Annotated in this window: 51 protein-coding genes (2 of these 51 running past the window's edge); 39 read left to right on the forward strand and 12 right to left on the reverse strand. The window is 66.4% G+C overall.

What is annotated here, in order from left to right; translation table 11 throughout:
* A protein-coding gene (locus IE243_RS08065; protein WP_191318836.1) for a L,D-transpeptidase crosses the window boundary here: on the reverse strand, positions 1-744 show its 5' portion. 81 nt of this gene lie to the left of the window's left edge; the window shows 744 of its 825 coding nt (coding positions 1-744); the start codon lies at positions 742-744; the stop codon falls past the left edge of the window.
* A gap of 287 nt (positions 745-1031) precedes the next feature.
* On the opposite strand from IE243_RS08065, the gene IE243_RS08070 reads away from it, so the two are divergent.
* From IE243_RS08070 to IE243_RS08115, 10 genes are all read left to right on the forward strand, one after another.
* Complete coding sequence (locus tag IE243_RS08070) at positions 1032-1703, forward strand: transglutaminase-like domain-containing protein (RefSeq protein WP_191318837.1); 672 nt, start codon at positions 1032-1034, stop codon at positions 1701-1703.
* Between the two features lie 379 nt (positions 1704-2082).
* Entirely contained in the window at positions 2083-2895 is an 813-nt protein-coding gene (locus IE243_RS08075; protein ID WP_244642962.1) for a lytic murein transglycosylase, read from the forward strand.
* A 496-nt stretch (positions 2896-3391) separates the two neighbouring features.
* Positions 3392-3661 (forward strand): hypothetical protein, encoded by a 270-nt coding sequence (locus tag IE243_RS08080; protein WP_191318839.1) that lies wholly within the window; start codon positions 3392-3394, stop codon positions 3659-3661.
* Positions 3642-4910, forward strand: coding sequence for a DNA-packaging protein (locus tag IE243_RS08085; RefSeq protein WP_244642964.1), 1269 nt, complete (start codon positions 3642-3644; stop codon positions 4908-4910). The genes IE243_RS08080 and IE243_RS08085 overlap by 20 nt, the downstream gene beginning before the upstream one ends.
* A 53-nt stretch (positions 4911-4963) precedes the next feature.
* A complete protein-coding gene (locus IE243_RS08090) occupies positions 4964-6160 on the forward strand; it encodes a phage portal protein (RefSeq protein ID WP_373301613.1) in 1197 nt (398 codons plus the stop codon).
* Between the two features lie 239 nt (positions 6161-6399).
* A complete protein-coding gene (locus tag IE243_RS08095) occupies positions 6400-7119 on the forward strand; it encodes an SMI1/KNR4 family protein (RefSeq protein ID WP_191318841.1) in 720 nt (239 codons plus the stop codon).
* 172 nt (positions 7120-7291) lie between these two features.
* Positions 7292-7477, forward strand: coding sequence for a hypothetical protein (locus tag IE243_RS08100; protein ID WP_191318842.1), 186 nt, complete (start codon positions 7292-7294; stop codon positions 7475-7477).
* Between the two features lie 112 nt (positions 7478-7589).
* Entirely contained in the window at positions 7590-7850 is a 261-nt protein-coding gene (locus IE243_RS08105) for a hypothetical protein (protein WP_191318843.1), read from the forward strand.
* Positions 7851-7852: 2 nt separating this feature from the next.
* The gene (locus tag IE243_RS08110; protein ID WP_191318844.1) at positions 7853-8362 is read left to right on the forward strand and encodes an HK97 family phage prohead protease; all 510 of its coding nucleotides are present in this window, start codon (positions 7853-7855) and stop codon (positions 8360-8362) included.
* Between the two features lie 216 nt (positions 8363-8578).
* On the forward strand, positions 8579-9853 hold the full coding sequence (locus IE243_RS08115; protein ID WP_191318845.1) for a phage major capsid protein: 1275 nt from the start codon (positions 8579-8581) through the stop codon (positions 9851-9853).
* An 18-nt stretch (positions 9854-9871) separates the two neighbouring features.
* Here the strand turns inward: IE243_RS08115 and IE243_RS08120 are convergent, their stop codons facing one another.
* Positions 9872-10648, reverse strand: coding sequence for a S1 family peptidase (locus IE243_RS08120; RefSeq protein WP_191318846.1), 777 nt, complete (start codon positions 10646-10648; stop codon positions 9872-9874).
* 114 nt (positions 10649-10762) lie between these two features.
* Here IE243_RS08120 and IE243_RS08125 point away from each other — a divergent pair, with 114 nt between their 5' ends.
* From IE243_RS08125 to IE243_RS08240, 24 genes are all read left to right on the forward strand, one after another.
* Entirely contained in the window at positions 10763-11329 is a 567-nt protein-coding gene (locus IE243_RS08125) for a head-tail connector protein (RefSeq protein ID WP_191318847.1), read from the forward strand.
* On the forward strand, positions 11326-11667 hold the full coding sequence (locus tag IE243_RS08130; protein ID WP_210319811.1) for a head-tail adaptor protein: 342 nt from the start codon (positions 11326-11328) through the stop codon (positions 11665-11667). Before IE243_RS08125 ends, IE243_RS08130 begins: the two co-directional genes overlap by 4 nt.
* The gene (locus IE243_RS08135; RefSeq protein WP_191318849.1) at positions 11664-12110 is read left to right on the forward strand and encodes a DUF3168 domain-containing protein; all 447 of its coding nucleotides are present in this window, start codon (positions 11664-11666) and stop codon (positions 12108-12110) included. The genes IE243_RS08130 and IE243_RS08135 overlap by 4 nt, the downstream gene beginning before the upstream one ends.
* 14 nt (positions 12111-12124) lie before the next feature.
* Positions 12125-12538, forward strand: a complete 414-nt coding sequence (locus IE243_RS08140; protein ID WP_191318850.1) for a phage major tail protein, TP901-1 family — start codon at positions 12125-12127, stop codon at positions 12536-12538.
* 11 nt (positions 12539-12549) lie between these two features.
* A complete protein-coding gene (locus IE243_RS08145) occupies positions 12550-13023 on the forward strand; it encodes a gene transfer agent family protein (RefSeq protein WP_191318851.1) in 474 nt (157 codons plus the stop codon).
* Positions 13023-13187, forward strand: a complete 165-nt coding sequence (locus IE243_RS08150; RefSeq protein WP_191318852.1) for a phage tail assembly chaperone — start codon at positions 13023-13025, stop codon at positions 13185-13187. The genes IE243_RS08145 and IE243_RS08150 overlap by 1 nt, the downstream gene beginning before the upstream one ends.
* Before the next feature lie 25 nt (positions 13188-13212).
* Complete coding sequence (locus tag IE243_RS08155) at positions 13213-13824, forward strand: phage tail tape measure protein (protein WP_373301614.1); 612 nt, start codon at positions 13213-13215, stop codon at positions 13822-13824.
* 15 nt (positions 13825-13839) lie between these two features.
* Positions 13840-14478: a DUF2460 domain-containing protein gene (locus IE243_RS08160; RefSeq protein ID WP_191318853.1), complete on the forward strand. Its 639-nt coding sequence runs from the start codon at positions 13840-13842 to the stop codon at positions 14476-14478.
* Positions 14479-14499: 21 nt separating this feature from the next.
* Positions 14500-15396 (forward strand): phage/gene transfer agent baseplate hub protein, encoded by an 897-nt coding sequence (locus IE243_RS08165; RefSeq protein WP_191318854.1) that lies wholly within the window; start codon positions 14500-14502, stop codon positions 15394-15396.
* Positions 15393-15836 (forward strand): NlpC/P60 family protein, encoded by a 444-nt coding sequence (locus IE243_RS08170; protein WP_191318855.1) that lies wholly within the window; start codon positions 15393-15395, stop codon positions 15834-15836. The genes IE243_RS08165 and IE243_RS08170 overlap by 4 nt, the downstream gene beginning before the upstream one ends.
* 30 nt (positions 15837-15866) lie before the next feature.
* A complete protein-coding gene (locus IE243_RS08175; protein ID WP_191318856.1) occupies positions 15867-19814 on the forward strand; it encodes a baseplate multidomain protein megatron in 3948 nt (1315 codons plus the stop codon).
* A 19-nt stretch (positions 19815-19833) separates the two neighbouring features.
* Positions 19834-21300, forward strand: a complete 1467-nt coding sequence (locus IE243_RS08180) for a DUF2793 domain-containing protein (protein WP_191318857.1) — start codon at positions 19834-19836, stop codon at positions 21298-21300.
* Positions 21301-21337: 37 nt separating this feature from the next.
* The gene (locus IE243_RS08185) at positions 21338-22297 is read left to right on the forward strand and encodes a glycoside hydrolase family 108 protein (protein WP_191318858.1); all 960 of its coding nucleotides are present in this window, start codon (positions 21338-21340) and stop codon (positions 22295-22297) included.
* A 131-nt stretch (positions 22298-22428) separates the two neighbouring features.
* Entirely contained in the window at positions 22429-22752 is a 324-nt protein-coding gene (locus IE243_RS08190; RefSeq protein ID WP_191318859.1) for a PepSY domain-containing protein, read from the forward strand.
* A gap of 235 nt (positions 22753-22987) precedes the next feature.
* On the forward strand, positions 22988-23686 hold the full coding sequence (locus IE243_RS08195; protein WP_191318860.1) for a response regulator transcription factor: 699 nt from the start codon (positions 22988-22990) through the stop codon (positions 23684-23686).
* A gap of 1 nt (position 23687) precedes the next feature.
* Positions 23688-25157, forward strand: a complete 1470-nt coding sequence (locus IE243_RS08200; RefSeq protein WP_191318861.1) for a sensor histidine kinase — start codon at positions 23688-23690, stop codon at positions 25155-25157.
* 116 nt (positions 25158-25273) lie between these two features.
* A complete protein-coding gene (gene ccmI, locus IE243_RS08205; protein WP_191318862.1) occupies positions 25274-26380 on the forward strand; it encodes a c-type cytochrome biogenesis protein CcmI in 1107 nt (368 codons plus the stop codon).
* A gap of 9 nt (positions 26381-26389) precedes the next feature.
* The gene (gene ccmE / locus IE243_RS08210; protein WP_191318863.1) at positions 26390-26848 is read left to right on the forward strand and encodes a cytochrome c maturation protein CcmE; all 459 of its coding nucleotides are present in this window, start codon (positions 26390-26392) and stop codon (positions 26846-26848) included.
* A complete protein-coding gene (locus IE243_RS08215) occupies positions 26845-28848 on the forward strand; it encodes a heme lyase CcmF/NrfE family subunit (protein ID WP_191318864.1) in 2004 nt (667 codons plus the stop codon). Before ccmE ends, IE243_RS08215 begins: the two co-directional genes overlap by 4 nt.
* Positions 28845-29333: a cytochrome c-type biogenesis protein gene (locus tag IE243_RS08220; RefSeq protein ID WP_244642966.1), complete on the forward strand. Its 489-nt coding sequence runs from the start codon at positions 28845-28847 to the stop codon at positions 29331-29333. The genes IE243_RS08215 and IE243_RS08220 overlap by 4 nt, the downstream gene beginning before the upstream one ends.
* A 122-nt stretch (positions 29334-29455) precedes the next feature.
* Entirely contained in the window at positions 29456-31021 is a 1566-nt protein-coding gene (locus IE243_RS08225; protein WP_191318865.1) for a Do family serine endopeptidase, read from the forward strand.
* Positions 31022-31197: 176 nt separating this feature from the next.
* Complete coding sequence (locus IE243_RS08230; protein WP_191318908.1) at positions 31198-31881, forward strand: response regulator transcription factor; 684 nt, start codon at positions 31198-31200, stop codon at positions 31879-31881.
* Positions 31865-33280, forward strand: a complete 1416-nt coding sequence (locus IE243_RS08235) for a sensor histidine kinase (protein WP_244642968.1) — start codon at positions 31865-31867, stop codon at positions 33278-33280. The genes IE243_RS08230 and IE243_RS08235 overlap by 17 nt, the downstream gene beginning before the upstream one ends.
* A complete protein-coding gene (locus IE243_RS08240) occupies positions 33277-36255 on the forward strand; it encodes a bifunctional [glutamine synthetase] adenylyltransferase/[glutamine synthetase]-adenylyl-L-tyrosine phosphorylase (RefSeq protein ID WP_191318866.1) in 2979 nt (992 codons plus the stop codon). The genes IE243_RS08235 and IE243_RS08240 overlap by 4 nt, the downstream gene beginning before the upstream one ends.
* 20 nt (positions 36256-36275) lie before the next feature.
* On the opposite strand, the gene IE243_RS08245 is transcribed toward IE243_RS08240, so the two are convergent.
* Together IE243_RS08245 and pepN are read right to left on the reverse strand one after the other, a co-directional pair.
* The gene (locus IE243_RS08245; RefSeq protein WP_191318867.1) at positions 36276-38600 is read right to left on the reverse strand and encodes a PAS domain-containing sensor histidine kinase; all 2325 of its coding nucleotides are present in this window, start codon (positions 38598-38600) and stop codon (positions 36276-36278) included.
* A gap of 206 nt (positions 38601-38806) precedes the next feature.
* Complete coding sequence (gene pepN / locus IE243_RS08250; protein WP_191318868.1) at positions 38807-41461, reverse strand: aminopeptidase N; 2655 nt, start codon at positions 41459-41461, stop codon at positions 38807-38809.
* 914 nt (positions 41462-42375) lie between these two features.
* Between pepN and IE243_RS08255 the strand changes: the two genes are divergently transcribed.
* Together IE243_RS08255 and IE243_RS08260 are read left to right on the forward strand one after the other, a co-directional pair.
* Positions 42376-42816 (forward strand): VOC family protein, encoded by a 441-nt coding sequence (locus IE243_RS08255; protein ID WP_191318869.1) that lies wholly within the window; start codon positions 42376-42378, stop codon positions 42814-42816.
* Positions 42817-43133: 317 nt separating this feature from the next.
* On the forward strand, positions 43134-44042 hold the full coding sequence (locus IE243_RS08260) for a PfkB family carbohydrate kinase (protein WP_191318870.1): 909 nt from the start codon (positions 43134-43136) through the stop codon (positions 44040-44042).
* Between the two features lies 1 nt (position 44043).
* Here IE243_RS08260 and cysG read toward each other — a convergent pair whose 3' ends face one another.
* Positions 44044-45444, reverse strand: coding sequence for a siroheme synthase CysG (gene cysG, locus IE243_RS08265; protein ID WP_191318910.1), 1401 nt, complete (start codon positions 45442-45444; stop codon positions 44044-44046).
* A 334-nt stretch (positions 45445-45778) separates the two neighbouring features.
* Between cysG and IE243_RS08270 the strand changes: the two genes are divergently transcribed.
* Complete coding sequence (locus tag IE243_RS08270) at positions 45779-46171, forward strand: ComEA family DNA-binding protein (RefSeq protein WP_244642972.1); 393 nt, start codon at positions 45779-45781, stop codon at positions 46169-46171.
* Positions 46172-46312: 141 nt separating this feature from the next.
* On the opposite strand, the gene IE243_RS08275 is transcribed toward IE243_RS08270, so the two are convergent.
* From IE243_RS08275 to IE243_RS08290, 4 genes are all read right to left on the reverse strand, one after another.
* Complete coding sequence (locus IE243_RS08275) at positions 46313-47827, reverse strand: malonate--CoA ligase (RefSeq protein WP_191318871.1); 1515 nt, start codon at positions 47825-47827, stop codon at positions 46313-46315.
* A gap of 58 nt (positions 47828-47885) precedes the next feature.
* Positions 47886-49289 carry a malonyl-CoA decarboxylase gene (locus IE243_RS08280; RefSeq protein ID WP_191318872.1) on the reverse strand — a complete coding sequence of 468 codons (1404 nt, stop codon included), beginning with the start codon at positions 49287-49289 and terminating at the stop codon, positions 47886-47888.
* Positions 49290-49845: 556 nt separating this feature from the next.
* Complete coding sequence (locus IE243_RS08285; RefSeq protein ID WP_191318873.1) at positions 49846-50925, reverse strand: glycosyltransferase; 1080 nt, start codon at positions 50923-50925, stop codon at positions 49846-49848.
* Positions 50926-51281: 356 nt separating this feature from the next.
* Complete coding sequence (locus tag IE243_RS08290) at positions 51282-51662, reverse strand: 4a-hydroxytetrahydrobiopterin dehydratase (protein ID WP_191318874.1); 381 nt, start codon at positions 51660-51662, stop codon at positions 51282-51284.
* Positions 51663-52002: 340 nt separating this feature from the next.
* Here IE243_RS08290 and folB point away from each other — a divergent pair, with 340 nt between their 5' ends.
* Positions 52003-52392 carry a dihydroneopterin aldolase gene (gene folB, locus IE243_RS08295; protein ID WP_191318875.1) on the forward strand — a complete coding sequence of 130 codons (390 nt, stop codon included), beginning with the start codon at positions 52003-52005 and terminating at the stop codon, positions 52390-52392.
* Positions 52393-52867: 475 nt separating this feature from the next.
* Here folB and IE243_RS08300 read toward each other — a convergent pair whose 3' ends face one another.
* The 3 genes from IE243_RS08300 to IE243_RS08310 all read right to left on the reverse strand — a co-directional run bounded on the left by IE243_RS08300 (position 52868) and on the right by IE243_RS08310 (position 57524).
* A complete protein-coding gene (locus tag IE243_RS08300; protein WP_191318876.1) occupies positions 52868-53980 on the reverse strand; it encodes an S-(hydroxymethyl)glutathione dehydrogenase/class III alcohol dehydrogenase in 1113 nt (370 codons plus the stop codon).
* A gap of 123 nt (positions 53981-54103) precedes the next feature.
* Positions 54104-55351 (reverse strand): chromate efflux transporter, encoded by a 1248-nt coding sequence (gene chrA, locus IE243_RS08305; RefSeq protein ID WP_191318912.1) that lies wholly within the window; start codon positions 55349-55351, stop codon positions 54104-54106.
* A 124-nt stretch (positions 55352-55475) separates the two neighbouring features.
* On the reverse strand, positions 55476-57524 hold the full coding sequence (locus IE243_RS08310; protein ID WP_191318877.1) for an NAD(+) synthase: 2049 nt from the start codon (positions 57522-57524) through the stop codon (positions 55476-55478).
* 105 nt (positions 57525-57629) lie between these two features.
* On the opposite strand from IE243_RS08310, the gene IE243_RS08315 reads away from it, so the two are divergent.
* Positions 57630-57671, forward strand: the 5' portion of a protein-coding gene (locus IE243_RS08315; RefSeq protein WP_244642974.1) for a CoA transferase. It continues 1350 nt past the right edge of the window; only the first 42 of its 1392 coding nucleotides appear in the window; its start codon is at positions 57630-57632; its stop codon lies off the right edge, out of view.

Here is a 57671-nt window from a genome sequence, read left to right on the forward strand (position 1 = left end):
ACCGGAGAGCACCACCACCTTGGAGCCCAGGGGCGTGCGGGCGTAAAGATCCATGACGTCCTGGTTGACCATGCGGATGCAGCCTGACGACACGCGCGATCCTATGGTGCGCGGCTCGTTGGTGCCATGGATGCGGAACAGCGTGTCCTTGCCGTTCTGGTAAAGATAAAGGGCGCGGGCGCCGAGCGGATTGCGCAGGCCGCCGGCCACGCCCACGCCGCTCTGCAGTTTGACGACGACCCGCTTCAGTTCCGGCTGCCGGTCGATCATCTCCTTCGGCGGATACCAGTCCGGCCATTCCTGCTTGCTGTTGATGGTGGCTTCGCCCGACCAGCCAAAACCTTCGCGACCAACGCCGACGCCATAGCGGATGGCGGAGCCGCCGGGCTGCACCAGATACAGATAGCGGCGGGACGGATCGATGACGATCGTGCCCGGCGCCTCCGGCCCGTTGTAGGCCACCTTGCGGCGCAGGAACGCCGGATTCACGCTGCCCTGGGGCACGCCTGGGATCGGAAATTTGTCATCCGGAACCGGCGCGTACATCGCTGTGTAGTCGTCCGGGGTCGGATCGCTGAGTGGCGTCGGCGGTGGCGGCTGGTTCGCGGGCGCAGCGGCGCTGCCGGGAGCGCCGGCCGTTTTTTGCAATTCATTCTCCAGGCTGCCGGGGCCGCGCGTCTGGCAGGCGGCGAGGGCGAGCGTGGAAGCGGCCAGGAGAAGGGAACGGCGAGACAGAACCTGCATGACAGCTCCGGCGATATGGGAGGCCCGGGCGCACGGCCGGCCCCGGTCCGGCTGCGCGTATGACCACGGGACGTGTTCGAGAGGGGAGACGCGCGGGTCAGCGTCTGGAAAACGTTGGGTGACAATCAGGATATGGCGACGATGGCGTAAAGCGTGTGGCGCTGCAACACATCTGCGCCACAATCACGCGCGCCAGCATCCTGCCCCCCTGCAAACGCCCGGCCAGCCTTGACCTTGCGGCGTCCCTCCGCAACAGTCCGCCATGAAAAGAAATGGGAGAAAGCGCCATGACCGAAGATGAAATCCGGATCTGGACCGGGCCTGGCGACTACGTCGATTCGGACCATCCCGACATCATCGCCTTTGCCCTCGAGGTCGCCGGCGCGGCCGCCACGCCGCGCGAACGGGCGCGACAGATCTATCGGGCGGTGCGGGAGCTGCGCTACGATCCCTATGTGACCTGGGGACCGGAGGTGTTCCGCGCTTCCAGCGTGCTTGCGGCCGGTCGCGGCTACTGCGTTGGCAAGGCGGCGGTGATGGCGGCGGCCTGCCGGGCTGTGGGCGTGCCGGCGCGCGTCGCCTTCGCCGATGTCACCAACCACCTGGCGACGCCGCAACTGCTGGAGCGCATGGGCTCCAATATCTTTTACTGGCACGGTTTCACCGAGGTGAATCCGGAGGGGCGCTGGATCAAGGTGAGCCCGACGTTCAACGCGTCCCTGTGCGACAAGCTTGGCGTCGCGCCGCTGGAATTCGATGGTGAAAATGACGCTCTGATGCAGGCGTTTGACGGAGCCGGCAACGCCTTCATGGCCTATCTGGCCCAACATGGCGCTTTCCACGACGTGCCGGCCAAACACATCATGGCGGAGATGGCGATGCGTTATCCGAAGCCACTGAGCCGTGACGGCGCCAAACCAGATATGGAGGCGGAGGCCGCGGCCCTGGCCGCCGGCTAGAGCTTTTTCGAGAACTGTGGAAGCCAGGTCTCGTCAGGAAAATGCGCCACCAGGAGAGCTGACGGGTTTTCGGCGAGCCGGAGTTTGCCGAAAAACCTCCCGGCGCTGCTGCGCCAGAACGCTTTGGGGTTGCAAATGGGCGCCGGCGCCCGTCGACGCCAGATCGTTAACCACTTCTCGGTCAAATTCGGCAATGACCTCAAAATTCGGCGCGCTGGTTTCGACCGGGCGCGGACGCCCCCGGAACGGCATCGCTGGCGGACGGGGTCCTGGCTTTTCACCGGGTCCGGAACCGTTTCCGGCGCACCGGACTTTCCCAACGGGCAACGCGCGCCGTAGCGGCTCGCATGCAGTGGAGCGACAGATGAACTTCAGAAGCATGAGAGGTTTGGCAATCGCGGCGCTGGCCGGGGCCGGAATGAGCATGGCCGCAAGCGCCGCCAGCGCCGCCCAGTGCGGCAATGGCCCTGAAGGTTTCGGCGCCTGGTTGACCCAGTTCAAGCAGGAAGCGGCCTCGGCCGGCATCAGCCCGGCCGTCATCAACGCCGCGCTCGGCGACGTGGCCTATGACAGGCGCATTATCGGCCTCGATCGCAATCAGAGACATTTCAAGGTCAGCTTCGAGAAGTTCATCGCCAATCGCGTCAGCCCCGGCCGCATCGCCAAGGGCAGGCAGATGATGCAGCGGCACGCCAGCACCTTGCGCCGCATCGAGTCGCAATACGGCGTGCCTGGCGAGATCGTCGTGGCGATCTGGGGCATGGAGACGGATTATGGCGTGGTGCGCGGCAATATCCCGGCGTTTCGCGCCCTGTCGACACTGGCCTATGACTGCCGCCGCTCCGAATTCTTCACCCGGCAGTTGATGGACGCCCTGCGCGTCGTGCAGCGCGGCGACCTGAGCCCGCAGCAGATGCGCGGCGCCTGGGCTGGCGAAATCGGCCAGGCGCAGTTCATGCCCTCGGCCTATTATCGCTATGCCGTCGACTTCGATGGCAATGGTCACGCCGATCTCATTAACAGTTCTGCCGACACGCTGGGCTCCATCGCCAATTACTTGCGCGGTCACGGTTGGTCACGTGGCGCCGGTTATCATCCTGGTCAGCCGAATTTCGCCGTGATGCGCGAGTGGAACAAGGCGGAAGTCTATGCCCGCGCCCTTGGTTATTTCGCTGACAAGCTGAAGAACTGAGCCGATTTTCGGCTCGCGACGCCGGTCTGATGGCGCGATGGTTGTTTGTGGGAAAATAGTCCTTGACAATCGCGCGCTGCCAGGCTATGGTTCATGCATGCTCAAGAATTGTGGCTGGGGCGTTCGATGCGCCGCCGTATTGGCGGGCTTGGGCGGTCGGAAAAACTGAAAATGTTTCCGTTTCTTTGAGCCGCTTACAACAGGTTGCCTGTTTGAGATAAAGCCGCGCCCTTGGCGCGGTTTTTTGTTGCCCCGCGCAATCTGGCAATTCTGCCGGACATCCGGAGGTCTCATGTCCATGTCAAGAAAGGGGACGGGGCGGGCTGGCCAGTCGGCGCAAGCAGAAACAGCCGGCAAGCCGGACGCGACAAAACGGAAGCCGGCCCGGCGTTTGCCGGCGCGGCGGGTCCGGACGTCCCCCGATGCGGGAATCGTAACCGGATCTGCAAGGCGGCCGCAATTGGTGGCGCGGCTGTGGGCCGCCGCCGAGCGTCACATGAGCGAAATCGAAACGGCCTTGGCGGCGGCGCCTGGCGACGGCGCTGCCCGCGAACGCGAGGCGAAGCTGATGGCCATGCTGGTGCGGGTGGCCGCCGGCCTCGCCGCGCTGGAGCGCACGGTCGCCGGCCAAATGTCAGGCAGGGAGGTCCAGGGCGATGACGCTGGCGCAGGACTGCCCGACGATATCGACGGATTCCGCCGCGAGCTTGCGGAGCGCATTGCTGCGTTGCGCCGACGCGGGGCTGTTGACGACGTTTCTGGATGAGCTGTCGCCGGGCGCCCTGGCGCGGCTGGCCGCCGACTGGCCGCTATTCGCCAGGCCTGACCAGATGCCTCCGCCAGGCGACTGGACCATCTGGCTGATGATTGGCGGGCGCGGCGCCGGCAAGACCCGGGCGGGCGCCGAATGGGTGCGCGGCATGGCCCTGGGCCTGCAGCCGTTTGCCCTTGCGCCCGCTGGACGCATTGCTTTGGTGGGCGAGACCTACGCCGACGTGCGCGACGTCATGATCGAGGGAGTCTCGGGACTGCTGTCGCTTGGCGGGGCAAGCCGGCCGGCCTGGTCGCCCGCGCGGCGTCGGCTGGAATGGCCGAACGGCGCCATCGCCCAAGCATTTTCCGCTGAGGATCCGCAAGGTCTGCGCGGTCCGCAGTTCGAGGCGGCCTGGTGCGATGAGTTATGCAAGTGGCGCAACGCCGACGAAACCTGGGACATGCTGCAGTTCGGCCTGCGTCTTGGCGCGCATCCACGACAGCTGGTCACCACGACGCCCCGGCCGATGCCGCTGTTGCGCGCCCTGATGACGGACCCGCGCGCCGTGCTGTCGCGAGCCCGGACGCGGGACAACGCCGCCAATCTGGCTCCGGCGTTCCTGGAAGCCGTGGTCGGCCGCTACGCCGGCACGCGGCTGGGACGTCAGGAACTGGACGGTGAACTGGTGGAGGAGCGCGCCGGGGCCCTGTGGTCGCGCGTCGCCATTGAGGCCGCGCGGGTGGCGAAGGCGCCGCCGTTCGCCCGCCTCGTTGTCGCCATCGACCCGCCGGCCAGCTCCGGCCGGCGCGCCGACCGTTGCGGCATTGTCGCTGCGGGGCGGGCTGCTGACGGCCTGATCTACGTGCTGGAGGACGCCACCCTGGCCCGCGCCACGCCCGCCGTATGGGCTGCCCGCGCCATCGCGCTGTACCACCGCCACGCAGCCGATGCGCTGGTGGTGGAGGTGAACCAGGGCGGCGAAATGGCGACCGCCGTGCTGCGCCAGTGCGACGCCGCGGCGCCGGTGACGCCGGTGCGGGCGACGCGGGGCAAGTATGTCCGCGCCGAGCCGGTCGCTGCATTGGCCGAGCAGCGGCGTCTGAAGTTCTGTGGAACATTCCCGGAGCTGGAAGACGAACTTTGTGATTTTGGGCCGGACGGCCTTTCCGGCGGGCGCTCGCCTGACCGGATGGACGCGATGGTCTGGGCCGTCACCGCCCTGATGGGCGATAGCGCGCCGCCACGCATCCGAACGCTGTGACGACGGCGCGAGCCTGGATCACGGTCGCATCATGACAATTCAGGGAGAACGCCATGCCGCGTCTGTTGCGCCGGTTGCTGGACCGTCTGTCGCCGTCGCCGGAAGCGCCCGTCGCGCAGGAGCACATGGAGCGCCGGTCGGCGCCGGGCGCATTCGTGGCGTGGTCGACGCCAGGACGGCCGGTGTGGTCGGCGCGGGATTACGGCGCTTTCGCCCGCGAGGGCTTTCAGGCCAACGCCATCGCCCATCGCTGCGTGCGGTTGGTGAGCGAGGCGGCCGCCGCGGCGCCGCTGCTGCTCTATGAAGGCCGGCGTGAGCTGACCAGCCATCCGCTGCTCGATCTGCTGGCCCGGCCCAATCCGCACGAGGGCGGCGGCGTGCTGCTGGAAGCGATCTATGGTCATCTGCTGGTGGCCGGCAACGCTTACGTCGAAGCTGTGCAAATCGATGATGTTCCGCGCGAACTCTACGCGCTGCGGCCAGACCGCATGCGCGTGGTGCCCGGCCCCGATGGCTGGCCCGAAGCCTGGGAATACACCGCTGGCGGGCGCAGCGTGCGCTTCCGCCGCGCCGCCGGTCGCATCAGCCCAATCCTGCATCTGAAGCAGTTTCACCCCGCCGATGATCACTACGGCTTTTCCGCCATGGAAGCGGCCGCGACGGCGCTGGATCTGCACAATGCTGCCTCGGCCTGGAACAAGGCGCTGCTCGACAATGCGGCCCGGCCGTCCGGGGCGCTGGTCTATTCGGGCGCCCAGGGCGTTGGCCTGAGCGACGCCCAGTTTGCGCGGCTGCGGGCCGAAATGGAGGCGCAGTTTCAGGGCGCCGCCAACGCCGGGCGCCCCCTGCTGCTCGATGGCGGTCTCGACTGGAAGCCGCTGTCGCTAACGCCAAAGGACATGGATTTCATCGAGGCGCGATCGGCGGCGGCGCGCGAGATCGCCCTGGCTCTCGGGGTGCCGCCGCTGCTGCTGGGGCTGCCTGGGGACAGCACCTACAGCAACTACGCCGAGGCAAACCGCGCCTTCTGGCGTCAGACCGTGCTGCCGCTGGCGCGACGCACCGCCGCCAGCCTGGCCCACTGGCTGGCGCCCGCGTGGGGTCATGGTTTGCGCCTTGAACCCGATCTGGATGCGATCGAGGCGCTGTCGACCGAGCGTGAGGCGCTCTGGCGGCGGGTCAGCGCGGCGCCATTCCTGAGTGACGGGGAGAAGCGGGAGGCTGTCGGCTATGGGGCTGGCAAGACATGATGAATGTACAACAGTCGTTTTTCTTAAGTATTAATCTCTTGTACATAAGTTGATTTCATGAACTGATCTGTTAAATGATTAATGTTCATGTATGATTTCTGGGGTGGTGAATGAGCGTTGTTTTGTTTTTGTCTGGAGCGACAGGTGATTGTGGACGGCGGGAGCTGGCGAACTGTTGCAACGGATTTCGTAATACGCCGCCCGGTTGGGTGTGGCGGGAGCAGGGGCCGGGCGGCGCGTTGAATCTTGCGCCGGAGGACGCCTGGCGTCGGCAGGGCAGACTGGGCGCCGCGCCGCCGCCGCCCCGGCAGGATGACGACGACGCCAGCGCCAGCCCGCTGCGCAACAACGCGGCCGGCCGGCTGCCAGAACAGATTGCCGCCACAGGCGGGGAACTGGAGCGACCGGCGACTTTTCAGGAGATCGGCGCCTATGAGAACGCCTGCGGCGCGCCTCTGCCGCGCGACTATGTGGAGTTCTTGCGGGAGGGGCAGTTTGCGGCGCCCGTCATGCGCTTCTTTGATGCGCCTGATGTTGGCGGCGGTTTCGACGCGCTACAGTGTTTCTTCGGCTTCGGCTTGCCATGGCCCACCTGCAATCTGGATTACGTGCGGCAGCTCTATGCCGGCGGCGCCCCGGATCGGGTTGTTCCGATCGCTGGCAACGGCGCTGGCGACTATGTCTGCCTTGACCTGCGTGGCGGCGATACGGCCCGGCAGGCTCCGGTTGCACTATGGCGGCTCGATCATTTCTGGCGCGCTGGCGAATGGCGGGAGCAGGATTTCATTCGTCTGGCAGGCAGTTTTTCCGAGTTTGTCATGGGACTTCGACAGGCGCCGCGCCGCAGCGTGACTGGCGAAGGGGCGTCGCGTCCGGCGCCGTCCAGCCAGCGCGCGCCATCACAGGCGGCCGCTCCCTTGATGACCTTCGGGCCGTTGCTCGGGCGCTGGTCCGCCTGACGGCGGTCGTCTGTTTCATGCCCGTCGCGAAGACGCGAATGTTCGCGACCTGTGAAGCTCAAATCAATGTAACGCATTTCACGACAAGAAATGCTGGGCGTAGATCGGGTTCATCAAAGCCGGAATGAGACGAACTCATTGAGTTTTCATGAATCCAGGGGGGGAGCCAGCGATGGGATCAGTTCTCGACGCGTTCGTTTCCCGCGCCGATCTGGCGGATCTTGCGCTGCTGATGTGGGCGGTCGGCGTCACCGGCCTGTTGTTGGTGGCGCTGCAGCAATTGGGCGTCGCCAACCGCCGGTTTGACCTGTTTGTACAGGAACTGGCGCGGTTCAATCGCAAGTTTGGCGACAGGTAGGCGACGCATGACCGCTCATGATGAACCTGGGCAATCGTTATTTCGACGCATTTGTCCGGCGCGATGCGAATGTCCGCTCCGCTGAAAATGCGATGAGTATGGGGGACTGACGATGGGAAGGTTGAAGCAGGCCGCCCGGGCCATGCGCCGCCGCGTCGAGGCAACGGGCGGGGCGCCGGAGCAGCCATTGTTTACGGCGGTCACGGTCGGCTGGGGGCGAAGCCGCAAGCGACATAAGCAGGGCGGCGCCGCCGTGGAGGTGATCGCCACCTTCGTTGGCGTGCTTGGCCGCCTTGAAGCTGCCCAGCCAGCCAACCGCCCGGGGCTCCATCCGGCGCCTTCCGCCGGTTCCGGGATTGCTGTGGAGGGTTAAGCATGGGCGTTCATGTGGCGCCGGATGTTTTGCCCGATGGAATTTTTTCAGGCTACGCCAGCCTGTTCGGGACGCCGGATCTGGGCGGAGACGTCGTGCAGCGCGGCGCGTTCGCCGCGAGCCTGATGCGTCGCGGAGCCGGTCAGGTGCGGATGTTGTGGCAGCATGATCCGGCCCAGCCGCTGGGGCGGTGGCTCGACATTCGCGAGGATGCGCGTGGCCTGCGGGTGCGCGGCCAGCTCAATCTGGCGGTGCAGCGCGCCCGCGAACTGCAGGCGCTGGTGGCCCAGAAGGCGGTGGACGGCCTGTCCATCGGCTTTCACGCCACGCGCGCCAGCCGCGACGGGCGTAGCGGTCTCAGGCGGCTGCTCCATGTTGATCTGTGGGAAATTTCGCTGGTAACCTTTCCCATGCAGCCAGCCGCCCGGATTATCGAAACGCGCGGCGGTGGGCATGAACAATGCCTGCTCGCCAGCATTCACCGCATGACCCGGGCGCTGCCGCCGGGTTAGCGCATTTTCAGAAAGCTGGAGCCCGCTTTTCGTGAAGAAAATGCGCAAGCTTAAAGAGATGTAGTATTTTCGGTGAACTGGACTTAACCGAAAATACTCGGAGCGACAGCTCGCAATATTTCTCCGCTTTGGATGATGTTGACGCCGCCGGCCGGCATGGCCGGCGGTTTTTTGTTGCCTGCAAGCCAGGCGCCCGCACCTAACGATGGAGTGGTCATGACCGCGATCGCCATGCCGGAGCCAGCGTCCCTGATGGAGCACAAGGCCCTCGACGCCGCTCCCGCGACGTCAGACGTCGTCCACGCTTTTGAAGAGTTTTCGCGCAACTTCGCCGCCTTCCAGGAGACCAACGACGCGCGGCTGCTGGCGCTGGAAAAGCGCGCTCACGACGTTTTGCTGGACGAGAAGCTGGCTCGCATCGATGCGGCTCTGGATGAAAGCCGCCGCCGGCACGATCGCGCCGTCCTTGACGGCGCCCGCCCCATGCTCGGTGCGCCGGGGGAGGCTGCCGATCCACTCGAGCGCCAGCACAAGTCGGCTTTCGCCGCTTATGTGCGCAGTGGTGAGGCCGCCGGTCTCAAACAACTGGAAACCCGGGCCCTGTCGGCCGGCTCCGGTCCTGACGGAGGTTATCTGGCTCCGGTCGAGGTGGAGCGCGATGTTCTTGGCCGGTTGGCGGCGTTGTCGCCGATCCGCGGCGTTGCCTCGGTGCGGATGATTTCGGCGGGGACCTACCGGAAGGCCTTCTCCAGAACCGGCCCGGCTGTCGGTTGGGTCGCCGAAACCGCCGCCCGGCCGCAGACGGACGCACCCGTGCTGGCCGAGCTGAGCTTCCCCGCCATGGAGCTGTATGCCCAGCCGGCGGCTACCCAGACCCTGCTCGACGACGCCATCGTCGATATCGACCGCTGGATCGCCGAGGAGGTGGAGCAGGCCTTCGCCGAGCAGGAAAGCGCCGCTTTCGTCAATGGCGACGGCGTCGCCCGGCCGCGCGGCTTCCTGAATTCGGCGAAGGTGGCCAACGCCAACTGGGCATGGGGCAGCCTCGGCTTTGTTGCCACTGGCGCGGCCGGCGCCTTCGCCGCCAGCGACCCGTCCGACGCGCTGGTCGATCTGGTGTACGCCCTGAAGGCCGGCTATCGGCAGAACGCCGCGTTCGTCATGAACCGCAAGACCCAGAGCCTGATCCGCAAGTTCAAGGCCAGCGACGGCAGCTATCTGTGGGCGCCGCCGGCGACGGCGGGCGGCGCGGCCTCGCTGCTCGGCTTCCCGCTGGTGGAGGCTGAGGATATGCCCGATGTGGCGGCGGACAGCTTTTCCGTCGCTTTCGGCGATTTCCGGCGCGGTTATCTGGTGGTCGACCGGGCCGGCGTGAGGGTGCTGCGCGACCCCTATAGCGCCAAGCCCTACGTGCTGTTCTACACCACCAAACGCGTCGGCGGCGGCGTCCAGGATTACGACGCCATCAAGCTGCTGAAGTTCGCGGCCTGAGCTGGAAAGCGCCTTGTCTCAGCGCCAGCCGGCGCTGAGGCCCCAGCCAGCCAGGGTTTCGTCGATCCAGTTGCGTTGTGGGGCCAGGAGCACGCCCTGGGTGGTCTGGCCGCATGGCGTCGATCCCGCGCCCTTCGACCAACTGGTGACGGCGACGATCTCGCCGTCAGCAGCTGTGATGGGACCGCCGGAATCACCGGCGCAGGCTCCGGCGCTTTTGCCCTTCGGCGCGCCGATCCACAGCAGGATCTTGCCTGGTCCCCACGGCTCCACGACCGGCGCGGCGACGGAGCGGAAACGGCCGTCCGCCGGCTGCCGGCCAACCGAACCATAGCCGCCGACGCTAACCGTGGCGCCTGCGCGTGGTTGCGGCCCGACCGAGAGGGGCGCGGGGGCAAAGCGCGACGGGAGCGGTTGCGCCAACTTCACCAGCGCCAGATCGACCGACTGGCGGCGCTGGCGGATGGCGTCCTTCACATATTCCGGATGGGTGACCGAGGCGGCCGGCGTCAACAGCACCGGCTGGCCATTCTCCATGTAATGCACCCGATGCTCGCGCGTCGGATCAGCGCAATGGGCGGCGGTCAGCACGGCGCGGGGCGACACCACCACGCCTGAGCAGACGGCACCGCCGGAGCCCAGCACCATGATCGTGGCGGCGCTCGCCGGCCCGTTGTCGATGGCGCCGCCAATGATGGCGCGAGCAGGCGCTGGCGTCAGCACCAGCGCCAGAACCAGCGCGCTGGCGAGACGACGGTGGTCGACGCCGAAACAATGGGACAGGCGGTTTCGCATGGCTCGTCTCGCTCGTCCTTCCCCGACCCCGGGTGAAGCATTCCAACGGAATTTTGCGGTTGCAATCCAGACCACACGACTGGCCGAAGCATCCACTGCGCCGGGAGGTGAGACATGAATCTGATGCTTGTCAACGGTCCCGCGGTCGAACCGGTAACGCTCGACGACATGAAGCTCTACCTGCGGCTCGACGGCGACGCGGAGGATGCGCTCGTGACGACGATGATCCGGGCCGGCCGCATGACGGTGGAGGCGGCGACCAACATGGCGCTGCTGGACCAGATATGGCGCGTGCGCCTTGACGCCTGGCCGGCGACTGGCTTCGTCGTCCCGGCAGTTGGTCCCCTGAACCGCATCGAGGCCGTGCGACTGGTTTCGCGAACGGGCGAGGCCACTGCCCTCGACGTAACGGCGTTTCGGGTTGATGCGGGCCTGGGGACCATCGTCATCCCGGCGCCCCCGCCGCCTCCATTGCCTGACGGCCACATCGAGATCGACGTGGGCGTCGGCCATGGCGCTGCGGCGGCGGATGTGCCGGAGCCGCTACGGCTGGCGGTGCGCGCCATGGTCGCCTGCTGGTTTGATAATCGCGGCGAAACCCTGACGCCGCGCGGCGCGCCGCTGCTGCCCGATGTGGTGCGCGCCCTGCTGGTTCCGTTCCGGCCGATGAGGCTCGTATGAATGTGGTCCGCATGAACCGCGTCAGCGGCCCGCGCCGACGCCGCATCGTCATCGAACAGGCCGTCGATGCGCCGGATGGCGCCGGTGGTTTCAGCCGTGACTGGATCCCCGAGGCCAACGCTTGGGCGTCATTTCGCCTGGTCCGCGCCGCGCCAGGAGACATGGCTGACCGGCCGGCGCTAACGACCGTCTGGAGCGTCCGCATGCGCTGGCGCGACAACCTTGATGGAACCCGGCGTCTACGCGATGGCGCGCGGATTTTCACCATTCTGGGTGGTGGCGATCCGGACGGTTGGCGGGCGTGGGCAGAGTTGCGCGTGACGGAGGAAACGCCATGAGCGGAGCAGGGAATGGGGGAGATGGGGCGATCCTTTCCCCGGTTCTGGCGTTGCGCGCCGCCGTTCACGCGGCTTTGGCGGCTGATGCGCCACTGGCCGCCATGCTCGGCGGCGCCCGTATCTATGACGCGGCGCCGCGCGGCGTTGCCGGTCTCTATGTGGTGTTCGACGGCGCCGTCGCTCGCGACCGCTCCGCTGGCGCGTTGCGGCGCGAGGGCCACGAACTCGGCTTGACCATCTGGTCCCGCCCTGGCGGCCCCCGGCCGGCGCTGGAGGCGGCCACGCGCATCCGGACGTTGCTCGACGACGCGGATCTGCCGCTGACCGGTCACCGTCTGGCGCTGCTGCGGGTGACCCGCGAGGACGTGCGCCGCGATCCGCATAGCGGCCTGTCGCAGGTGCGGCTGATGCTGGCGGCCATCACGGAAAATCAGGCCCCCTGAGACAGGAGCGTGGAATGGGAGCGCAAAAGGGCAAGGATCTGTTGCTGAAGATCGCCGGGCCAACGCCCGGCGTTTTCGTGACCGTGGCCGGCTTGCGGGCGCGGCAGATCGCTTTCAACGCCGATGCAGTGGATGTCACCAACGCCGAATCCAGTGGCCGCTGGCGCGAGCTTCTGGCCGGAGCCGGCGTGCGGCGCGCCGCCGTCAGCGGGGCTGGCGTCTTTCTCGACGAGGCCAGCGACGCGCTGGTGCGCGAGGCGTTTTTCGCCGGGGATATCCGCGCCTGGCGCGTCGTCATCCCCGGTTTTGGCGGCATCGATGGGCCGTTCCAGATTACCGCCATGGAATATCGCGGCGAGCACGCGGGTGAGGTGACCTTCGACATCGCCCTCGAATCCGCCGGCGCCCTGACCTTCACCCCAGTCTGACGGGAACCGCCATGTCCGCTTCGCCGAATGCTGTTTCGCCAAACCTGTCCTGCTTTCGCCATCTCCACAACCGCCGGCGCGGGGAAGTGGTGGCGACCATCGGCGGCCAGCCGGTGCGACTGCGCCTCACCCTGGGCGCCCTTGCGGAGCTGGAAATCGCCTTCCAGGTCGATGATCTTGCCCAACTCGCGGCGCGCTTTGGCCGGGGGGCGCTGTCGGCCCGCGACCTGCAGGCGATCGTCACCGTCGCCATGCGCGGCGCCGGTCGCTGCGTCACCGACGCCCAGGCGGCTGACCTGCCCGTGGCCGGCGAATTGCCTGGCCTGGCGCGCGCCGTCGCGGAACTGCTGGCGCTGACGTTCGGCGATCGGGTCGCGCCGCGAGCGTCCACGTCGAGGGACGATGCCTCGGGGGAGGGCCTGGATCGCCCTTTTGTCCGGCGGATGCGGACGTGGGGCCGTCGCCTTTTCCCTGGGATGCGGTGATGGCTTTTGGCCTTGGCAGGCTCGGCCTGGCGCCCGACGTCTTCTGGGCGATGACGCCGCGCGAGCTGGCCGCCGCCATGCGGGGGATGGGAGAAGCCGACGTTGCTCCCGGTGCGCCGGCGCGGGCTGATTTCGCCTGTCTGACCCAGGCGTTTCCTGACTGATCCCTGCAAAATGGAGGAGCGCACGATGGATGATCGAGCCATGGATACGGGGGGGCAGGGCTCGTCCTGGGACATCTCGGCGGTCCAGGACGCTGCCGACGCATTCCGCAATCTCGATGAAATGGCCCGCCGGGCTGGTGGGGCGATGACGACGGCTTTCGCCAGCGGAATGGCCGGCGGCAAAAGCCTCGATCAGGTGCTTGTCAGTCTTGGAGCGCGTCTCAGCAATATCGCCCTCAACGCCGCGCTGAAGCCGCTGGAAAGCGCTCTCGGCTCAGGGCTGGAATCCCTGGTGAAATCGCTGGGGTCCGCCCCCGGCGGCGTCATTGCCAGCGCCAAAGGCAACGCGTTCTCGGGCGGGCGCGTGCAGCCGTTCGCCAAAGGCGGCGTCGTCGCCGCTCCGACCTTCTTCCCCATGACCGGCGGCGTCGGGCTGATGGGCGAGCAGGGCGCCGAGGCGATCATGCCACTGAAGCGCGGCGCCGATGGCCGGCTCGGCGTGCAGGCGGCCGGCGGACGCCCCGTCAATGTGACCGTGAACATCGCCGCCCGCGATGTGGAGAGCTTTCGCGCTTCGCGGGCGCAGGTCTCCGCCGCCGTGGCGCGCGCTGTCGTGCGCGGCCAGCGGGCGATGTGAGCATCGGGAGGCGGCATGGCTGATTTTCACGAGGTGCGCTTTCCCGTCGACGTGGCGCTGGGCGCGCGCGGCGGGCCGGAGCGCCGCACCGATATCGTTACGCTCGGCTCCGGCCGCGAGCATCGCAACGCCCGCTGGGCGGATTCCCGTCGGCGCTATGACGCTGGCTACGGAGTCAAGACGCTCGACGCGCTGGCTCAGGTGGTGAGCTTCTTCGAGGAGCGCCGCGGCCGCCTGCATGGCTTCCGCTGGCGTGACCGGCTCGATGATCGCAGTTGCGCCCCCTCCATGACGCCCTCCGCCGTCGACCAGTCACTGGGCGTTGGCGATGGGGCGCTGGCCGTTTTCCAACTGGCGAAAACCTATGGGGGCGGCTTCGCCCCCTGGACGCGGAGCATCCGCAAGCCGGTCGCTGGTTCGGTGCGCGTCGCCGTCAATGGCGTGGAGGCGGCGCCGGCGGCGTTCGCGACTGACCACGCCAGCGGCCAGGTCGTCTTTGCCGCTGGCCATGCTCCGCCCGCCGGCGCCAGCGTCACCGCCGGCTTTCTTTTCGATGTGCCGGTGCGCTTTGACGCCGACGCGCTGGACATCGATCTGGCAGCCTTCGCCGCCGGCGATATTCCGTCCATCCCGGTGGTGGAAATTCTCCCCTGAAACCGTGCTTGAGGAGGCGTCATGCGCGCTGTTCCCGAAGGCCTCGCCGCGCGTCTTGCCGGCGAAACCACGACGCTTGCCCATTGCTGGCGGCTGGCCCGCGCCGACGGCGTGGTGCTCGGCTTCACCGACCATGACCGCGATATTGCCTTCGGCGGCGTGGTCTATGCGGCGGCGACAGGGCTCGAGGCGGCCGAACGCACGGCGGAGCTGGGCTTTGCCGTCGGCGGCGGCGAAGCGGCTGGCGCCCTGACCTCCGTCGCCATCACCGGCGACGACATTATGGCGGGCCGCTACGACAGCGCCCGCGTCGAAATCTGGCTGGTCGACTGGCAAGAGCCACAGCATCGCCTGCTGCTTGATATCGGAAGCATCGGCGAAGTCAGCCGCAGCGATTATGCGTTCACCGCTGAGTTGCGCAGCGTCATGCACCGGCTCGACGAAACCCGTGGCGGCGTCTACCGGGCCGCCTGCGCCGCCGACCTTGGCGACGCCCGCTGCGGCGTCAACCTCGACCGCCCCGAGATGCGCGCCGCCGCCACGGTGACGACGCCCGGCGATGGCCGCAGCAGCCTTCGTTGCGACGAACTCGCCAGTTACGTCAGCGGCTGGTTCACGCATGGCCGGCTCGTCTGGACCTCTGGCGCCAACGCCGGCGCTGCTTTCGCGGTGAAGCTGCATCACGCCCTGGCCGGTGTCATTGAGCTGCTGTTATGGGGCGAGACCGTGCAGCCCATCTCCGCCGGCGATGGCTTCACCGTCACCGCGGGCTGCGACAGGAGCCTGGAATGCTGCCGCGACCGCTTCGCCAATGTCGTGAATTTCCGTGGCTTTCCGCATATGCCTGGCAATGATTTCGCCATTGGCCGCGGCGGCGTGGGCCAGGGCGTCATGGACGGCGGGAGCATGTTCCGGTGAGCGCCGGCGACGACCCCGCCGCCGTACGCGAGGCCCAGCGCTGGCTGGGCACGCCGTATCTGCATCAGGCTTCGCTACGTGGCGTCGGCTGCGACTGTCTTGGGCTGGTGCGCGGCGTCTGGCGTGGGCTTTACGGCGTCGAGCCGGAAGCTCCGCCGCCTTACGCTCCCGATTGGGCCGAGGCTGGCGGTCAGGAGAGCTTTCGCGACGCAGCCCGGCGACATTTGCGCGAGATCGTCCCGTCCGGGGCGGTCGCCGGCGACGTGCTGCTGTTCCGCTTCCGTCCCTGTGCGCCGGCGCGGCATTGCGCCATCCTTTCTGGCGATGGCCTGATGATCCACGCCCATGACGGGGCGGTGGTGGCGGAAGTGGCGCTGACGCGCTGGTGGCGCCGCCACGTGGCCTATGCCTTTGCCTTCCCTGAGGCCGCTCACCGCTGAAACCATCTGCAAACCCGATAGGAGACGGCCATGGCGACGCTGGTGTTGCAGGTGGCGGGCGGAGCCCTGGGCGCAGCCCTGGCCGGGCCAGCCGGCGCCATTGCCGGGCGGGCGCTCGGAGCCCTGGCGGGAAGCGCCGTTGATTCCAGCCTGCTATCCGCTCTGGACGGCCGCAAGGCGACCGCCGCGCCGACCTTGACCGACGCGCCTGGCCTCACATCCACCGAAGGCGCTCCGATCCCGAAGGCGTATGGTCGGGCCCGGGTCGGCAGTCAACTGATCTGGGCGACGCGAATTGAGCGCGTCGCCAGCTTCGCCTCCGGCCGTAGCGGCGCTGGCGGCAAGGGCGCCCTGTCCGATGCGGGGAGCGGCAAGGACCAGAGCTGGAGCTATTTCGCCAATCTCGCCGTCGGCCTGTGCGAGGGGCCCGTTGCCTTTGTCCGCCGCGTCTGGGCCGATGGCGAGGAGCTGGACCTGGCGACGGTGACCATGCGCGTCCATGTCGGCGCGGCGGATCAGCAAGCCGATCCGTTGATTGTCGCGAAGGAGGGCGCGGCCAATGCGCCGGCCTATCGCGGCCTGGCTTACGTCGTGTTCGAGCGTCTGCCGCTGGCTGGCTTCGGCAATCGCATTCCGCAGTTTTCGTTTGAGGTGGTGCGGCCGGTCAACGGCCTGTGCGGCATGATCCGCTCCGTCGATCTGATCCCCGGCTCGACGGAATATGGCTATGATCCGCTCTGGCGCGTGCAAATGCCGGCCGAGGGCGTCAGCGCCCCGGAGAATCGCCATCAGTTGCATGGCCCCACCGACATCGCCGCTTCGCTCGACGCCTTGCAGGCGCTGTGTCCCAATCTGCAGCGCGTGGCGCTGGTCGTCAGCTGGTTCGGCGACGATCTGCGCGTTGGCGAATGCACGATCGCGCCGCGCGTCGAGCGCCACGACAAACAGACCACCGGCGACCCGTGGATGGCGGGTGGTCAGGCCCGCGCCCTGACCCGGCAGGTAAGCCAGATTGAAGGCCGGCCCGCCTACGGCGGAACCCCATCCGACGCGGCGGTGATCCGCATCATTCATGAGCTGGCCGCGCGCGGCCTGGCCGTGACCTTGTATCCCTTCGTCATGATGGACATCGCTCCTGGCAATGGCCGGGCCGATCCGCGCGATTCAGGGCGCGAGCAACCGCCGTTTCCCTGGCGCGGTCGCATGACCTGCCATCCGGCCCCGGATGCGGCGGGGTCGCCGGATGGCTCGGCGGAGGCCGAGGCGCAGGTCGCGCGTTTCTTCGGTGATGCGGCGCCGGCGCAGTTCACGCCATATTTCGCCACCGTCGCTTTTTCTGGCGCGCCGCAATGGAGCTATCGCCGCTTCATTCTGCACTACGCGGCGCTGGCGGTGATGGCGGGGCACGTCGAGGCTTTCGTCATTGGTTCCGAGTTCGTTGGGCTGACGCGGGTTCGCGGCGTCGCGGGCTACCCTGCGGCGGAGCAGTTCGCCGGGTTGGCCGGAGACGTTCGCGCCGTGCTCGGCCCCGGCTGCAAGCTGGTCTACGCGGCGGACTGGACTGAATACGGCGGCCACGTGCGCAATGGCGGCGCCGACGTGGATTTTCCTCTCGATGTGGTCTGGGCCTCGCCGCACATCGATGCGGTGGGGCTCGATTATTATCCGCCGCTCTCCGACTGGCGCGACGGCGCCGGCCACGCCGACGCGGAGCTGGCGCGCAGCATCTACGATCTGGATTATCTCACCGGACAACTGGGCGCCGGCGAGGCGTTCGACTGGTATTACGCCTCCGACGCCGACCGGGCGGCGCAGATACGCTCGCCCATCGCCGACGGCGCCTGGGGCAAGCCCTGGATTTATCGCGCCAAGGATCTGATTGGCTGGTGGCGCAATCCGCACATGCGCCGCGCCGGCGGCGTCGAAGCGGGCGCCACCGCCTGGGTCCCGGCCAGCAAACCCATCTGGCTGACCGAGATCGGCGTGCCGGCCGTCGACAGGGGAACCAATGGTCCCAACGTCTTTCCCGATTCCAAGTCGTCCGAAAACGCTGCGCCGCCATTCTCCCGCGGCTTTCGCGACGACCTCATGCAGATGCGGGGCGTGCAGGCGATCATCCGCCGCTTCGATCCGGCCTTTGGCGCCGCCGATGACTGGAATCCGGTTTCCTCGCTCTATGGCGGCCGCATGGTCGATCCGTCGCGCATCCATGTCTGGGCATGGGACGCACGGCCGTTCCCGGCTTTCCCCGCCATGCCCGTTGTCTGGGGCGACGCCGCCAACTGGGGTTGCGGCCACTGGCTCAACGGCCGCCTCGAGGGCGTCGAACTGGCGGCGTTGTTGCGTCAGATGCTGGCGGATTTTGGCGTCGGCGGCCCGGACGCTCCTGTCGGGGCCATCGAGGTCGACGGCTATCTCGATGGCTATGTGGTCGACCGGCCCATGTCGGCGCGCGAGGCGTTGCAGCCGCTGTGCGATCTGCATGGCTGCCAGGCCGTTGCAAGCGGCGGGGCTGTGCGGTTCTGTGGGCCATCAGGCGTTATCTCGGCCTGGTTTGGGGCGGACGATCTGATCCCTGATGACGATGGCGCGCCGTGGCTGTTGGTCCGCGCCCAGGAAAGCGAACTGCCGCGTGAGGTTCGCATTGGCTTCACTGATGGCGATGGCGACTATCGCCGCGCCGCCGCCACGTCCCGCAGGCTCACGGGCTTCAGCCAGCGCGCGGCGGCGGCCAACGTGACGGCGGTCACCCATCGCGGCGCGGCGCAGCGGCTGGCCGACATCTGGCTGCAACGGCTCTGGCAGGCGCGCGATCACATCAGACTGCGCGTCTCGCCGCGAGCTCTGGCCCTGGAGCCGGGCGACGTCATCGCCGTGGCTATTGACGGGACCTGGCGGACCTGGCGCATCACCCGTCTGGTCGACGGAACACACCGGACCGTGGAGGCGGAAGCCATCGCCCTGACGCTGGCGGATGGCGCCGGCGCCCCATGGCGGCCGGCCGCCCGGGCGTCGCCGCCCTTGCCGGGGCCGCCACTGGCGTTTGCCCTCGACCTGCCAGCGGCTACGGTCCAGCCCGAGCCGCTGCAATATCTGGCGGCCTTCGCCGACCCATGGCCCGGGCCCCTGGCGGTGTGGCGGTCGGCCGATGGCGGCCACTTCGATCATGTCGGCCAGATCTCGGTTCCGGCCATGACGGGCCGGACCATCGCGCCCCTGCCGCCGGGGCCGCTCTGGCGGTTTGACCGAGTTAGCGGCTTTACGGCCGTCATGCGCGGCGGGGCCCTGGCCGCGATCGATGATGCGGCCCTGTTCGACGGCGCCAATCTGTTCGCGCTCATGGATGACGACGGCGTGGCCGAAATTCTCGCAGCAGGCCGTATTGAACTGATTGGCGACGCTGGCCGGAGCGGGCGGCTCTGGCGTTTCGGCAGACTGTTGCGCGGTCTTGGCGGCAGCGAGACGGCGGCAGGACGCCTGTTGCCAGCCGGCGCCAGGATCGTTGCGCTCGACCGGGCTTTGATGGCGCTGACCAGTGATCTGGGCGATCTCGGTCGCACCATGCGTTACCGGGTGGGGCCGGCCGGACGCGACCATGGCGACGGCGCCTTCCAGGAGCTGCAGGCGGCGCCATCAGCGCTGGCGCTGCGGCCGTTGGCGCCGGCGCACATCCGGGCGCGGCGTGGACCGGATGGCGTTATCATCAGTTTCATCCGCCGCAGCCGGTTCATGGCCGATGCCTGGGGCGAGGCCGAGCCGCCGCTGGGCGAAGCATTTGAGCGCTACAACATCGATATCCACGCCGGCGCTGACGTGAAACGCACGCTGAGCAGCGACGCCCCGGCGATCCTTTATCCGGCTGCGGCAGAGCTGGCCGATTTCGGGACGCCTCAGGCGACGCTCGATCTCGCCGTCATGCAGATCAGCGCCGCCGTCGGACGCGGCGTCCCGGCGCGCCTGGTTATCGCCATTTCCTGAAACCGTTGCGGAGTTTTCCATGACCGGGACCTTGCGCCTTGGCCTGCCATTGGTGGCGGCCGGGCAATCGCAGAAGCACGTCACCGTCAATGAAGGCCTCGTCATTCTCGACGACCTGGTCCAGCTTGCCGTACGCGACGCCGGCCGCGCCGCGCCGCCCGCCACGCCGGCGGACGGTGATCGCCACATCGTTGGAGCCGGGACGGGAGCCTGGACTGGCGCGGACGACCAGGTGGCTGTCTGGCAGGATGGCGCATGGCGTTTTTATCCGCCGGGACCCGGCTGGGTCGCCTACGTGCAGGCAATCAACCGCTTCATGGCCTGGGGCGGAACGCACTGGCGGGAAACCGGCGCCGCATCCAGCTTCGCGGACCCTTTTGCCAGGCCATTCAGCAGCCGCTCCCGTCAGCGCGTTGTCGTCGGGCTGGACAGCCTCGGCAGCAGCGGCGGCCAGCCGGGTTTCACCGACAATCTGCGCAGCCTTCTGACGGCATCGTTGGGAGACGCCGGGCCGGGGTTGCTGCCGCTCGATCATGAAACCATCGCTCTGCGCCTGAGCGGCGGCGACTATGCCGTGAGCGCCGGCTTCACCAATATCGCGACGCTGCCATGGAGCGATGCGAAACGCCGCCGCAGCCTGTTCGGCAAGGGGCTGTTCTGCCTCAACGTCGCGACGGATGAGCTGGCGAGCAGCGACTACCTTCTCCTCTCTGGCCCCGCGAGCGATGTCCATGCGGTCGATCTGTATTTCGAATGGACGGCTCCCGGCCAGTCGTTCCGGCTCCGGCAGTGGCCGACCGAAGTGCTGGATAACGCCATGCTGGTGCGTCAGGCGGATTACCCTGAACTGGGCGTTGTCCACAAACTGACGTTTCTGCTTGATATCGGCGGAGTTTACGCTGGCAAGGGGATCAATATCGAGCGCATCGCCTGTAGCGGCGAACCGCTGTATTTCTGGGCGGTGGAGATGCACGGCCCGGGCACAGGCCGTGACGGCGCGCAGGTTCTCGACATTGGCACGCCCTCGGCGGCGGCGCGGGACTGGGCCAACCTTGACGATGCGCGGATGCGGATGTGGGCCGATCTGCTGCAGGCCGATGTCTTCATTCTCAACGCCGGCATGAACGACCGCGGCTCATCGCCCCAGACCGACGTGGAGGCGCGGCGCAACGCGGCGGAATTCAGCCAGAGCCTGCATCGCATCGTTGATCGCCTCCAGAGTTGCGCCCGCACGCGTCTGTTGCTGGCGCGGCCGCTGGATCCGGCCGACGCTGCGACGACCGGCCTTCGCTACTACGACGCCGTTGTGAAGGCGGCCGCATGGGCGCGCGGCTGCGCGTTTTTCGATCAGCGCGACGCGCTTGGCGATTTCGCCACAGCCGACGCAGCCGGCGACATGTCCGGCGATGGCGTTCATCCTTCAGCGGCCGGCAACGCCCGGTTGGCCGCAGCCTGCGCCGGCCGGCTGGCCCATCTGGGCGCCTGATTCCGCCGCGAAATCACAGCACAACCGGAGGACCTCGATGGTTGCGACCAATCAGAAGGCCGCGCTGGCCCGCGTGCTGGGCCATGAAGGCGGCAATGCGGATGATCCGCATGACCCCGGCGGACGCACCAGCCGGGGCGTCACCCAACGCGTCTACGATGCCTGGCGACGCGGCCATGGCCAGCCGGCGCGCGATGTATTCCTGGCCAGCACGGCCGAAGTGCGCGCCATTTATCTGGAACAATACTGGCATCGCGTGCGCGCCGACGAACTGCCTGCCGGGCTGGACTATGCGGTTTTTGACGCCGCGGTGAATTCCGGGCCCGTGCAGGCGGTGAAGTGGCTGCAACGTGATCTGGGGGTGAGAGTGGACGGCGTCGTTGGCCAGGTGACGCTGACGGCGGCCCGTTCCCGCCAGGATGTGGCGGCCCTGATTGCTTCCCAGTGCGCACGACGTCTCGCATTTCTGAAGCAGTTGCGCATGTGGCGGCGCTTTGGCGCCGGCTGGACGAAGCGTGTCGCCAATGTCGAACGCGTCGCCACCGCCATGGCCGGCGGCGCCAGGTTAACGGAGAGCAAAAGCCGTGAGTCGACGCTGGTTGTCAGCGCCCGCGCTGATCCCGGCCAAATATCACGACCATCAGGCGCCGGATTTGCCGGGGCGGCCGCTGGGGCAGGCCTCGCCACCGCCGCTGCGGCGGAGGCGCTCGCCGACAGTCTGCGTCAGGCGGCGGCGGATATCGGTCTGGCGGCGCAATCGTTTCCCGCCGTCGCGGCCATGGCTTCGGCAATGACCGCCTGCGGCCTTTTGCTGCTCGTCGCTGGAGTCTGCTGGCGGCTCTACATTGCATGGCGCTGGCGCGTTATCGACAAGGCGCTCTGCGGGCCAACGGACACGGGTAACGACCGCATGGCTGCATGCAGTCCGGGGCTGGGGCTATTCCGGCGCCGCGGCGTCTTCCTATCAAAGTTCGGGGAGCGGCAGCCCAGGGTGTAGCGCGGGCGAGCTCCGCGCGTTACGCACATGACGCAGGGCGCGGCTCATGCAAATATCGGCGCGGAAATCGCTGCTGTCGGGCTTTGGGGGAAAGCGTGTTCAATTGCCTGGTGCTTCCGGATGCGACGTCAGTGATCAAGGCTCTCGGGCTGTGCTTGGTGTTCGCCAGCCTGGCGGCGGGGACGTCCCAGGCGCAGGCGCGCCCCAAAAGCGATGACCAGTGTCTGGGACAGGCAGAGGTGCGGGATCTGGTGAACCAGAATGCCGTGCTGCCGCCGGAGGTGGTGCTGAGGAAAGCCCGAGCGACGGTTGGTCCCGGCGCCAAGGTTCTGCGCGCCCTGTTGTGCCGGCGCGAGGGGCAATATGTCTATCGGCTCACGTTGTTGCGGCGCGACGGCCGCGTCATCCACCAGGTGGTCAGCGCGCGCCCGGCTCGGTCAGATGCGCCCCGCTAGAGCATTCTCAAGGAAAGTGGAACCCACTTTTCATAAAGAAAATGCGTCAAATTAAAGAGAAGGAGCATTTTCTGTGAATTGGTTTTCACCCCAAAAATGCTCCAGGTCTTTCAGCCGGGTGGGGCCTGCTTCTCCATGTTTTCGCCGGTAATTGTCATCAATCAGAACGACAGGCGTTTCGCCGGTTCAGGCTTGAGCGGCCCCGTGGCGGGCCGGAGCAGCGCGGAGAGCACGGTTGCGGTTGCTTGTGGTTGAGGATGACGCTGAGCTGAACCGGCAGATCTGTCATGCCCTTGAGGCGGCAGGTTATGCGGTGGATCGCGTGCTGGAGGGCCGGGAAGCGGTTTTTCTCGGGGAGACCGAGCCTTATGACGCAGTGATCCTCGACATGGGGCTGCCAGGGCTCGATGGTCTTTCCGTGCTGCAGCAATGGCGCGCTAGGGGCGTGGCCACGCCGGTGCTGGTGCTGACCGCGCGTGACCGCTGGAACGACAAGGTTCTGGCCTTCGATGCCGGCGCTGACGATTATGTCTCCAAACCCTTCCATATGGAGGAACTGCTGGCGCGTCTGCGCGCGCTGCTCCGGCGCTCGGCCGGACATGCGAGCAATGTGCTCGCCAGCGGACCGGTAAAACTGGATGTGGGGGCGGCGCGCGTCACCGTCGACGGCGCCGAGATTCGCCTGACTTCCCACGAGTTCCGGCTGCTGTCCTATCTGATGCACCATCCGGGCAAGACCATCTCGCGCACGGAACTGGTCGAGCATATCTACGATCAGGACTTCGACCGCGATTCGAACACCATCGAAGTCTTCATTGGTCGCTTGCGGCGCAAGCTTGGCGTGGAGATCATCGAGACGGTCAGGGGGCTGGGCTATCGTATCCCGGCCCAGGCTGAGGCGTCCGGCCGGTTGGCCGGAAAGACGGCGACATGAGATGGGCGCGAACAAAGCCGGATCAGGACCCGCATCGCGACTGAGCCGGTTGACCGGCCGCGAATCCTCATTGGCCGAACGTCTGGTGATTTCGGCCATTTGCTGGTGCGTGCTGATTTTCATCGTCGCCGGATTGATTCTCACCGCCATCTACAACCGGGCGACGGAGCGCGCTTTTGACGAGCGGCTGCAGGTCTATCTGACCGGTCTCGTGTCGGAAATGGCGGCGCCTGCTGGCGCTGACGGCAAGGAGCGCGTGGGCGTCGGCGAGCCGCGTTTCGACTTGCCCCTGTCGGGCTGGTATTGGCAGATCGCCCGCGTCGGCGGCGGTGCGGGCGATCTCCGCGCCTCCCGCTCCCTCTTCGGCTCCCAGTTGCCGCCGCTGCCCCCTCGCGCCGCCCGCGCCGAGGCGGCTCGCAACGATGGCGTCCGCGCCGGCTACGTGGTGGGCCCGGACGAGCGTCGCCTGCGCGTCATCTCGCGCACCATCGATTTCGGTGAGGAGGGGCGCTTCGACATTACCGTTGCCGGGCCTGCTGACGAGATCGAGGCGGAGAAACGGGAGTTCATCGTTTACGTCACGCTCACCTTTGTGCTGCTCGGACTGGCGCTGGCTTTGTCGACGCTTCTCCAGGTCAGGTTCGGCCTCGCGCCGCTCACCCGCCTGCGCAGCGCTATCGAGAAAGTGCGCCACGGAGATTCGGACCACATCGGCGGCTCCTATCCGCGTGACGTCGCGCCGTTGGCGGCTGAGCTCAATTTGCTGATCGACGCCAACCGCAAGATTCTGGATCGGGCGCGCACCCAGGTTGGCAACCTGGCCCACGCGCTGAAAACGCCCCTGAGCGTAATCGTCAATGACGCCGAACGCATTGCCGGCGCTGCGGATGGATCAGACTTTCCGGCGCGCGTGCGGGATCAGGCGGCGGTGATGCGCAACCAGATCAATTACTACCTGGACCGGGCCCGGGCTGCGGCGATCGCCGGCGCGCTTGGCGCTTTTGCTGACGTGGCGCCGGTTGTGAACGGCCTGACGCGGACGTTGCTCCGCATCCACGCCGGACGCGACATCGCGGTGGATGTATCGGTAGAGGAAGGGTTGCGCTTCCGGGGAGAGGCGCAGGATCTGCAGGATATGATTGGCAATCTGACCGACAACGCCTTCAAATGGGGACGTTCACGGGTGGCCATCACCGCAGGCGCCATCAGCAATCACGACGGCGCGCCGACCATCCGGATCGCCGTGGACGACGACGGGCCCGGCCTTGCGGCGGAGGCCTGGGCCGACGCCATGGCGCGCGGCAAGCGGCTGGATGAAGCCAAGCCAGGCTCGGGGCTTGGCCTGTCGATCGTCGCCGATCTCGCCGAGATGTACGGCGGAGCCCTGCAATTGCAGAAGTCCGCTCTTGGCGGCCTGCGGGCGGAACTGTCGCTTCCGGGCGTTGTGGCGCTGCCGCTGTCCGCAACCTGATTTTTTTATTATTTCTTGCCGGTTGCGGTTTGCGCTGAATTCGCGTGACCTTATGTCGCCGCGCTGCGCCATCTTGCGCCATCTGACTGAGCCGCCGGCCAGGCTATACGGCCTGAATGGCGATCTGGTTCATCTTCGCGCTCATGACCGGCCTGGCGATCGGGGCTGTTCTCTGGCCCCTGTCGCGTCGCGCCCCTGCGCCGGCAGGGCAGGTCGACGAACGGGCGTTTTATGAACAACGCCTTGCTGAAATCGCCCGGGACGCTGGCAGCGGCTATATCAGCGCCACGGAAGCCGACGCCGCGCGGGCTGAGGCCGCCCGCCGCCTGTTGCGGGAGAGCCGTTCAACTCTGGCAGGGCTCGCGGATGGTGAAAGCGAATATGCCCTGCGTCGACGCCGCGCCGCCTCCGCCATCGCACTTTCGACAATCCCGCTGATCACGCTGGCGATTTATGGCGCTGTCGGCTCGCCTGACATGAAGTCGTTGCCCATTGCGGAGCGCCGCGCAAGGCCGGTCGCCCAGGCTGACGCGGGCGATCTGATCGCGCGCATGGAGCGTCATCTCGCAACGAAGCCAGACGATGGCGCCGGCTGGGAGCTGCTGGCCCCGGTGTATCTGCGTTTGGGGCGACCGGATGAAGCCGTGAAAGCCTGGGCCAATGTGCTGCCGTTGCGCGGAGAAACGCCGGCGCGTCTCGCCAGCTACGGCGAGGCGCTGGTGGCCTCAGCCAACGGGTTGGTGGAGTCTTTCGCTCGTGAACTGTTCGAGCGCGCTGCGAAGGGCGATCCGGCCGCGCCCATGCCGAAATTCTATCTTGCTGTCGCCCTGGCCCAGGACGGCGATGTGAATGGCGCGCGCAAGGCCTTTGAAGCATTGCTGAAAAATGCGCCGTCCGATGCGCCGTGGCGCGGCGCCGTGGAAGCGCGCATCGCCGGCCTGCAGCGGCAGGCCATGACGAAGGACATCGCTTCCGCTCCCGCTGAGGCCCAGGGCGCGATGATCGCCGGCATGGTGCAGGGGCTGGCTGAGCGGTTGAAGGCCAATCCCGATAATCCAGAAGGCTGGCGCACGCTGGTGCGCTCTTACGTGGTGCTGGGTCGCAAGGCTGAAGCAGGCGCGGCGCTGGCTGAAGGCCTGAGCGCCCTCAGCGCCCGCCCGGCGGAAGCCGCCGGACTTGAAGCTTTTGCCCGTGAACTGGGCGTCAGATCCAAGACGCCCTGAGGACGACCGATGACGCGAAAGAAGCGCAGGCTGTTGCTGATTGGTTCTGCCGTCGCCGTGTTGAGCGTGGCTCTTGGGCTCGTGCTGTTCGCCATGCGCGATACGATCGTGTTTTTTTATGGTCCGACGGAACTGGCGCAGAAGAACATCCAGCCAGGCTCCCGTTTGCGCATCGGCGGACTGGTCAAGGAGGGCTCGGTGGAGCGTCTTGCCAGCCAGCAGGTGCGCTTCGCCATCACAGACTCAAACGCGGACGTTCGCGTGTCCTATGCTGGTCTGCTGCCAGATCTGTTTCGTGAAGGTCAGGGCGTGGTCGCCGAAGGCGTTTTGCAGCCCGACCGCACATTCGTTGCTGACAAGGTGCTGGCCAAGCACGACGAACGTTACATGCCGCGAGAGGTGGCGGACGCCCTGAAGAAGCAGGGTGTCTGGCAGGGCGGTGAAACAGCGGGAGCCGCGCGCCCATGATCGTCGAGATTGGACACTACGCACTGGTTCTGGCGCTGGCGCTGTCCGTGATCCAGACGGTTCTGCCGTTTTGGGGCGCGCGGGCGCGCGACGCATCGCTGATGGGGATCGGGCCCGTCGCCGCTGTCGGCGTGTTCGTCTGCGTCGCCATCGCCTTCGGAGCGCTCACGTGGGCCTATGTGACGTCCGACTTTACCGTCCGCAACGTTGTCGAGAACTCCCACTCGCTGAAGCCGCTGTTGTTCCGGATCACTGGCCTGTGGGGCAACCACGAAGGCTCCATGTTGCTGTGGGTGCTGGTCGTGGCGTTGTTCGGCGCGCTGCTGGCGGTTGCCCGCAATATGGCGCCTGGCGTGTTGCGCGCCGACGCCCTGGCGGTTCAGGGTCTCATAAGTCTCGCCTTTCTGACCTTCCTCGTCAGCGTATCCAACCCCTTTGCCCGCGTGGCTGCGCCGCCGGCTGAGGGGCAGGATCTCAATCCCATCCTCCAGGACATTGGCCTCGCCATCCATCCGCCGCTCCTTTACGTCGGCTATGTGGGGTTCTCGCTGGTGTTCGCCTTCGCTGCCGCGGCGCTGATCGGCGGGCGAATTGACGCCATCTGGGCTCGCGCGGTGCGGCCCTGGTGTCTCATCGCCTGGGTGTTTCTGACCCTCGGCATCGCCATGGGCTCATACTGGGCATATTATGAGTTGGGCTGGGGTGGTTTCTGGTTCTGGGATCCGGTCGAGAACGCCTCATTCATGCCGTGGCTTTCCGGCACGGCGTTGCTGCACTCCATCCTGGTCATGGAAAAGCGCGACGCCCTGAAGGTCTGGACCATCCTGCTGGCGATCATGACGTTCTCGCTGTCGCTGCTGGGCGCCTTCCTGGTGCGCTCCGGCGTGCTGACTTCGGTGCATACCTTCGCAACCGATCCCGGCCGGGGCCTGTTCATTCTTGCCATTCTGGTTTTCTTTATTGGCGGGGGCTTCGCGCTGTTCGCCTGGCGCGCGCCGTTGCTGAAAACCGGAGGTCTTTTTGCGCCGATTTCGCGGGAAGGCGCGCTGGTCGTCAACAATCTGCTTCTCGCCACTGCCTGCGCCACCGTGTTTATCGGCACGTTGTATCCGCTGGCGCTGGAAGGTCTGACTGGCGACAAGATTTCCGTTGGTCCGCCGTTCTATGACGCTACCTTCGTGCCGCTGGCGATGGCGCTGCTGCTGCTGATCCCCTTCGGCCAGGCGCTGGCCTGGAAACGCGGCGATCTGGCTGACGCCGTGTCGCGGCTGTTGTTTGTGATGGGCGTATCGATTGTCGTTTGTCTCGCCATTGTCTTCATCCAGCGCGGCGGCCCGGTCCTGGCGGTGATCGGCCTCTGGCTTGGCATTTTTGTCTTTGTTGGCGGAGCCAATGAAATCCTGAGCCGTAGCTGGAAGCGCGGCGTCCCGTTGTCGGTCATTCTGCGCCGGGCGGCCGGTCTCCCGCGTTCTGCCTGGGGCTCGGCCGTAGCCCATGCTGGTGTTGGCGTTTGCGTGATTGGCCTCGCGGCGCAAGCCTGGAGCATTGAGACGCTCGCCACCGTGCGTCCAGGACAGCCAGCGATCGTAGGCCCCTATGAGGTGGTGCTGACCGACAGCTTCTCCAGGCAGGTCGCCAACTATCGCGAGGACGTCGCCCGTTTCCACGTGTTGCGGGGCGGTGCGGTTATCCGGACAGTCGACGCCTCGAAACGCTTCTTCCCGGCGCGCAACACCTCGACGACCGAGGCCGGCATTTCCACCATAGGTTTCGGCCAGGTTTATGTGGCGCCGGGCGACGCGGGCGAGCACGGCCTTGGCGTTCGCCTTTACTGGAAGCCGTGGGTGTTGCTGATCTGGATCGGCGCGATAATCGCGGCCATCGGCGGCGCGCTCTCGTTCAGCGATCGGCGTCTGCGGGTTGGCGCGCCGACGCGCGGGAGGCGCAAGGACATGGCGGCGACGAACGTCCCCGCCATTGCAACGGTGGCGGCGCAGTGAGCCGGCGCGGGACGGGCGTGCTCGTGGCCGCCGTTGTTGGCCTTGGCGTGCTGGTGGCGGGCGCGGGCGTCAGCCATGCGCTCCAGCCCGGTGAAGTGCTGTCCGACAGCAAGCTGGAGCAGCGCGCCCGCGGCATCTCCCTCGGGCTGCGTTGTCTCGTTTGCCAGAACCAGTCCATCGATGATTCGGATGCGCAGGTGGCGCAGGATTTGCGACGTGTCGTCCGGCAGCGGCTTGTCGCCGGCGACAGTGATGCAGAGGTCCGGGCTTATATCGTTGACCGTTATGGTGATTTCGTTTTGCTGAAACCGCCGTTCAATGCGCGCACACTTTTACTATGGCTGGGCCCGGTCATTGTCCTGCTGTGCGGCGGCGCGCTTGTGCTGTGGGGACGTCGGCGCGCCCGCGCCGGGACGCCAGCGCTGAGCGCCGCGGAACAGGCGGAATTGCAGAAGCTGCTTGATGACCGGGAGCGGCGCATCTGAATTACGGGGCGTGATCTGAACTCCCTTACAAAATTGTCATGTTGCCGTGAGGTTGCCGTAAGCCTCCGGGCGTCATGGTCCACTCCAGAACAAGGCGAATACGCCATGGAGTGAATGAAACCATGATCGACAATCAAAACGACCTGACGAATACTTCTGATGCCCAGAGCCGCCTGCGTCGCAAGGGCGGTCGCAGCCGCCGCGCGTCCGTGCTGCTGGGCGCCGTTGCCCTTGGCGCCGTGACGGTCGCTGGCTTGGCTCAGGGGACTTTGCTGCCGCCGTATAACCAGGCTGTGGCCGCGACTGCCGCCGGCAATCCCGCCGCCGTCCAGCCCTCCTTTGCCGATGTCGTCGCCAAGGTGAAGCCGGCTGTTGTGTCGGTGCGCGTCAAGGTTGCCGAGGCGGCTCCGGCTGAAAGCAGCTTCTCTGGCGACGAATCTGGTTTTCCTCCTGGCAGCCCGATGGAGCGCTTCTTCCGTCGCTTCGGTGAAAATGCGCCGAATGGCGCGCCTGGCGGCGAGCGTCGTGGCCCTGGCCCCAAGCGCTTCGGTGAGGCGCAGGGCTCTGGCTTCTTCGTGACCAGCGACGGCTACATCGTCACCAACAATCACGTGGTGGAGAAGGGGACCAAGGTCGAGGTCACCACCGATGATGGCCGCACCCTGGCTGCAAAGGTGGTGGGCGTTGACCCGAAGACCGATCTGGCCTTGCTCAAGACTGAAGAAAAGGGACCGTTCCCGGCCGTTCCATTTGCCAAGGAAACGCCGCGTATTGGCGATTGGGTGATTGCGGTTGGCAATCCTTTCGGTCTCGGCGGAACTGTTACGGCGGGCATCGTCTCGGCGCGTGGCCGTGACATCGGCGCCGGCCCATACGATGACTTCCTGCAGATTGATGCGCCCGTGAACCGCGGCAACTCGGGTGGTCCGACCTTCAATCTCGCCGGCGAAGTTGTTGGCGTGAACACAGCCATCGCTTCGCCGTCCGGCGGCAGCGTCGGCATTGCCTTCGCCGTGCCCTCGGAGACCGCCGGCAAGGTTATTGCTGAAATCCAGGACCATGGTTCGGTGAAGCGCGGCTTCCTTGGCGTGCAGATCCAGCCTGTGACCCTGGACATCGCCGAGGGCATCGGCCTCGACAAGGCTCAGGGCGCCCTGATCGCCAGGGTGGAAGAGGGAAGCCCCGGGGGCAAGGCTGGCCTGAAGACCGGCGACGCCATCACCGCCCTGAACGGCAAGCCGGTGAAGGACGCCCGCGATCTGAGCCGCGCGGTGGCCATGCTTGATCCGGGCGCCACGGCTGAGCTCTCTGTCTACCGCAGTGGCAAAACAGAAACGGTAAAGGTGAAGCTGGGCTCCATGCCGGGTGAAAAGACCGCTGCGGCGGGACCAGGTTCCCCGGCAGATCTCGGCAAGCTGGGCCTTGCCCTGGCGCCGGCCGAAGAAGTGCGAGGCATGGAAGGCAAGGGCGTCGCCATCGTTGGCGTCGAACCTGGCTCTCAGGCGGAGGAGAAAGGATTGCGCGCCGGCGACGTGATCGCCGAGGCTGGCGGCCAGAAGGTCTCCACCCCGCAGGACGTGGCCAGCGCCATCGAAAAGAGCCGCAAGGAAGGGCGCAAGGCTGTGCTGCTGCAGCTCGCTTCTCCCCAGGGCGGCCGTTTCCTGGCCCTGACCTTGCCGACCGGCTGATCTGACGGTGCGTTCCGGCCCCGGCTCACTCACTCCCCGGAGCCGGAACGCCCGAAGCAACGCCAAACGTCATGGACGCGATCCGGTTGTGCTCAACCGGATCGCGCTCATTTTCTGGCGCACGCGCCGGCGTGTGGGCCTCTCGTTTTCGGTGAGGGCGCGCTATCATGACCGACATGAAGATTCTGGTTGTCGAAGATGATTCTGAAGCCGCCGCCTATATGGTCAAGGCGTTCCAGGAAAGCGGTCATGTGGCCGATCACGCGCCTGATGGGCTTGAGGGCTACGCCCTCGCGCGGGAGGAAACCTATGACGTGCTCGTTGTCGACCGCATGCTGCCGAAGCTGGATGGTCTCTCCCTGATCCGTTCCCTGCGCGAACAGAAGGTCGAGACGCCCGTGGTCATTCTGTCGGCGCTTGGCCAGGTCGATGACCGGGTGAAGGGTCTGCGCGCTGGTGGTGACGACTACCTTCCCAAACCTTACGCCTTCTCGGAACTGCTGGCCCGGGTGGAGGTGTTGTCGCGCCGCCGCCACGCCCCGGCGGCCGAGCAGACCACCTATCGGGTGGGCGATCTGGAGCTGGACCGGCTGGCGCACAGCGCCACGCGCGGCGGCAAGGAGATCGCGCTGCAGCCGCGCGAATTCCGGTTGCTTGAATATCTCATGAAACACGCGGGGCAGGTGGTGACCCGCACCATGCTGCTCGAAAATGTCTGGGACTATCACTTCGATCCCCAGACCAATGTCATCGACGTGCATGTGTCGCGGTTGCGCGCCAAGGTTGACAAGGGGCACGCCGCCCAACTCATTCACACCATTCGCGGCGCCGGGTACATGATCCGTGACAGCGCTCGGTAAGCTCGTCCGCACCACCGCGTTCAAGCTGACGCTGGCCTACCTCGTCGTTTTCGTGGTGATGGCGGGTTGCGTGCTCGCCTATGTCACGCAAAGCGCACGCGAATTGCTGCTGGAGCAGACCCGCACCACCATCGCCGCCGAAACCAGCGGCCTTGCTGAGCAATATCGCCTTGGCGGCGTCCGCCGGCTTGTGCATGTGGTTGAGCGCCGAACGCGGTTGCCAGGCGCCTCGCTGTACCTCCTGACAACTTTCACTGGCGAGCGCCTCGCCGGCAATGTAGGCGAACTGCCAGCCGGCGTCCTCGACGAGCAGTCGACGCGCGTCATCGAATATCGGCGCGATGACCGCCATGAGGACAAGCAGATCAATGGTCGGGCGCTGGTCCAGGTTTATGTGCTGCCCGGCGGCTTTCGTCTGCTGGTCGGGCGGGACCTTGAGGAGCAGGAGCGCCTGCGCGCCGTGATGTGGCGCGCCGCCGGAATCTCTCTCACTTTCATCACCATTCTCGGCTGCATTGGCGGCTGGTTCATCACCCGGCGCGTGCTCAAGCGGGTTGAGGACATTTCGGATACGGCGCAAACGATCATGGGCGGCGACCTGGCCGGGCGCCTGCCCGTGACGGGAACCGGCGACGAACTGGACCGCCTGGCCATGCATCTTAACGCCATGCTTGAACGCATTGGCGAACTGATGAATGGCCTCAAAGAGGTCTCGGACAATATTGCCCACGACCTCAAAACGCCCCTGACCCGTTTGCGCAATCACGCCGAAGAGGCGTTGCGCAGCAGCCGCGCGCCGGATGAATACGCCGCGGCCCTGGGGGCCGTCATCGAGGAGTCAGACAATCTCATCAAGGTGTTCAACGCCCTGCTGATGATTGCGCGCCTTGAGGCCGGCGGGGAGCCGCAGGACAGCATGGCGGAGTTTGACGCCGCCGAGGTGGCCCGGAGCGTTGTTGAGCTTTACGAGCCATTGGCGGAAGACGCCGGCATGACTGTTTCCGTCGACATGCCGGAACATCTGCCCATGTACGGCAGTCGTGAACTGCTGGGGCAGGCGCTCGCCAATTTGGTCGACAACGCCTTCAAATACGCCGTCCCGCCTGAGGGGGCGTCAAGCGGTCAGGCGCCGGCGCTGTGCATTTCCGCGAGCAAGGCAGGGGCTGGCGTGGAAATCGCCGTTTCCGACAACGGACCGGGCATCCCGGAAGACAGCCGCCACCACGTCGTCGAGCGTTTCGTGCGTCTGGAAGGCTCGCGCAGTCGCCCTGGCTTCGGACTTGGGTTAAGCCTTGTATCGGCGGTGGCTCGTCTGCACGGCGGACGGTTGCGGATTGAAGACAATCACCCGGGGCTGCGCGTCATACTTGAATTGCCTGGGAAGGGCGCATCCGCATGAGCAGAACGTCGGGAGAGCGGGCGGAAACCGCAACGCAGGAATTGGCTGCTCTGGCAACGCGTTTCGCGGGCGCCCCCAGGGGGGGCGATGCGGCGGCCATGCGGTCCGCCCGGGCGAGCGTTGCCGAGCTGATTGCCGAGAACAGCGAAAAGGGCGGCGGACTGGCGTCGGCCCTGGAAGAAGCGCCGCTGATCCGCGATGTATTGCTTGGCGTTTTCGCCCATTCTCCCTTTCTGTCGCGCCTGCTGCGGGCGCGCGCCGGCCGGATCGACGCATTTTTGTTGACGGCGCCCGAAACCGCGCACGCCGCCCTCGTGGCCGAGGCCGCTGACGCCTGGCGCCAGGCCGGTGATCAGGCTGGGCTGATGAAGGCCTTGCGGCGGCTGCGGGCCGATAATGCGCTGCTGGTGGCGCTGGCTGATCTTGGCGGCGTCTGGAGCGTCGAGCAGGTGACCCGCGCCCTGACGGCATTCGCCGATGCCTGCGTTGGCGCCGCCGCGCGCTTCCTGCTGGCCGAGTTGGCCCGGCAGGGACGCCTGCTGGTTCCGGACGCTGATGCCCCCGAGCAGGGGTGTGGCCTGACCATCCTTGCCCTTGGCAAACATGGCGCTGGCGAGCTCAATTATTCCAGCGATATCGATATCGTCGTGTTTTACGATCTCGAGGCGCCGCTCAAGGACGGGCTCGCCGCCTCCCAGATTTTCGTCCGGTTCACCCAGTCGCTGGCCAAAATCCTGCAGGAGCGCACTGGCGACGGTTATGTCTTCCGGGTCGACCTGCGCCTGCGCCCCGATCCCGGCTCCACCGCGCCGGCCATCTCCCTGCCAGCCGCCTTTTCCTACTACGAAACAGTTGGCCAGAACTGGGAGCGCGCCGCCTACATCAAAGCCCGGCCAATCGCCGGCGACGTGCAGCTTGGGGCGGCGTTTCTGAAGGATTTGCGGCCGTTCATCTGGCGCAAATATTTCGACTTCGCCACCATCGCCGACATCCATGCGATGAAGCGGCAGATCCATGTGGTCAAGGGCCATGATCAGATCGCCCTGGCGGGGCACGACATCAAGCTGGGTCGCGGCGGCATTCGCGAGATCGAGTTTTTCGTTCAGACCCAGCAATTGGTGTTTGGCGGCAGACGCGAGAATTTGCGCGGCGCCCGCACCCTCGACATGCTGGCCGCCCTTGCCGGGGACGGCTGGATTTCCGCCGAAGCCCGCGACGAATTGAGCGACGCCTACCGGTTCCTGCGCACGCTGGAGCACCGCCTGCAGATGGTCGGCGATGAGCAGACCCAGCGCTTGCCGGATGATGCGGAGCGACTGCAGGACTTCGCCCGTTTCGCCGGCTTCGCTTCGACCAAAGCCCTGGGCGCGGCGCTTGAAAAGGTGGCGCGCACCGTCCAGCATCACTACGGCCTGCTCTTTGAGGAAGGCCCGGCGCTGGCGACAGAAGCTGGCAGCCTGGTGTTCACGGGCTCCAGCGACGATCCCGATACGCTCGAAACCCTGCGCCGCATTGGTTTCCGTGAACCGTCTGTGGTGACGGAAACCATTCGCGGCTGGCATTTCGGCCGACGTCCAGCCATCACCAGCGCCCGGGCGCGGGAGGTGGTGACGGAGCTGACGCCCGGGTTGCTCGGCGCCCTTGGCCGCACGGCCGACCCGGATGGCGCGTTGGCCGCCCTCGATCGCGCCTTCGGCCGTATGCCCGCCGCCGTTGAACTCCTGTCGATGTTGCGCTCAAACGAGCGGTTGCTGAACCTGTTCGCTGATCTGCTGGGCACCGCGCCGCGCCTGGCCGACATCGTTTCCGAACGTCCGCATGTGCTGGACGCCATCATCGATCCTGCCTTCGCCGAGGACGCCCAGAAGCTCGACAGCCTCGCCGCGCGTATTCGCGGCCATATCGGCAGACCGGCCAGTTTCGAGGAGTTTCTCGATCGCGCCCGCGACGCCGCGCGGCTTGCCCAGTTTGTGGTTGGCGCCCGCATGCTCACCGGCATCTACGCTCCGGAGCGGGCGGGGCAGGGCTTCGCCGTTATAGCCGATGCGATTATCGCCGCCTGCCTCGAGGCCGTGCTGTCGGCGTTCCGGGATGATCATGGCGTCGTGCCTGGCGGTGAAATCGTTGTGATGGCTTATGGCCGCCTCGGTTCGCATCAACTCACCGCTTCATCCGATCTTGATCTGGTGGTCATCTATGACTTCGATCCGGAACAGGCCGAGAGCGATGGCGCGCGTCCATTGCATGCATCCGTCTACTATAACCGTCTGACGCAACGTCTGGTCAGCGCCCTGACAGTGCCGACACGGCGCGGTCGCCTTTACGACGTGGACATGCGCTTGCGGCCCGATGGCCGCAAGGGCGCCGTCGCCACCCAGTTCTCCGGCTTCACCCGCTATCAGACCACCGAGGCGGAAACCTGGGAGCACATGGCGTTGACGCGCGCGCGCGTGGTCGCTGGCGACCCAGGTCTTGCCCAGCGCGTCTCGGACGCCGTGCGTGAAGTGATCGACCGGCCGCGCGACCACACGGCCCTGGCGAAGAGCGTGCGGGACATGCGCGCCCTGGTGGCGCGGGAGAAGGGCGATCGCAGCTCCTGGGACCTGAAGCTGGCCTCAGGCGGGTTGATGGACGTGGAGTTCGTCGCCCAGTATCTGGCGCTTGGCTGGCCGGGCCTCTCCGCCGGTCTGGAGCGCGTGGACGCCGGGCAGATCATCCATGCCGCCATCGACAGGCACGTGCTGCCAGCGGCGGATGGCGAGCCGCTTTGCGCTGGCTATGCGGTGATGGAGGACGTGTTGCAGTGGGAGCGTCTGACCGTTGACGGTGATTTCAATGCGAAGAACGTGGCGCCGGCGGTGCTGAAGCGCATCGCCAATGCCGTGGGGCTGCCGGACGTGAAGATGCTGGAGGCGCATCTGGCGACGCTGCGCGCCGACGTGCGCGCCGCCTTCCGGCGGGTCCTCGGCGGTTAACGGAGAAAACGCACAGCCTGTCAGGCCGCTGCGTGATCGGCGCCAAGCGTGGGGACCTGCAGTGGCAGGCGCACGGTGATGACAGCGCCGTGCCCCAGTTTCGACTGGATGTGCAGCGCGCCGCCATGCATCTCCGCCAGGGAGCGGGCGATGGCAAGGCCAAGTCCTGCCCCTTTGTTCGCCTTGTTAAATTCGCCTTCCACCTGTTCGAATGGACGTCCCAACGTGTCGATCGCCTCGGCCGCGATGCCGACGCCGGTGTCGATGACGTGGAGATCGACCAGATCGTCGCTGAGGCGGGCGCGCACGGTGATCTCACCACCTTCCGGCGTGAACTTCACCGAGTTGCGCAGCAGGTGAACAAGGATCTGCTGCAGGGCGCGCGGATCGGCCTCCATGCCGAGTTTTTCTGGTGCGTCAACATCCAGACGCAACCCCTTGCCGCTGGCGGCTTCACTGACCGTCGAGACGGCGGCGTCGATGACGGCGCGACCATCGATGCGCTGGGGCTCGATCTTCCGGCTGCCAGTGTCGATCCGCGACATTTCCAGAATGTCCTCGACCATCGCCAGCAACTTCTGGCCGCTGCCCCGGATGTCGCGTGAGTAATCCGTGTACCGGGCGTTGCCGAGCGGGCCGAACATCTCTCCTTCCATCATTTCCGAGAAGCCGATGATGGCGTTGAGCGGCGTGCGCAGTTCGTGGCTCATATTGGCGAGGAACTCGGACTTGGCCCGGTTGGCCGCTTCGGCCTTGCCCTTCTCCTCACGATAACCTTCGGCGAGGTCCGCCAGCTGCTGTCCGCGCATTTCCAGGGCCTGACGGGAGCGGCGCAGATCGGAAACCAGCACGAGCAGGCGGCGCTCCGAATCGACCAATTGTTCTTCGTGACGCTTCAGCCCCGTGATGTCGGTGCCAATGGAGACCAGGCCGCCGTCCTTGGTGCGGCGCTCGTTGACCTGCAACCAGCGGCCATCAGCCAGTTCGGCCTCGTAGGTCTGGGCGTCGCGGCTGGCGACGGCGCCATTGATGGGCCGGGTCTGCACGATCGGCAAAATACCCTGCTGCATCAGCTCTTCCTGCGTCATGCCGGTGACCTGCAGCTCCGGCGGCAGGCGGTGCAGGCTGCGGAACTTCGAGTTGCAGGTGACAAGGCGCTGGTCCTGCCCCCACAGGACGAAGGCTTCAGAAATGCTCTCGATTGCATCGCTAAGGCGGTTGTCGGAGGTTTTTTTCAGCGCGGCCATACGGCGTTGCTCGGTGATGTCGACCGAGATGCCAATCAGGTGCGGGCCGTCCTGATCCTCGCTACGCTCCACCAGTTCGCTGCGGTGACGCAGCCAGATCCACTCCCCGGCGGCGTTGCGGATGCGGAATTCGTAATCAACCGTATCGGCGCGGGCCCCGGCCAGCATGTCAGCCAGACCGTAGAGGTCGCCGTCATCCGGATGCACCATGGCGTTGACTTCGCCAAATGACAGAAACTCGTTCTGACGGGTCAGGCCCAGCAGGGCGTACATGCTGTCGGACCAGTAGATGCGACCGCGGGCGATGTCCCAGTCCCAGAGGCCGCAACGGCCGCGGTTGAGCGCGGTGTCGATGCGCTCCGTCACCCGCTCGGTGATGTCGTCGGCGTCGCGAGCCCGGGCTGATTGCATGAAATAGGCGGCGGCGATGGCCACAAGCACCAGTGAGGCTGTGAGCAGCAGCGTGCCGTAGTTGCGCGTCAGGGCGCGCCACGGGGCCAGGGCGTCATCCAGCGGCTGGATGACGGCGAGCTGGCCAAGCGGAGCGGGCAGGTTCCGGACCGTGGCGAGAACCCGCTGGTTGTTGGCCAGCGAGATTTCCATGACGCCAGCGCGGTCGGCAAAGGTGGTGAGGGGCTGGGCCGGTCCCAGCCAGTTCGCCAGCCGGCCCTGCGTCGGCGCGCCGGCCGGCGCTGCGGCGACAATGTTTCCGGCGGCGTCGGAGATGATGACCGAGCGACCGGCTGCCAGCGCCTGCGACGGCGCGTGGGCTTCCAGGAGCGCGCGTCCGACCGTGGCGGGGCTGGTGGAGTTCGTCGCCCCTGGCGTTGCCGTGGCGTGAGCCAGAGATGCGGCAAGCAGGTCGATGGTGATCGCGGCCTCGTCGATCGCCTCTGAGCGCGAGCTGACGGCCTGGAGCACGGCGCTGAAGGCGAGGGTGAGAACGAAAACGCCAAGAAGGCAGGGAACGGCGAGCTTCAGCCAGGGCTCAGCGGCGACCAGCCTGCCCAGGGCCGGGTGCGTGATGGATTTCGCCACTCCCAGAACGGTGGCCGCGCGCGCAGGTGCGCGTGCGGGCGTCGCTTGGACGCGCGCCATCTCAATCCCCCTTCGGAATCCCGCCAAAAACCATCAGGTTGATGTGCCGCATCTTCCCGAATCACCACCATCTGAATCGTATTTTGTTGCTTTGTCCAGAGTGGTTTCCGGTTCGTTAGCGGGGAGCGGGGCGCAGGATTATTGGCGTTCCTGGGGGTTGGGGAAGCGACGGACGCTTCCCCTGGATGTTGTGGTTCCCGCGTGCTTCAGCCCGCCGCCAGCATCCTGTTGAGAATGTCCTGCGTATCCACTGAAAGCCCGGGCCGGCTGGCGATGCGTTGCAGGGCCGCCAGGGCGTGGCCGCGACGGCCTGGCTCCAGCGTCCGCCACGCCCGGAAGGCGGTGAGCATACGCGAGGCCACCTGCGGGTTAATCCGGTCCAGCTCGAGGATGACGTCAGCGATCAGGCTGAAGCCCGCACCGTCGGCCCGCGCGAACTGGGTCGGGTTCGAGAGGGAGAAAGCGCTGAGCAGCGCCCGGGCGCGGTTGGGATTGGAAAGCGTGAAGCCAGGGTGCGACATCAGCTGGCGGACGCGGTCGAGTGTTCCGTTCTCGGGGATCATCGCCTGCACGCCGAACCATTTGTCCATGACCAGCGGATCATCGCCGAATTCGCGCTCCCAGGCCGCCAGCGCTTCCTCACGGCGGGCTCCGGGCAACAGGGAGAGCGTCGCAAGCGCCGCCATCCGGTCCGTCATGTTGCCTGCGTCGTGGAACTGGGCGGCGGCGCGCTCCGCCCCTTCTTCTGGCGCGGCCGCGGCGATGAGATCGAGGGCGAGATTGCGGAGCGCCCGCCGGCCCGCCGCCTGGGCGCCGGGGTCAAACGCTCCGTCCGGTTCCGCCGCATCGCGGATGGCGCGCAGCGCGGGCAGCAGCGCCGTCGCCATCGCCTGACGCAGCGTCTGCCGCGCCGTGTGAATGGCGTCAGGGTCGATATCCGAACCGATTTCGCGGGCGATATCCCCTTCTGTCGGCACGCTCAGGGCCTGGGCGACAAAGGCCGGATCGCGCGCGCCCTCGCTGGCGAGGAAGTCCTCCAGGGCCCCAGCGAAAGCCGGCGCGCCAACCCGCGGGCGCCCGGCCCGGAGCGCGGCCACATCCGCCGCCAGATGCTTCAGCATCAGGTTCTGCACCGCCTGCCATCGGTTGAAGGCATCGGAATCCGCGCGGAACAGCAGCAACTCATCAGCGTCGCTGAGGTCGATGTCGCAGCGCACTGGCGCGGAAAAGCCCCTGAACAGCGATGGCGTTGGACGTTCCGTGACATTCCGGAACGTCACGGTCATTTCCTCCTGATCGAACACCAGAACGTCGTCCTGCAGCGGCGCATTATTGTCGGCCTGCAACGGGAGTTCGCGGCCGCTGGCGCCAATCAGGCCCATCTGGATGGGAATGACCTGGGCGCGCTTCTGCGTCTGGCCCGGAGTCGGCGGCGTCATCTGCTTGAGGCGCAACGTCCAGGTTTCCGCCTCTTCGTCCCAGACGCCGCGCGCCGTCACCAGCGGCGTGCCTGCCTGCGCATACCATTGGGCGAAGTGGTCGAGGTTTTTGCCGCTTGCTTCAGCGAAGCAGGCGAGGAAATCCTCGATCGTCGCCGCATGGCCATCGTGACGGCTGAAATAAAGGTCCAGCCCGGAGCGGAATGCGTCTTGCCCGAGCAGGATGCCGAGCATGCGCACCAGCTCGGAGCCTTTCTCATATACAGTAGCCGTGTAGAAGTTGTTGATTTCGCTGTATTGCGTTGGCCGCACCGGGTGGGCGAGGGGACCTGCGTCTTCCACGAACTGGGCGGCGCGCAGGGTGCGAACGTCGGCGATGCGCCGCACCGGGCGCGAGCGCTGGTCGGCGGAAAATTCATGGTCGCGGAAGACCGTGAGCCCCTCTTTCAGGCACAACTGGAACCAGTCGCGGCAGGTGATGCGGTTGCCGGTCCAGTTATGGAAGTATTCGTGGGCGATGATGGCTTCGATATTGGCGTAATCCGCGTCGGTCGCGGTTTCGGGGCTGGCCAGAACATATTTGTCGTTGAAGATGTTCAGGCCCTTGTTCTCCATCGCGCCCATATTGAAGTCGGACACCGCCACCACATTGAAGACGTCGAGATCATATTCGCGGCCGAAAGTCTCCTCGTCCCAGCGCATCGAGCGGGCCAGGGCGTCGAGCGCGTAGCCGGCGCGGTCAGCCTTGCCAGGCTCCACATGCACCGCAATCTCGACCGCGCGCCCGGACATGGTGGTGAACGGTTCAGAGACCGTGTCCAGCCGCCCGGCCACCAGCGCGAACAGATAGGCGGGCTTGGGGAAGGGGTCATGCCAGATGGCGTAGTGTCGGCCGGTTCCAGACAGTTCCCCGCTTTCCTGCAGGTTGCCGTTGCCCAGCAGCAGCGGCGCTTCGTTCCGGTCCGCCTCGATGCGCGTGGTGTAAACCGACAGTACGTCCGGCCGGTCAAGAAAATAGGTGATGCGTCGAAAGCCTTCGGCCTCGCACTGGGTGCAATAGACGCCGCTGGAGCGGTACAGGCCCATCAGCTTGGTGTTGGCGGCCGGGTTGACGCGCGTGATGATGCGCAGCCGGAACGGCTGCTGCGGCGGCGCATGCAGGGTCAGGCCCTGGGGCGAGCTTTCCCATGCTCCTGCCGGCGGCGCAGCGCCGTCAACGGTGAATTCGCGCAGCTCCAGTTCGTCGCCGTCCAGCCGCAGCGGAGCGCCAGCGGAGCCGGCCGGATTGGGGCGCATGTCGAGTTCCGCCGTCACGATGGCGTCGTCGGCATGCAGCGAAATGTCGAGTGAAACGGCGTCAATCAGATAGTCGGATGGGCGGTAGTCGGAGAGACGGACAATCGGAGGGGTGTCTGTGCGCATCTTGATCCAGCCGTTTCGGATTTGTTCCATTGTCCAGCCGCGTGCAGCGGGACAGCGGGCGCGCGGGAGGCGCGCTGGCGACTATGGACCCGGGGGGAGGTTGACTGCAATGCTGGCGGCGCTGCTGGGCCAGATCCAGCGCGGCGTGGCGCGCGCGAGAACCCGAAAAACCGACAGGACGCTGGTTTCCAGGTTATGCACAGGACCTGATGATGTCATAAAATCGTCAATAGATTGACTGGAAACGACAAATCAGAAATTTGAAAATATGTTATTAAAAATTCCGCGGCGCAGAAATTTTTTGTTGCGCATGCGACGATTGTGGGGATAGGGTCTGTCCCAAGAAAAAAGGCTGCGCCGAAGCGCAGCCAAGTCTAGGGAGGAAACGCCCAAGGAGGGCATGCAGCATCGCTGCTGCAGTTTCGACATTAGACGTAATTTCCTATTATGACAATCTTTTTCTTCGCCTTTCCAGTGAGAGGCCGTTTGTGCTGACGCGACGACCTCGCGGTTGTGGTATCCGCCAGTCTATCCAGGGCAGACCTGCCGTAGTTCCGGCGTCTCCATCTCCCTTGAAAATGTCTGTCAGTTGCGCGTCTTCGGGCTGCAGGCGGCCTTGTCCCGCGGTGTGATCTCTGCCGTAAGGGCGCCGCCGCTTCGTCTGTCTTCGCTTTGTGGAGTTTGGCGGCGAATGCCGGATGCAACAGGGAGCGGGCAATTCATTGGCGAGGCCGATGAAACTGGCGTTTGCCCCGGACGTGACCGGAGAGGGGCGCCAACGCCAAATTCACTGCGCCAGCGCATCCAGCGGCGCGATTTGCTTTTCCCGCGCCAGATGGTCATTTTCTGCAACCTTGCATTCGCATTCTGCGGGCGGCCGACGCTCCGCTGACAATGCTGTTGGGAGAAGACTGATGCGCTTTCGGCACACCATGGTCCGCGTGACCAACGTGGAAGAATCGCTGGATTTCTATTGCAACAAACTGGGTATGGTCGAAACCCGCCGCACCGACGTTCCGGCTGGACGCTTTACCCTCATTTTCCTTGCCGCCGCACAGGATGCTGAGACCGCCCGGGCGACGCACGCGCCGGAATTGGAGCTGACGTACAACTGGGATCCGGAAACCTATTCCGGCGGTCGCAGCTTCGGGCATCTCTGCTATTCGGTTCCGGATATCTACGAGACCTGCGAACGGCTGATGAAGGCCGGCGTCACCATCAACCGCCCGCCCCGGGATGGCTACATGGCCTTCGTCCGCTCTCCGGACGGCATCTCCATCGAGTTGTTGCAGGACGGCCCGGCAAAGCCGCCGCAAGAGCCGTGGGCCTCGATGCAGAATACCGGGACCTGGTAAGCGGGGGCAAAAGCTGCGCCAGCCGCGCGCGTGCGCCGCCTGGAAAGCGGACGCCGCCAGCGCGCTCACGACCGACAGGGTTGGTTCCGTTCATATTGAATCGCTCCGGCGTTTCCTCATGAACCGTGACGCTGGCTCCATGTAACGGTCTGGACGGCGATCTGGCCGGTCGCGCCGGGGCGGCTCCACGGACAGGGCTCGCCAGGGCGTTTTCCAGTGAAACGGACGGCGCTTCGATGAAAGCGCGTCGATTCAAAAAGATAGAGGGCAAATCCGGCTCAGCATGAACGGATTTTACTCTGGTGGACAGGATGGACATGGCGACGGTCCTCTGCGTTGGCATCGCTACGCTCGATTACATCTATGCTCTCGATGAAATGCCCCGGGTGGCGGAAAAGCACCGCGCCCGTGATCTGGTCATCACCAGCGGCGGCATCGCCGCCAATGCGGCGGTGGCCATCGCCCGACTCGGCGGCGAGGCGATCTTCGCCGGACGCCTTGGCGATGACGCCGTCGCCGTGGAAATCCTGAACGCGCTGCACGCCGAAGACGTGCGCTGTTCCTTCGTGCGCGGTTTTCCCGGCGTCAAATCACCCGTGTCCACCATCCTGGTTGACCGGCATGGCGAGCGGCTGCTGATCAGCTACCGGGACGGCAGCCTGCCGTCTGACCCCTCCTGGCTGCCGGAAGAGCTGCCGCCGCGCGTCGATGCGGTGCTGGGCGATACGCGCTGGGAGGAAGCGGCGGCGCGCATGTTCGCGGCGGCGCGTCGTGTCGGCAAGCCGGCCGTGCTGGATGGCGACAAGGCCCCGCGTCACCCCACCATCCTGTCTGACGCCACCCATGTCGCCTTTAGCGCCCAGGGGCTGCGCGAACTCACCGGTGAAAATGATCCGCAAGGGGGGCTGAAAAAGCTGCGCGAGCAGAGAGGCGGCGGCGACACCTGGTTTGCCGTCACGGTGGGGGCCGAGGGCGTGTATTTTCTGGAGAATGGCGACGTCGCCCATGCGGCGGCTTTCCCGGTCGACGCCGTGGACACCCTTGGCGCTGGCGATGTCTGGCACGGCGCCTTTGCCCTGGCCCTGGCGGAGGGCGCTGGCGAGCGCGAAGCGATAAGCTTTGCCTCCGCCACCTCGGCGCTGAAATGCCTCACCTTCGGCGGTCGCAACGGCTCGCCGCGCCGGCCGCAGGTGCAGGCGTTTCTGAAGGAGCGCGGCGCGCTCTGATTTACCGGGTCGTTTTCGGCCCCAGCGCCACCGCATGGCCGATGATGACCAGCGCCGGTCCGGCGATGTCGCTGGCTCGCACCTTCTCCGCCAGCTCCGCCACCGGCGCATGCACGATGGTTTCGTCTGGCAGCGTGGCGCGCGCCACGAGGGCGGCGGGTGTTTGCGGGTCAAGGCCCGCCGCCAGCAACCGCGCCGCGAGCGCCTCCAGGGTGGCCAGCCCCATGTAGACCACCGTGGTGGCCGCCGGGTCGGCGAGGGCGCGCCAGTCCAGATCTTCTGGCAAGGCGCCGTTGCGGGCGTGCGCCGTAATGAATTGCAGCCGCCGCGCCGCATTGCGATGGGTCAGCGACGTCGCCATGCCGGCGGCGGCGCCGCTGGCGGCGGTGACGCCTGGCGTGACGGCGCAGGGGACGCCGGCCGCTTCAAGCGCGGCGATCTCCTCGCCGGCGCGGCCGAAAATCATTGGGTCGCCGCCCTTCAGGCGCACCACCTGCAGGCCTTCGCCCGCCAGCCGCACCAGTTGCGCATTGATGTCGTCCTGGGTGCAGGAGGGTTTGTGCCCCCGCTTGCCCACGTGGATCAGCCGCGCCTCGCGCCGGGCGAAATCCAGCGTTCCCGGCGCGATGAGGTCGTCGTAAAGGATCACGTCAGCCGATTGCAGCAGGCGCACGGCGCGCAGGGTCAGCAACTCCGGATCGCCCGGGCCGGCGCCTACAAGATTGACCATGCCCTTCGCCGCCGCCTGGTCGCTGGCTTCGGCGTCGGCGAGCAGGGCGTCGCGCAGGCGCTCGTCCGGCTCCTGTCCGGGCGCGGCGAACGCCTGGGCGGTGAAGCGCTCCCAGAACCGCCGCCGGGTGCGGAACGGCCAGCGCCGCGCCTGCACCTCCGCCCGCCAGCGCCGGGCGGCCTCAGCCCAGCGGCGGAAGGTTTCCGGCAGCAAGGTCTCGATTCGGGCGCGCACGGCCTGGCCGAACACCGGCGCCGCCCCGTCGGTGGAAATGCCAACTACCAACGGCGAGCGGTTGACGATCGAGCCAAACTGGAAGTCGCATAGCGCCGGCCGGTCAACGCAATTCACCGGCGCCCCGGCCGCCCGCGCTGCTTGGGCAAATTGGCGCGCTTCATCTTCGCCGGCAAAATCTCCGACCGCCAGCATGGCCCCCGTCAGATCCTCCGCGCGCCAGCTGCGCCTGTGCAGCGTGACGCGCTCCGGATGCAACCGCGTCAGCCGCAGCATGCTTTCCGGCGTCTCCACATCATCTGGCGCGTAGATCTCCAGGCGCGCGCCTGTGGCGGCGAGCAACTCCGCTTTCCAGCCGGCGCCTTCGCTGGCGCCGGCCAGCACCAGCCGGCGGCCGGCCGGTTTGAAAAACAGCGGGAGACTGGCGAGCGCCGCCATGCGCTGCGCTGCGCCGCCCTGTTCTGGGGCGCCCGGGAATGGCTCTGGCGTGTCCTGATCGGCTGGCAAGGCAATGTCACATTCAGTTGAGCGGCGTTCGCGGAGACGAAGCGCGGCTTTTTATGGTAATTATATCAGTCGTTTGTTGTTGGTCTTCATAAAGCAGGCGACAGGATTTAGCCTGTGTCGCACCATAATCTGGCCGTGAGGTCAGGTCACCTCTTGGATGTTGTCCGGAACGCGCGCTTCGAAGCATGTGGCCGGAAACAGACAACAGGGAAGTCGGGGGCTCCGGCTTCGCAGGGCGGCCAATGTGTCAGTCCTATGGGAGAGTATGACAATGCGTAAACTGGTGATGACAGGTTTTGCAGCCCTCGCGCTGCTTGCGACCCCTGCGCTGGCGCAGACGACCCAGACGCAACCGGCTCCGATGAAGGGTCCATCCGCGACGCAGCAGGCGCCAGCGGCCACCCAGCAGGCGCCAGCCCCCATGAAGCAGGCGCCAACCGCCGCGAAGCCGGCGAAAGCCGACAAGGCGCAGCTGCTCGACATCAACACCGCCACGAAGGAACAGCTCGAAGCCCTGAAGGGCGTAGGACCGGCGCGCGCCGACGCCATCATCAAGGGCCGCCCGTACAAGGGCAAGGACGAGCTGGTGCAGAAGAAGATCGTGCCGCAGAATGTCTATGACGACATCAAGGCCAAGATCATCGCCCACCAGCACTGAGATCCAGACGACGGCGGCGCCCCTCCTGGGGCGCCGTTTTTCATGATGAGCTCTGGCGCGGAAGCCCGTTTTCCTGCGCCGGCCTGCCCAGCCAAAACCCGATGGGTTCGACCCATCGGGTTTTTTGGTCTGGTCCAGACGTCAGACGTAGAGATTCTTGTGGGCGTCGCGCAGCAGGTTCTTCTGCACCTTGCCCATGCTGTTGCGCGGCAGCTCGTCGGCGAACAGCACCCGTTTCGGCAGCTTGAATTTGGCCAGCCGGCCATCGAGCGCCTTCAACACCCGCGCTTCGTCCAGGCTTTTGTCGCTCGCCACCACCACCGCGGTGACGCCTTCGCCGAAGTCCGGATGCGGTGCCCCAATGACGGCGCTCTCGATCACTCCTTCCAGAGCGTCAATCTCGCTTTCCACTTCCTTGGGGTAGACGTTGAAGCCGCCGCTGATGATCAGATCCTTGCCGCGTCCGACAATCTGCACATAGCCGTTTGTGTCGATCCGCCCCAGGTCGCCAGTGATGAAGAAGCCGTCCGGCCGGAATTCGGCGGCGGTCTTCTCTGGCATGCGCCAGTAGCCCCTGAATACGTTCGGCCCCTTGACCTCGATCATGCCGATGTCGCCGTTGGCCAGTTGCACGCCGTTTTCCGGATCGACGACGCGCAGCGCGACGCCCGGCAGCGGCAGGCCGACCGTGCCGGCGATGCGCGGACCTTCATAGGGGTTGGAGGTGTTCATGTTGGTTTCGGTCATGCCATAGCGCTCAAGAATGGCGTGGCCGGTGCGGGCGCGCCATTCGTTGTGCGTCTCCGCCAGAAGCGGCGCGGAGCCGGAAACGAACAGGCGCATGTTGGCCGTCAGCTCGCGCGTCAGGCCCGGGTGTTGCAGCAGGCGGGTGTAGAAGGTCGGCACGCCCATCATCGCTGTCGCCTGGGGCATGGCGGCGATCACCGCGTCGGCGTCGAACTTTGGCATCAGGATCAGCGAGCCGCCGGCGAAGAAGGTGACGTTGGTCGCCACGAACAGGCCATGGGTGTGATAGATCGGCAGGGCGTGGATCAGCGCATCGTCGGCGGTGAAACGCCAGTAGTCCCGCAGCGTCAGCGAATTCGACGCCAGATTGTCGTGGCTGAGCATGGCGCCCTTCGAGCGCCCGGTGGTGCCGGAGGTGTAGAGGATGGCGGCGAGATCGTCGTCGCCGCGCGCCACTGTGGCGAAACCGGCCGGTTGCGCGTCAGCGGCGGCGCTCAGCGAGCCCTTGCCGTGGCTGTCCAGCGTCGCTGTGCGGACGCCCGTCGCCAGCTGTTTCGCGATTTCCTGAACCCCTGCCTCCCGCGCCGGATCGCAGACCACCAGCGCCGGTTCAGCGTCGCCGATGAAATATGACAGCTCCGTCAGGGTGTAGCCGGTGTTGAGCGGCAGATAGATGGCGCCGGCGCGCAGGCAGGCCAGATACAATGTCAGCGCCTCGGCGCTCTTCTCCACCTGCACGGCCACACGGTCGCCAGCCGTTACCCCCAGACCGACCAGCGCATTGGCGAGCTGACCCGAACGCGCCGCCAGATCGCCATAGGCGCTGACGGAGCCATCCGGATGACGGATGGCGACCCGCGCCAGATCCAGCCCGGATGCGAACAGCCGGTCGAACAGATTGCGGCTCATGCAGGCGCTCTCCCCAAAGACGTTTCCTGACGAAGTAGACGCGATTTCCGCCGTCGCGTCACGCTACGGCTCCCTTCTCCGGGGTGTCTTTCTTCGTCTCCTTGCCATTTTTGCCGGCCGGAGCCCGATCGCGGCCGCCATTGCCGCGCAGCAGTTTCTTCACCGCGGAGGAAGCGGCGACTTCGCCCTGCTCGACGAAGGCTTCGTGGTTCTTCTCGATGTCGTCGAGCGCGTAGAGATAGTTCACCATGAAGCCGTGAGCCTGGGCCATGCCCTTGGGCGAGGTGTCGCCCAGATAGTCGATGGCTTCCAGCCGGGCGCCGTTGCCGAGGTGGAAGCGCGCCACAGGATCGACCGGCCGGCCGGCGGCGTTGCGGGCGCTCAGATAATAGCTGGCCGCCAGCTGGGTCATTGGCTTGCGCAGCGCCTCGCGCATGTCGGCGTTATCCTGCCAGCCCGGCTCGTCCAGCAGCTTCAGCGAGTCGCGGAGCGAGGCGTCGAGGAAGTCCGAATTCTCTTTGGCGCGCTCCTTCTTCAGCCAGCTGGCGAAGCCTGGCGCCGGCGACAGGGTGACGAAGGTCTTCAGTTGCGGCAGCTCACGCTTCAGCTCTTCCACCACCTGCTTGATGAGGAAATTGCCGAAGCTGACGCCGCCGAGGCCACGCTGCGTGTTGGAGATGGAGTAAAACACCGCCGTCGTCGCCTCCTCGGCGGCGATCGGCTTGCGGCTGATGTCGAGCAGCGGCGCGATAGCGTCGGGAATGCCGGTGGTCAGCGCCACTTCCACGAAGATCAGCGGGTCATCGGCGAGTTGCGGATGGAAGAAGCCGTAGCAGCGCCGGTCGGACGGCTCCAGGCGATTGCGCAGGTCGTTCCAGTCCTGGATGGCGTGCACCGCTTCATAGCGGATGATCTTCTCCAGAATGTTGGCTGGCGTGGTCCAGTCGATATGGCGCAGCACGAGGAAGCCCCTGTTGAACCAGGTGGAAAACATGTGGGCGAAGTCCCGGTCGACGCCCTTGAGGTCCGGCCGCGACGGCAGATGGTCGAGCAGTTCCTCGCGCATGCGCACCAGCGCCGCCGTTCCGCCCGGCGCCAGGTTCAGCCGTCGCAACAGTTCCTGACGGCGCGCCTCGGTGGCGCGATGCAATTTCTGTACGTTGGCGGGCGAGGCGTCTTTTTCAACGGCCTTCAGCGCGCTTTTGACCTCGTCCATGGCGGGGCCGAAGCGGTCGGCCAGCGCCGTCAGGAAGGTCAGGCGCGATGGCGGCGGCGCAGCGTCGTAATTGCCGATAATGGCGGCCGCCAGGGCCACGCCAGAGGCTTCGCCCTGTCGCGACAGCAGGTTTTCGCCCAGTTCGACCAGATCATCCCCTTTGATGGGCCCTTTCGGGCGCCCCAGCAGCGCGCGTCCGCGTTCGGACAGCGTTGCAAACAGATCGTTGAGGAATGCCGTCGGCATCATCGCTCCATGAGGTCTGGGCGCCAGCAGGACGCCGGCGCAAAAAGAGGGCGGCGCATGTTCAGACGCCTGCGTGGCGGCGCCTGGCGCCAAAGCCGGATGAATTTTCCTCGCCACGCTCAGGCGCTACCCGGCGCGACGCCCGAATCTTGCGGGTTGTGAACGCCCCATCTCACGTGAAGACGCTGCGCGAGCCGCAGGCAAAACGCAGCAACTCACAACGATATGGCAAAGTTCCGCTTCATCATGCGGAAACCGTACTCCTGGCGCGGACCGCGCGTGGGCGCCGTTGGCTGCGGCGCGCCATGGGGAATGTGGCATGGGGGGCAGGGCGGGCCAAGGGCGCCGCTGGCCTGGGGCGGCGCAGGCGCGGGCGCAAAGGGTCGCAGACAGATGGATAAAGCTGACGGAAAAACATTCGCGCCCGGCCCGCGCGGGGGGCTGAACAGGACCTGAGGCCAAATCGTGTGGACGCTGGCGCATCAACGGTCTGCAAAGCTCACATCAGCAAGGTGCGCTCTTGGGATCTGGGCAAGGAGTTGGGTATGGGCGCGCGTCAGGCCACGCTGCTGCGGGGCGTCGTGGCGACAATGTCGGTCAACAGTTCTCCCCATGACGCGGCCGCCTTGTCGACGGTCCATGCCCTGGCGGTTGTGCGGGCGGCGTTCGCCAGTTGCCGGCGTTGCCCACTGTCCGTCATCAGCGTCGTCAGCGCCCGCGCCAGCGCGATGGGGTCGTCAGCCGGCGCGAAGATCGCCGCCTCGCCCCACAATTCGCGATAATCCGGCGCGTCGGCCAGAACCATGGCGCAACCGGCTTCAGCGGCCCGCCAGGTCATTTCGCCGTCGGTGTCGCCGGCGGCGGCCGACACAAACGCCAGGGCGCCTTCCAGCCAGCGCTGGATCTGGCCAGGCGACAGGGCGCCAAGCGCCCAGAGGTGCCCGGCATCCGCCAGTTTCCCTGCGCTGGCCCCGGCAAGCATCACCGGGTGCGGGCACAGGAAGGCGGCTTCATTCAGCGTTGCGAGGTTTTCCCGGCCATCGACGGTCTGATGCGCGGCGATGACGTATGACGTCAGATCGACGGCGGGGCGGTCAGCGGCGAATGGCGTGTATGTCCGCCGGATCACCCGGGGGGGGCGACGCAGACGATGGGCGTCCATGATGTCGCCAGCGTCGGCATGGCTGGGGGCCACCACGCCCGTGGCCGTCTGGTACCCACTGCGCAAGAGCCGGGCGCGCCACTCATGGCCTGGGGCCTGGCGCGTGCGGCTGGCGACGATGATGTCCCGCCCGTCGGGCGACACCACCACCGGGGCCTGAAATGGGCCAAACGCCGCCAGGGCCGGATGGTGCAACACGACCAGATCGACAGCGAGGACATTGGCAAGCCGCGCCACGGCCTGTCCGGCGGCCTGCAGATCGCCAAAGGAATCCGCCTGTCGCGCGGCGACGGTATGGGCAGGCATGGCCCGCAAGTTTGGGGCTTCGGCTATCTCGGCCGCCTGCCGCGGGTCTGGCTCGGGGCCAAGCATCGCCAGGGTCACATCGAAGCCGCGCATCGCCAGTCCCCTGGCGATGGTCATGACAGCGTTCCATCCGCCGCCAATGGTGTCGATGCCCAGCACCAGCTGCACGCGCCCTGCCTCCCGGCGGGGCCTGTCGCCCGCGCCCCTCGTTAACAAATAGTTAATGACACTTGTCATCGAAAGGCGTCAATTTGAAGAGCCGGCAATACAACCTTTGCGGCGGCGGCAGGGGAAATGTCGCCAAAAGTTGCGCCGATATGCCGTTAAGTCATTGTCTGAACTGCACGTAATTCCCGTGTAAAAATTCGTTGATAGCGTCGACATGGGCGCGGCTTTCACCACCCCACAAGCATTGGCGGGGGAGGATCGACCAGGGGCGGGGCCGCCGGCGGCGGCCCACGATTCGGCGCGGCGGCCGTTTCTCCTCCCTGGTTCCCCTCCCATTTCCCTGTTCGGCGCGGCGCTCAGCCGGTCGCCGGCGGCTCTTCCAGGATCGCGTGTGACGAGCCCGGCGGTATGCCTTCCAGCGCGCCCCCGGCTGGTTTCCATGTGATCAGCGCCTCGATCCGCTCCGCAAGCTCCAGGTCACGGGCCGTGACGCCTCCTGCGGTGTGAGTCGAAAGCGACACGCGCACGCGGCCCCACGACAGGGTCATGTCCGGGTGGTGCCAGGCTGTCTCGCACAGAAAGCCGATGGCGTTTCCGAGCATCAGCGATGATTTCCATCCAGCGGTCGGATAAACGCGGACAATGGCGTCGCCCTCCAGCGTCCAGCCGCCAGGCAGCCGCGCCAGCCTGCGCCGGATTTCGTTGTCTTCAAGTGGAGCGTCGGGATCTGGTTGCATCATGTGCTCCCTGGAGCCGGGTTGGTTTTCCGGGTGTGCGGAGGCGATCCCGCATGCGGGCGCGTCTTGCCGCGCCTTGCCCGGGGGGCCAGAACAAATCCGGATTGCGGCTTGTTCCTGATCAGTCCCCGCCGCGGCGGCGGCGTAATCTGCTTCCGCCAGCGGGGCAGGGCGCCAGCCTTCTGGATCGGCCGGTTGAGCCGCCGCACAGCTTGCTGGCGCGCCCTCGCGGGTATAAAGCCAGGCGATGCCGGATACGGCGGACCAGCGGCCGGATGTTTCCAAACACGATCACCGCTGGCGAAGCCGGCTGATCCGGCGCATTCAGGAGCATGCGCCTTTGAGCGACAGGATCAAGGTCTCCCGCATCGCCATCTACGCCCACCACGGGCTCCACCCGGAGGAAGCGCGGCTCGGGCAGCGCTTTTTCGTCTCCCTGGACTGCGTGCTCGACCTGAGCGAGGCGGCGCGCAACGACGACTGGCACGCTTCGGTCTGCTACGCCGAGCTGACGGAACGCGCGACGCGCGTCACGCTTGATCGCAGGTTCCGGACCATCGAGGGGCTGGCTGACGCCATCGCCACGGATGTGCTGGCGACCTTTCCGCTCATCGACGCGGTCACTGTGCAGGTCGAGAAGCCGGGCGCGCCCGTGCCGGCGATTATCGACGGGGTGATGGTGGAGATTACCCGCCGCCGCCGTGTTGCATCCGAAAAGGCGCCCTCCTGAACCAGTACGTGAGAATGTCGCGTTTTATTATTTATTAATCATAATTTAGGCGAGTATTTTCGCCCGTTACATGATTCATGTGTCTGATTTGTCTCCTGTGGCGGCCTCTTAACGCCAGGTTGAGACATTTAATAAAATTATCAATGATTTATTGAATTCTCCGCATGCGTTGTTGCGTTTTCCCAGGCTTCACAATCCAGCCTTCGCCATTCGCGAAGGCCAACCCGGTCGGCTTCCATCGTCATTCCGTTTGACGGGCGGCGCCTGGCGCGCGCCAGGAGGCGTCGCGGCGCCATGGACGCATCCCGACAGGGTTTCGCGTGGCCGTTGTGTTCCGGCGCATAAGAAAGCCTGCGCACGAGAAATCTTGCGCATGACAAAACGCCTGGCGCATCGCCAGGCGTTTCATCTCCCGAGGCTCCTGATCAGGTTGTGCGGCGGCGCATCCAGGCGCCGGAGCTGGCTCTCCCGACGATCAGAATTCCACCACCGTGCGGATCGATTTGCCTTCGTGCATCAGGTCGAAGCCTTCGTTGATGCGCTCGAGCGGCAGCTTGTGGGTGATCAGATCATCGATATTGATCTTCCCCTCCATGTACCAGTCCACGATTTTCGGCACGTCGGTGCGGCCGCGCGCGCCGCCAAAGGCGGTGCCCTTCCAGACGCGGCCGGTGACCAGCTGGAATGGACGGGTGGCGATTTCCTTCCCCGCTTCGGCGACGCCGATGATGATCGACTCGCCCCACCCGCGATGGCAGCACTCCAGCGCCTGACGCATAACCTCGGTGTTGCCCGTGGCGTCGAAGGAGAAGTCCGCGCCGCCGTCTGTCGCGTCGATGACGGCCTGCACGACCCTGTCGCGACCAACCTCATTGGGATTGATGAAATGCGTCATGCCGAACTTCTCGGCCATGGCGCGCCTGGAGGGGTTGACGTCGACGCCGATGATCTTGTCCGCGCCCACCATGCGCGCGCCCTGGAGGACATTGAGGCCAATGCCGCCGAGGCCGAACACCACCACATTGGCTCCCGGCCACACCTTGGCGGTATGGATCACCGCGCCAATGCCGGTGGTGACGCCGCAGCCGATGTAGCAGATCTTGTCAAACGGGGCGTCCTCGCGGACCTTCGCCAGGGCGATCTCCGGCAGCACCGTGTAGTTCGAGAAGGTCGAACATCCCATATAGTGCAGCACGGGATCGCCGTCGCAGGAGAAGCGGCTGGTGCCGTCCGGCATCACGCCCTTGCCCTGGGTGGCGCGGATCGCCGTGCAGAGGTTGGAGCGCTGCGACAGGCAGGTTTTGCACTGACGGCATTCCGGCGTGTACAGCGGGATGACGTGGTCGCCTTTTTTCAGCGAGGTCACGCCCGGTCCGACCTCCACCACGACGCCCGCGCCCTCATGGCCGAGAATGGCGGGAAACAGCCCTTCCGGGTCGAGGCCGGACAGCGTGTAGGCGTCCGTATGGCAGATGCCGGTGGCCTTCACTTCCACCAGAACCTCGCCGGCTTTCGGACCCTCCAGATCCACTTCCATGATTTCGAGAGGCCTGTTGGCGGCGACAGCGACGGCGGCGCGCGTTTTCATGGCGGGAATCTCCGGCGTTCGGGAACTGCAGATGTGGGGAGACCCTTACAGCGGTTGCTGGCAAGGGCAAGCCATCTGGCGGGGTTTGCCGGCGCGCCGGCGTCGCGGAAATGACGGGCGGGATCAGACGGCGAGCAGCGCCAGCAGGGCGCTGGCGCCGGCTCCCGCCAGGGCGACGCTCCATGGCGGGACTTTCCAGACGGCCAACAGCAGGAATCCGGCGACCGCCAGCACGAAATCGCGCGGCGTGAATATGGCGCTGGTCCACAGTGGCTGATACAGGGCCGCGCCCAGAATGCCGACGACGGCTGCGTTGGCGCCGGCCATGGCGGCGGCGGCGCGCGGATTGGCGCGCAGCCTGGTCCAGAATGGCAGGGTTCCAAAAACCAGCAACTGGCCAGGCAGAAAAATCGCCAGCACCGCCAGCGCCGCCCCCAGCGCGCCGGTGGGCGGCGAGGGCATCAGCGCGCCCAGCCAGGCGGCGAAGGCGAACATCGGCCCTGGCATGGCCTGGGCAAGCGCGTAGCCCGTCAGGAACACATCGGGCGCGACGCCCGCCGGCGCCGCGACTTCAGCCTGCAACAGCGGCAACACCACATGGCCGCCGCCGAACACCAGCGAGCCGGTGCGGTAGAACGCGCTGAACAGCGAGAAACCGCCGCCCCAGAGGCTGGCCGCCGCCGGCAGAAGCAGGAACAGCCCGGCAAACGCCGCGAGCGCCACGGTTCCGGCGCGTCGGGACACCGGTCCGCGTCCGATCGCCGGCGCGCCATTCGCCGCAGCATCCCGGCACGCGACCAGTCCCAGCAACCCGCCGGCGCCGATGGCCAGCAACTGCGTCGCGACGCCGCCCGGCGTGACAATGGCCAGCGCCGCCAGCGCGATGGTTGCCCGCGCCCGGTCGGGCGTCAGCAGCCGCGCCATGCCCCAGACCGCATGCGCCACGACGGCGACTGCGGTGAGTTTCAGGCCGTGCAGCGCGCCGGCGGCGACCGGCCCCTGCAGGGCGCCGGCGCCAGAGGCCAGCGCGGTTGCGAGCGCCGTCATGATGACAGCGCTGGGCGCCGTAAAGCCAAGAAAAGCCGCGATCCCGCCCCCGATGCCGCCGGTGCGTTGCACGCCGATGGCAAAGCCGGCCTGGCTGGAGCCGGGACCCGGCAGGAACTGGCAAAGCGCGATCAGCGCGGCGAAATCGGCCTCCGATAGCCAGCGCCGGCGCAACACGAACGCCTCGCGAAAATAGCCAATATGCGCCGCCGGCCCGCCGAAGGCAGTGAAGCCGAGGCGGAGGAAGACGAGAAACACCTCAAGCACGCCGCCCGAATGCGGAGGCTCCTCGTCGGAGCGCTCGCGATATTTGCAGGCGTGCATCTCCATGGCGTCAGGCGCGAGGGGCGAAGGCTGGTTGGGCTCCGTCACCTCAAGCCACTGGTTGCGGTCAGGCGCGTCGCCGCTCATTCCCGCTCTCCGTTCATGCCGCCGGAATGTGGACGCCTCAGGCTTCAGGCGTATTACGCTTCAATTCATCCAGCCAGACTTTGGCGTTGCCGTCAGACGGCGCCCGCCAGTCGCCGCGCGGCGACAGCGAACCGCCGGAGGAGATTTTCGGGCCGTTCGGCACGGCCGAACGCTTGAACTGGCTGATGGTGAAGAAGCGGAACAGGAACACTTCCAGCCATTTGCGGATCTCGCCCAGGGTGTAGGCCCGGTGATCGCGCTCGGGGATATTGGCCGGCCAGCGTCCGCGCGCCGCGTCGCCCCAGGCATGCAGCGCCATGAAGGCGATTTTCGACGGGGCGAAGCCGTAACGGGTGACGTAGAACAGGTTGAAGTCCTGCAAGGCGTAGGGGCCCACCTTCGCCTCGGTGGACTGGATGGCCCCGGTCGCATCGGCTGGCACCAGCTCTGGCGAGATTTCCTGGGCAAGGATCGCCTCCAGCAGCTCCGCCGTGTCCGCGTCCACGTCGCCAGAATGGGCGACGAAGCGGATCAGGTGCTGGATCAGCGTCTTCGACACCGAGGCGTTGGGGTTGTAATGCGACATGTGATCGCCGACGCCATAGGTGCACCAGCCAAGGCCAAGCTCGGAAAGGTCGCCGGTGCCGACCACCAGGCCATTGTGATGGTTGGCGAGACGGAACAGGTAATCGGTGCGCAACCCGGCCTGAACGTTCTCGAAGGTGACGTCGTAAACGGCTTCGCCGTTGCCGGCCGGATGGCCAAGATCGGCCAGCATCTGCCGCGCCGCCGGCCGGATATCCAGTTCGGCAGCCGTCGCTCCCAGCGCCCGCATCAGCGTCCAGGCCTTGGACTTCGTGCCCTCGGACGTGGCGAAGCCGGGCATGGTGTACGCCAGAATGTCGCTGCGCGGCTTGCCGAGGCTATCCATCACCCGGGCGCACACCAGCAGGGCGTGGGTCGAATCCAGCCCGCCGGAAACGCCGATCACCAGCTTCGCCGCGCCGGCCGCGCGCATGCGCTGCGCCAGACCCTGCACCTGGATGCTGAACGCCTCGTAACAGTCCTCCCGCAGCCGCGCCGGATCGGCCGGCACATAAGGGAAGCGCTCGATGCGCCGCTCCAGCGCCACGTCAGCGTCCGGGGCGTCAAGGTGGAATTCTACCGTCTGGAAAGCGTTGACCTGTTCCGCCGCAGCGCGGGCGCTGTCGCCGAAAGTGGTGACGCGCAGCCGCTCCTGGCGCAGGCGATCCAGGTCCACGTCGGCGGTCAGCAGCACGCTGTCCGCTGGGAAACGCGCGCTCTCAGCCAGCAACTCGCCGTATTCGAAAATGGCGGCGTGCCCGTCCCAGGCGAGGTCCGTGGTGGATTCGCCCGGGCCGGCGGCGGAATAGACATAGGCGGCGATGGTGCGGGCGGACTGGCCGCCACAGAGCAGCCGGCGCGTTTCCGCCTTGCCGATGGTGATATTGCTGGCGGAGAGGTTGACGAGGATTTCGGCCCCGGCCAACGCGGCGTAGCTGGACGGTGGGATCGCCGTCCAGACGTCCTCGCAGATCTCCACGTGGAAGGTCACCGGCGCGTTGCCTGCGCTGCGGAACAGCAGATCTGTCCCGAACGGCGCTTCCTGCCCGGCGACGGCGATCACCGCGTCCGCGACGCCGAGGCCGGACGTGAAATGGCGCGCCTCATAAAATTCGCGATAGTTCGGCAGGTAAGATTTGGGAACCACTCCAAGAATTTCGCCGCGATGGATGATCACGGCGCAATTGTACAGGCGGCCCTGCCAGCGCAGCGGCGCCCCGACCACCAGCACCGGGAACAGCGCTTCCGATGCCTCCGCCAGGCCGAGAATCGCCTGCTCGACCGCATCGAGCAGCGGCTGCTGCAGCAGCAGATCGTCGATGGCGTAGCCGGACAGGCCCAGCTCAGGAAAAATCACCAGCCCCACATGGCGCTCATGCGCCTGACGCGCCAGTTCCAGCGTCCGCGCCAGATTGAACTGCGGATCGCCCACCCCCATGCGCGGCACGCAGGCCCCGGCCCTGAAAAATCCGTGCGTATAGAGCGAGTGAAATCCACCCATCCGGCGTGGCCCTTCCTGACCTTGATCCGCGTGGAGATATAATCTGGACGTAGGGGGCAGGGTAGTGCGTCGCCCCGGTTTTCGCCACCCCGGAGGAGGGCAGCCATGTCCCAGGAAACAGCCATGCCAATGACTGAAGAGATCTGG

This window comes from Camelimonas fluminis, from assembly GCF_014656355.1.
GTDB classification, from domain to species: domain Bacteria; phylum Pseudomonadota; class Alphaproteobacteria; order Rhizobiales; family Beijerinckiaceae; genus Camelimonas; species Camelimonas fluminis.

Coding starts and splice junctions, on each gene's coding strand:
- ccmI (WP_191318862.1), top strand. CDS start 25,274: ATGGCGATCTGGTTCATCTTCGCGCTCATGACCGGCCTGGCGATCGGG.
- IE243_RS08125 (WP_191318847.1), top strand. CDS start 10,763: ATGAATCTGATGCTTGTCAACGGTCCCGCGGTCGAACCGGTAACGCTC.
- IE243_RS08070 (WP_191318837.1), top strand. CDS start 1,032: ATGACCGAAGATGAAATCCGGATCTGGACCGGGCCTGGCGACTACGTC.
- IE243_RS08260 (WP_191318870.1), top strand. CDS start 43,134: ATGGCGACGGTCCTCTGCGTTGGCATCGCTACGCTCGATTACATCTAT.
- chrA (WP_191318912.1), bottom strand. CDS start 55,351: ATGCACGCCTGCAAATATCGCGAGCGCTCCGACGAGGAGCCTCCGCAT.
- IE243_RS08245 (WP_191318867.1), bottom strand. CDS start 38,600: ATGGCGCGCGTCCAAGCGACGCCCGCACGCGCACCTGCGCGCGCGGCC.
- IE243_RS08080 (WP_191318839.1), top strand. CDS start 3,392: ATGAGCGAAATCGAAACGGCCTTGGCGGCGGCGCCTGGCGACGGCGCT.
- IE243_RS08300 (WP_191318876.1), bottom strand. CDS start 53,980: ATGAAAACGCGCGCCGCCGTCGCTGTCGCCGCCAACAGGCCTCTCGAA.
- IE243_RS08175 (WP_191318856.1), top strand. CDS start 15,867: ATGGCGACGCTGGTGTTGCAGGTGGCGGGCGGAGCCCTGGGCGCAGCC.
- IE243_RS08160 (WP_191318853.1), top strand. CDS start 13,840: ATGGCTGATTTTCACGAGGTGCGCTTTCCCGTCGACGTGGCGCTGGGC.
- IE243_RS08140 (WP_191318850.1), top strand. CDS start 12,125: ATGGGAGCGCAAAAGGGCAAGGATCTGTTGCTGAAGATCGCCGGGCCA.
- IE243_RS08120 (WP_191318846.1), bottom strand. CDS start 10,648: ATGCGAAACCGCCTGTCCCATTGTTTCGGCGTCGACCACCGTCGTCTC.
- IE243_RS08105 (WP_191318843.1), top strand. CDS start 7,590: ATGGGAAGGTTGAAGCAGGCCGCCCGGGCCATGCGCCGCCGCGTCGAG.
- ccmE (WP_191318863.1), top strand. CDS start 26,390: ATGACGCGAAAGAAGCGCAGGCTGTTGCTGATTGGTTCTGCCGTCGCC.
- IE243_RS08200 (WP_191318861.1), top strand. CDS start 23,688: ATGGGCGCGAACAAAGCCGGATCAGGACCCGCATCGCGACTGAGCCGG.
- IE243_RS08280 (WP_191318872.1), bottom strand. CDS start 49,289: ATGCCGACGGCATTCCTCAACGATCTGTTTGCAACGCTGTCCGAACGC.
- IE243_RS08225 (WP_191318865.1), top strand. CDS start 29,456: ATGATCGACAATCAAAACGACCTGACGAATACTTCTGATGCCCAGAGC.
- IE243_RS08185 (WP_191318858.1), top strand. CDS start 21,338: ATGGTTGCGACCAATCAGAAGGCCGCGCTGGCCCGCGTGCTGGGCCAT.
- IE243_RS08150 (WP_191318852.1), top strand. CDS start 13,023: ATGGCTTTTGGCCTTGGCAGGCTCGGCCTGGCGCCCGACGTCTTCTGG.
- IE243_RS08290 (WP_191318874.1), bottom strand. CDS start 51,662: ATGCAACCAGATCCCGACGCTCCACTTGAAGACAACGAAATCCGGCGC.
- pepN (WP_191318868.1), bottom strand. CDS start 41,461: ATGCGCACAGACACCCCTCCGATTGTCCGTCTCTCCGACTACCGCCCA.
- IE243_RS08165 (WP_191318854.1), top strand. CDS start 14,500: ATGCGCGCTGTTCCCGAAGGCCTCGCCGCGCGTCTTGCCGGCGAAACC.
- IE243_RS08310 (WP_191318877.1), bottom strand. CDS start 57,524: ATGGGTGGATTTCACTCGCTCTATACGCACGGATTTTTCAGGGCCGGG.
- IE243_RS08130 (WP_210319811.1), top strand. CDS start 11,326: ATGAATGTGGTCCGCATGAACCGCGTCAGCGGCCCGCGCCGACGCCGC.
- IE243_RS08180 (WP_191318857.1), top strand. CDS start 19,834: ATGACCGGGACCTTGCGCCTTGGCCTGCCATTGGTGGCGGCCGGGCAA.
- IE243_RS08135 (WP_191318849.1), top strand. CDS start 11,664: ATGAGCGGAGCAGGGAATGGGGGAGATGGGGCGATCCTTTCCCCGGTT.
- IE243_RS08115 (WP_191318845.1), top strand. CDS start 8,579: ATGACCGCGATCGCCATGCCGGAGCCAGCGTCCCTGATGGAGCACAAG.
- IE243_RS08230 (WP_191318908.1), top strand. CDS start 31,198: ATGAAGATTCTGGTTGTCGAAGATGATTCTGAAGCCGCCGCCTATATG.
- IE243_RS08155 (WP_373301614.1), top strand. CDS start 13,213: ATGGATGATCGAGCCATGGATACGGGGGGGCAGGGCTCGTCCTGGGAC.
- IE243_RS08145 (WP_191318851.1), top strand. CDS start 12,550: ATGTCCGCTTCGCCGAATGCTGTTTCGCCAAACCTGTCCTGCTTTCGC.
- cysG (WP_191318910.1), bottom strand. CDS start 45,444: ATGGCGGCGCTCGCCAGTCTCCCGCTGTTTTTCAAACCGGCCGGCCGC.
- IE243_RS08275 (WP_191318871.1), bottom strand. CDS start 47,827: ATGAGCCGCAATCTGTTCGACCGGCTGTTCGCATCCGGGCTGGATCTG.
- IE243_RS08100 (WP_191318842.1), top strand. CDS start 7,292: ATGGGATCAGTTCTCGACGCGTTCGTTTCCCGCGCCGATCTGGCGGAT.
- IE243_RS08240 (WP_191318866.1), top strand. CDS start 33,277: ATGAGCAGAACGTCGGGAGAGCGGGCGGAAACCGCAACGCAGGAATTG.
- IE243_RS08075 (WP_244642962.1), top strand. CDS start 2,083: ATGAGAGGTTTGGCAATCGCGGCGCTGGCCGGGGCCGGAATGAGCATG.
- IE243_RS08270 (WP_244642972.1), top strand. CDS start 45,779: ATGACAATGCGTAAACTGGTGATGACAGGTTTTGCAGCCCTCGCGCTG.
- IE243_RS08255 (WP_191318869.1), top strand. CDS start 42,376: ATGCGCTTTCGGCACACCATGGTCCGCGTGACCAACGTGGAAGAATCG.
- IE243_RS08215 (WP_191318864.1), top strand. CDS start 26,845: ATGATCGTCGAGATTGGACACTACGCACTGGTTCTGGCGCTGGCGCTG.
- IE243_RS08090 (WP_373301613.1), top strand. CDS start 4,964: ATGCCGCGTCTGTTGCGCCGGTTGCTGGACCGTCTGTCGCCGTCGCCG.
- IE243_RS08110 (WP_191318844.1), top strand. CDS start 7,853: ATGGGCGTTCATGTGGCGCCGGATGTTTTGCCCGATGGAATTTTTTCA.